This window comes from Pseudocitrobacter cyperus (genome assembly GCF_039889165.1).
Taxonomy (GTDB): Bacteria; Pseudomonadota; Gammaproteobacteria; order Enterobacterales; family Enterobacteriaceae; genus Pseudocitrobacter; species Pseudocitrobacter cyperus.
Window position 1 is genome coordinate 57672 of sequence record NZ_JAYMYY010000010.1, and the last position, 45038, is coordinate 102709.

42 protein-coding genes and 5 tRNA genes (1 of these 47 only partly in view) are annotated in these 45038 nt (G+C 53.8%); 10 read left to right on the top strand and 37 right to left on the bottom strand.

Features of this window, described 5'->3' with window-relative positions:
- Window positions 1-18 carry the 3' end of a protoheme IX biogenesis protein HemY gene (gene hemY / locus VSR74_RS21485; protein WP_347796588.1) on the top strand. It extends 1179 nt beyond the left edge of the window, so 18 of the gene's 1197 nt are visible here — the last part of the coding sequence; its start codon lies off the left edge, out of view; its stop codon occupies window positions 16-18.
- A gap of 421 nt (window positions 19-439) precedes the next feature.
- Here the strand turns inward: hemY and VSR74_RS21490 are convergent.
- The 19 genes from VSR74_RS21490 to trxA form a co-directional block, all read right to left on the bottom strand.
- A tRNA-Pro gene (locus tag VSR74_RS21490) sits at window positions 440-516 on the bottom strand.
- Window positions 517-557: 41 nt separating this feature from the next.
- Window positions 558-644, bottom strand: a tRNA-Leu gene (locus tag VSR74_RS21495).
- 21 nt (window positions 645-665) lie between these two features.
- Window positions 666-741, bottom strand: a tRNA-His gene (locus tag VSR74_RS21500).
- Window positions 742-798: 57 nt separating this feature from the next.
- Window positions 799-875 (bottom strand) — tRNA-Arg (locus VSR74_RS21505).
- A 102-nt stretch (window positions 876-977) separates the two neighbouring features.
- Window positions 978-2363 carry a bifunctional threonine/serine APC transporter ThrP gene (gene thrP, locus VSR74_RS21510; protein ID WP_347796589.1) on the bottom strand — a complete coding sequence of 462 codons (1386 nt, stop codon included), beginning with the start codon at window positions 2361-2363 and terminating at the stop codon, window positions 978-980.
- Between the two features lie 211 nt (window positions 2364-2574).
- Complete coding sequence (wecG, locus tag VSR74_RS21515; RefSeq protein ID WP_347796590.1) at window positions 2575-3315, bottom strand: lipopolysaccharide N-acetylmannosaminouronosyltransferase; 741 nt, start codon at window positions 3313-3315, stop codon at window positions 2575-2577.
- Window positions 3316-3326: 11 nt separating this feature from the next.
- Window positions 3327-4667, bottom strand: a complete 1341-nt coding sequence (wzyE, locus tag VSR74_RS21520) for an ECA oligosaccharide polymerase (protein ID WP_347796591.1) — start codon at window positions 4665-4667, stop codon at window positions 3327-3329.
- The gene (locus VSR74_RS21525; RefSeq protein ID WP_347796592.1) at window positions 4664-5743 is read right to left on the bottom strand and encodes a TDP-N-acetylfucosamine:lipid II N-acetylfucosaminyltransferase; all 1080 of its coding nucleotides are present in this window, start codon (window positions 5741-5743) and stop codon (window positions 4664-4666) included. Before VSR74_RS21525 ends, wzyE begins: the two co-directional genes overlap by 4 nt.
- On the bottom strand, window positions 5740-6990 hold the full coding sequence (gene wzxE, locus VSR74_RS21530) for a lipid III flippase WzxE (RefSeq protein ID WP_347796593.1): 1251 nt from the start codon (window positions 6988-6990) through the stop codon (window positions 5740-5742). Before wzxE ends, VSR74_RS21525 begins: the two co-directional genes overlap by 4 nt.
- Window position 6991: 1 nt before the next feature.
- Complete coding sequence (gene rffA, locus VSR74_RS21535; RefSeq protein WP_347796594.1) at window positions 6992-8122, bottom strand: dTDP-4-amino-4,6-dideoxygalactose transaminase; 1131 nt, start codon at window positions 8120-8122, stop codon at window positions 6992-6994.
- Window positions 8123-8126: 4 nt separating this feature from the next.
- Window positions 8127-8801, bottom strand: a complete 675-nt coding sequence (gene rffC / locus VSR74_RS21540; protein WP_347796595.1) for a dTDP-4-amino-4,6-dideoxy-D-galactose acyltransferase — start codon at window positions 8799-8801, stop codon at window positions 8127-8129.
- Window positions 8779-9660 (bottom strand): glucose-1-phosphate thymidylyltransferase RfbA, encoded by an 882-nt coding sequence (rfbA, locus tag VSR74_RS21545; protein WP_347796596.1) that lies wholly within the window; start codon window positions 9658-9660, stop codon window positions 8779-8781. Before rfbA ends, rffC begins: the two co-directional genes overlap by 23 nt.
- A gap of 17 nt (window positions 9661-9677) precedes the next feature.
- Entirely contained in the window at window positions 9678-10745 is a 1068-nt protein-coding gene (gene rffG / locus VSR74_RS21550) for a dTDP-glucose 4,6-dehydratase (RefSeq protein WP_347796597.1), read from the bottom strand.
- Entirely contained in the window at window positions 10742-12004 is a 1263-nt protein-coding gene (gene wecC, locus VSR74_RS21555; protein ID WP_347796598.1) for a UDP-N-acetyl-D-mannosamine dehydrogenase, read from the bottom strand. Before wecC ends, rffG begins: the two co-directional genes overlap by 4 nt.
- Window positions 12001-13131, bottom strand: coding sequence for a non-hydrolyzing UDP-N-acetylglucosamine 2-epimerase (gene wecB, locus VSR74_RS21560; protein WP_347796599.1), 1131 nt, complete (start codon window positions 13129-13131; stop codon window positions 12001-12003). Before wecB ends, wecC begins: the two co-directional genes overlap by 4 nt.
- A gap of 60 nt (window positions 13132-13191) precedes the next feature.
- The gene (gene wzzE / locus VSR74_RS21565; RefSeq protein ID WP_347796600.1) at window positions 13192-14235 is read right to left on the bottom strand and encodes an ECA polysaccharide chain length modulation protein; all 1044 of its coding nucleotides are present in this window, start codon (window positions 14233-14235) and stop codon (window positions 13192-13194) included.
- 13 nt (window positions 14236-14248) lie between these two features.
- Entirely contained in the window at window positions 14249-15352 is a 1104-nt protein-coding gene (gene wecA, locus VSR74_RS21570) for a UDP-N-acetylglucosamine--undecaprenyl-phosphate N-acetylglucosaminephosphotransferase (RefSeq protein WP_347796601.1), read from the bottom strand.
- Between the two features lie 237 nt (window positions 15353-15589).
- On the bottom strand, window positions 15590-16849 hold the full coding sequence (gene rho, locus VSR74_RS21575) for a transcription termination factor Rho (RefSeq protein WP_001054528.1): 1260 nt from the start codon (window positions 16847-16849) through the stop codon (window positions 15590-15592).
- A 331-nt stretch (window positions 16850-17180) separates the two neighbouring features.
- Window positions 17181-17510 (bottom strand): thioredoxin TrxA, encoded by a 330-nt coding sequence (gene trxA / locus VSR74_RS21585; RefSeq protein WP_004386384.1) that lies wholly within the window; start codon window positions 17508-17510, stop codon window positions 17181-17183.
- 142 nt (window positions 17511-17652) lie between these two features.
- On the opposite strand from trxA, the gene rhlB reads away from it, so the two are divergent.
- Together rhlB and gppA are read left to right on the top strand one after the other, a co-directional pair.
- Window positions 17653-18918 (top strand): ATP-dependent RNA helicase RhlB, encoded by a 1266-nt coding sequence (gene rhlB / locus VSR74_RS21590; RefSeq protein ID WP_347796602.1) that lies wholly within the window; start codon window positions 17653-17655, stop codon window positions 18916-18918.
- Between the two features lie 5 nt (window positions 18919-18923).
- Entirely contained in the window at window positions 18924-20408 is a 1485-nt protein-coding gene (gene gppA, locus VSR74_RS21595; protein WP_347796603.1) for a guanosine-5'-triphosphate,3'-diphosphate diphosphatase, read from the top strand.
- A 32-nt stretch (window positions 20409-20440) separates the two neighbouring features.
- Here gppA and rep read toward each other — a convergent pair whose 3' ends face one another.
- Complete coding sequence (gene rep, locus VSR74_RS21600) at window positions 20441-22462, bottom strand: DNA helicase Rep (RefSeq protein WP_347796604.1); 2022 nt, start codon at window positions 22460-22462, stop codon at window positions 20441-20443.
- A 112-nt stretch (window positions 22463-22574) separates the two neighbouring features.
- Between rep and ppiC (VSR74_RS21605) the strand changes: the two genes are divergently transcribed.
- Together ppiC (VSR74_RS21605) and ppiC (VSR74_RS21610) are read left to right on the top strand one after the other, a co-directional pair.
- Window positions 22575-22856 (top strand): peptidylprolyl isomerase PpiC, encoded by a 282-nt coding sequence (gene ppiC, locus VSR74_RS21605; protein WP_347796605.1) that lies wholly within the window; start codon window positions 22575-22577, stop codon window positions 22854-22856.
- A 48-nt stretch (window positions 22857-22904) separates the two neighbouring features.
- A complete protein-coding gene (ppiC, locus tag VSR74_RS21610; RefSeq protein WP_108476931.1) occupies window positions 22905-23186 on the top strand; it encodes a peptidylprolyl isomerase PpiC in 282 nt (93 codons plus the stop codon).
- A 113-nt stretch (window positions 23187-23299) separates the two neighbouring features.
- Here the strand turns inward: ppiC (VSR74_RS21610) and ilvC are convergent, their stop codons facing one another.
- Complete coding sequence (gene ilvC / locus VSR74_RS21615; RefSeq protein WP_347796606.1) at window positions 23300-24775, bottom strand: ketol-acid reductoisomerase; 1476 nt, start codon at window positions 24773-24775, stop codon at window positions 23300-23302.
- 152 nt (window positions 24776-24927) lie between these two features.
- Here ilvC and ilvY point away from each other — a divergent pair, with 152 nt between their 5' ends.
- From ilvY to dhaL, 3 genes are all read left to right on the top strand, one after another.
- Window positions 24928-25815 carry an HTH-type transcriptional activator IlvY gene (gene ilvY / locus VSR74_RS21620; RefSeq protein WP_347796607.1) on the top strand — a complete coding sequence of 296 codons (888 nt, stop codon included), beginning with the start codon at window positions 24928-24930 and terminating at the stop codon, window positions 25813-25815.
- Window positions 25816-26084: 269 nt separating this feature from the next.
- Window positions 26085-27086, top strand: a complete 1002-nt coding sequence (locus VSR74_RS21625; RefSeq protein ID WP_347796608.1) for a dihydroxyacetone kinase subunit DhaK — start codon at window positions 26085-26087, stop codon at window positions 27084-27086.
- A gap of 1 nt (window position 27087) precedes the next feature.
- Window positions 27088-27717: a dihydroxyacetone kinase subunit DhaL gene (dhaL, locus tag VSR74_RS21630; RefSeq protein ID WP_347796609.1), complete on the top strand. Its 630-nt coding sequence runs from the start codon at window positions 27088-27090 to the stop codon at window positions 27715-27717.
- A gap of 56 nt (window positions 27718-27773) precedes the next feature.
- On the opposite strand, the gene VSR74_RS21635 is transcribed toward dhaL, so the two are convergent.
- The 14 genes from VSR74_RS21635 to ilvL form a co-directional block, all read right to left on the bottom strand.
- Window positions 27774-28040 carry an HPr family phosphocarrier protein gene (locus VSR74_RS21635; RefSeq protein WP_347796610.1) on the bottom strand — a complete coding sequence of 89 codons (267 nt, stop codon included), beginning with the start codon at window positions 28038-28040 and terminating at the stop codon, window positions 27774-27776.
- Between the two features lie 16 nt (window positions 28041-28056).
- On the bottom strand, window positions 28057-28701 hold the full coding sequence (locus tag VSR74_RS21640; protein WP_347796611.1) for a dihydroxyacetone kinase family protein: 645 nt from the start codon (window positions 28699-28701) through the stop codon (window positions 28057-28059).
- 8 nt (window positions 28702-28709) lie between these two features.
- Window positions 28710-29726, bottom strand: a complete 1017-nt coding sequence (locus VSR74_RS21645; protein WP_347796612.1) for a dihydroxyacetone kinase subunit DhaK — start codon at window positions 29724-29726, stop codon at window positions 28710-28712.
- 29 nt (window positions 29727-29755) lie between these two features.
- Window positions 29756-30418, bottom strand: a complete 663-nt coding sequence (locus VSR74_RS21650; protein ID WP_347796613.1) for a class II aldolase/adducin family protein — start codon at window positions 30416-30418, stop codon at window positions 29756-29758.
- A 78-nt stretch (window positions 30419-30496) separates the two neighbouring features.
- Window positions 30497-32563: a BglG family transcription antiterminator gene (locus VSR74_RS21655; protein ID WP_347796614.1), complete on the bottom strand. Its 2067-nt coding sequence runs from the start codon at window positions 32561-32563 to the stop codon at window positions 30497-30499.
- A gap of 56 nt (window positions 32564-32619) precedes the next feature.
- Window positions 32620-34023: a PTS galactitol transporter subunit IIC gene (locus VSR74_RS21660; protein ID WP_347796615.1), complete on the bottom strand. Its 1404-nt coding sequence runs from the start codon at window positions 34021-34023 to the stop codon at window positions 32620-32622.
- 47 nt (window positions 34024-34070) lie between these two features.
- A complete protein-coding gene (locus VSR74_RS21665; protein WP_347796616.1) occupies window positions 34071-34349 on the bottom strand; it encodes a PTS sugar transporter subunit IIB in 279 nt (92 codons plus the stop codon).
- Between the two features lies 1 nt (window position 34350).
- Window positions 34351-34866 carry a PTS sugar transporter subunit IIA gene (locus VSR74_RS21670; protein WP_347796617.1) on the bottom strand — a complete coding sequence of 172 codons (516 nt, stop codon included), beginning with the start codon at window positions 34864-34866 and terminating at the stop codon, window positions 34351-34353.
- Window positions 34867-35109: 243 nt separating this feature from the next.
- A complete protein-coding gene (gene ilvA, locus VSR74_RS21675) occupies window positions 35110-36654 on the bottom strand; it encodes a threonine ammonia-lyase, biosynthetic (RefSeq protein WP_347796624.1) in 1545 nt (514 codons plus the stop codon).
- A gap of 2 nt (window positions 36655-36656) precedes the next feature.
- Window positions 36657-38507 carry a dihydroxy-acid dehydratase gene (ilvD, locus tag VSR74_RS21680; RefSeq protein ID WP_347796618.1) on the bottom strand — a complete coding sequence of 617 codons (1851 nt, stop codon included), beginning with the start codon at window positions 38505-38507 and terminating at the stop codon, window positions 36657-36659.
- 62 nt (window positions 38508-38569) lie between these two features.
- On the bottom strand, window positions 38570-39499 hold the full coding sequence (locus tag VSR74_RS21685) for a branched-chain amino acid transaminase (protein ID WP_347796619.1): 930 nt from the start codon (window positions 39497-39499) through the stop codon (window positions 38570-38572).
- A 17-nt stretch (window positions 39500-39516) separates the two neighbouring features.
- Window positions 39517-39780, bottom strand: coding sequence for an acetolactate synthase 2 small subunit (ilvM, locus tag VSR74_RS21690; RefSeq protein WP_108476936.1), 264 nt, complete (start codon window positions 39778-39780; stop codon window positions 39517-39519).
- A complete protein-coding gene (gene ilvG / locus VSR74_RS21695) occupies window positions 39777-41423 on the bottom strand; it encodes an acetolactate synthase 2 catalytic subunit (RefSeq protein ID WP_347796620.1) in 1647 nt (548 codons plus the stop codon). The genes ilvM and ilvG overlap by 4 nt, the downstream gene beginning before the upstream one ends.
- Before the next feature lie 139 nt (window positions 41424-41562).
- A complete protein-coding gene (gene ilvL / locus VSR74_RS21700; protein ID WP_015966468.1) occupies window positions 41563-41661 on the bottom strand; it encodes an ilv operon leader peptide in 99 nt (32 codons plus the stop codon).
- Window positions 41662-42000: 339 nt separating this feature from the next.
- Between ilvL and VSR74_RS21705 the strand changes: the two genes are divergently transcribed.
- Window positions 42001-43521: a YifB family Mg chelatase-like AAA ATPase gene (locus VSR74_RS21705; protein WP_347796621.1), complete on the top strand. Its 1521-nt coding sequence runs from the start codon at window positions 42001-42003 to the stop codon at window positions 43519-43521.
- A gap of 25 nt (window positions 43522-43546) precedes the next feature.
- Here VSR74_RS21705 and VSR74_RS21710 read toward each other — a convergent pair whose 3' ends face one another.
- A complete protein-coding gene (locus VSR74_RS21710) occupies window positions 43547-43885 on the bottom strand; it encodes a MaoP family protein (RefSeq protein WP_015966470.1) in 339 nt (112 codons plus the stop codon).
- A 118-nt stretch (window positions 43886-44003) separates the two neighbouring features.
- On the opposite strand from VSR74_RS21710, the gene hdfR reads away from it, so the two are divergent.
- Entirely contained in the window at window positions 44004-44825 is an 822-nt protein-coding gene (gene hdfR / locus VSR74_RS21715; RefSeq protein ID WP_347796622.1) for an HTH-type transcriptional regulator HdfR, read from the top strand.
- Between the two features lie 91 nt (window positions 44826-44916).
- On the opposite strand, the gene VSR74_RS21720 is transcribed toward hdfR, so the two are convergent.
- Window positions 44917-44992 (bottom strand) — tRNA-Trp (locus VSR74_RS21720).
- Window positions 44993-45038 lie beyond the last annotated feature (46 nt).

Here is a 45038-nt window from a genome sequence, read left to right on the forward strand (position 1 = left end):
AATAACCCGCCGCAATAATCTCATCTCAGGGGGCCATCCGGCCCCCTTTTTTTAGCCATAAAAAAACGCCTGCTCACAGGAGCAGGCGTTAAAACAGGTCTTTATGACAACAATGGGTGCTTCACTCAACGTTATGTCCATGGTGTCTGATGAGGCCTGAGCGACATCTGTCATCGGACGATAAGCACCGTAAACGGCTCTGCGTCATTCCTGAGTTTATGAGGCCCAAAGGCGAGCATAAGAGATGGAATGAGCATCTACGGCGCGCATTATTGCACACACTTTGACACAAAGACATCTACTTTATTAAGGATTGGGAATTTTCTGCTCAAACTGTCAGCAGGTAGATTTACATCATCGTATTCAGGGTATTGAAGGAAAACGAGGGAAGTACAGACACGCAGAAAACAAAAAACCCCGCCGAAGCGGGGTTCAAAATTGGTCGGCGAGAGAGGATTCGAACCTCCGACCCACTGGTCCCAAACCAGTTGCGCTACCAAGCTGCGCTACTCGCCGAAATACTGCTTTTTGAATTTTTAGTTCAATCTTTAAAGTCGTGGTGCGAGGGGGGGGACTTGAACCCCCACGTCCGTAAGAACACTAACACCTGAAGCTAGCGCGTCTACCAATTCCGCCACCTTCGCATTGTCACAACTTTTAAATAATGGGGTGGCTAATGGGATTCGAACCCACGACAACTGGAATCACAATCCAGGGCTCTACCAACTGAGCTATAGCCACCACTACAAAACTTTTTACGCGGTTATCAAAACCACCGCAGCTCCAGCACCGGGTAAATGGTGCGCCCGACAGGATTCGAACCTGAGACCTCTGCCTCCGGAGGGCAGCGCTCTATCCAGCTGAGCTACGGGCGCTTAGCGCCGTTGCGGGGTCGGATATTACGGACTTCCCACCCCGCTGTCTAGTGCCTTTTTAAAGAAAATTACCGTTTGCTCATGGTTTGTGCGTTTTGTCGCTTATTTCTCCACTTTCTGGATATCAACACCGCGATTCAGGCCAAAAACTTTATAAACCAGCGTGACACCCAGTAAAAAGAGAATGCCGACAAACAGTGACATGCGCGTATCTTCGTTGATTCCCATACCAATCAGCACACAAACCAGGAACGCCATCGTTAAATAATTCGCCCATGGGAAGAGCAGAGAGCGGAACGGATGGCTGGCAATCGCCTCTTTATGCGCGCGACGGAAGCGAATCTGGCTAATCAGAATGACGAACCACGGCACCATCCCCGGCAGGACGCTGGCGCTATAGACATACACGAACACGCGCTGTGGATTAGGGATGATGTAGTTGAGGCAGGAGCCAATCAACAGAATCACAATCGAGAGCGCCACACCCGCCGCCGGAACCCCGCTGCGCGACACCTTCGCCATCGCTGCCGGAAGCTGACGGTTCTTTGCTAATGCATAAAGCATACGCCCACAGCTATACATTCCGCTGTTGCAGCCGGAAAGCGCCGCTGTCAGCACCACAAAGTTGATGATCCCCGCGGCTGCGGTGATCCCTATTTTGGCGAAGGTCAGAACGAATGGGCTACCGTTGGTGCCGATTTCGTTCCACGGGAAGATAGTCACGATGACAAAAATCGCGCCGACATAGAAAATCAGGATACGCCACAACACTTTACCCACCGCGCTGCGCAGCGTCACCTGCGGGTTTTTCGCTTCGCCTGCGGTCATGCCGATTAGCTCAACGCCCTGGTAAGAGGCGACAACAATACAGAGCGCGGTCAGAAAACCTTTCCAGCCGCCCGCAAAGAAGCCACCGTGCGCCGTCAGGTTTTCGAAACCGATGGAGTGGCCACCGTTGCCGAAACCAAAGAAGATTACGCCAAGGCCAATCACAATCATCACAATGATGGTGGTGACTTTAATCATCGCGAACCAGAACTCGATTTCACCATACAGACGTACTGCCGCCAGATTCGCAATCGCCACCAGACCGACGGCAATCAGCGCGGGTATCCACTGCGCTATCTCCGGGAACCAGAACTGCACGTAGACGCCAATGGCGGTGATTTCCGAGATCCCCACGGCCATCCACATAAACCAGTAGGACCAGGCCGTGAGATAGCCAAAGAAGGGACTCATATAGCGGTGCGCGTAAACGGCGAACGAGCCGGTTACAGGTTCGATGAACAGCATCTCACCCATTGAACGCATGATGAAAAAGACGAATACCCCGGCCAGAATATAGGCCAGCAGCACCGACGGCCCCGCCCACTTCAGCGTGCTCGCCGCCCCCATAAACAGGCCGACACCAATGGTGCCGCCAAGGGCGATTAATTCGATGTGACGGGCTTCCAGACCGCGCTGGAGCTCCGGTTGTTTCTCTGCCATAAATCCTCTTGTGTTTGCATGGTTCCGGCCATTGCCGGTTATTTTTATGTGTAAAACGACTGACGCTTACAGGTAGGGGGATATCAAAAAACCGACGGATTTTCCATCAAGGGGGGGAATGGTTTAACAATTTTTGATAAATGGCAAATAAAGTATTAGATATGTGAATGAAATGCACAAATATTGCGCATTCATTCACATTCAGGCAGGGTTATAGCTGATTCGTGTAATGCCAGCGCAAATAGCGCAGCAGGCGAAGCTGGCGGGTAATACGGCTCGGCTGGGACAGCAAGCGATAGAGCCACTCCAGTCCCAGTTTCTGCCAGAACTTCGGCGCACGTTTTACATGACCGGTGAAAACATCGTAGGTACCGCCTACCCCCATATAGAGCGCATCCGGATAGATTTCGCGGCTGTCGCGCATCAGGATCTCCTGCTTCGGCGAGCCCATCGCGACGGTGACGATTTTCGCCCCACTCTCGCGAATACGCTCGAACAGCGCCTGGCGCTGTTCCGGCTGAAAATAGCCGTCCTGCGTACCAACCAGATTCACATTCCACTGTTGACGCAGCTTCGCTTCCGTCTGCGCCAGCACGTCTGGTTTGCCGCCTACCAGGAAGACCGGCGTGCCTTCTCTGCCCGCACGTTCCATGAGGGCTTCCCAGAGATCGGCTCCGGCAACACGTGAAACGTCAGCCTGCGGGTACTTCTTGCGTACCGAACGTACCACGCTGATACCATCGGCATATTTGAACTCCGCCGCGTCGATAAGCGTGCGAACTTCAGCGTTATCCTCGGCGGTCAGCATTTTCTCGGCGTTAATCGCCACCAGCGTACCGCTCTTTAGCTGCCCATCGGCATACAGAAAATCCAGCGCGTGTTGCATGTTGCGCCAGCCGATAAGCTTCAGACCACGCAGCTCGTAGATTGGCGCGGTATGTGAATCAGTCATGAGTATCCTTTTCAAACATGCTTAAGCTGCTTAAAACGCTGGTGAATCAGCCCCGCGCTTTCAAACAGCCAGTACAACAGTTTTGCCACCAGTAAACAGAGGCCAAAAACAACCAGGAAGAAAACCACGCGCGAAACGAATGAATCCAGCCCTTCCCTTGCCAGCACGATCATATTGAAGATAGCGCCAAAACAGAAACTGTGCAGGATCGCCGCCTTATAGCGGTTAGTCTCTTCATTGCCGAGCATGTAGAGCCAGTCAAACCATTTGATAATCAGCCCAACCACTACTGCGCCAAGGGGAATAAACCACACGCCGCCCATTACCACCAGCGAACCAATCAGCGTTGGAGAGATCGCCAGCCCGGAGTGGTTATTCAGTACTTCCCAGGTGAAGTAGTTAGCGGTATTAAGCACAATGCCTGGGCGGTCAGGCCAGAGCCAGGTCGGAATAAAGACGTAGAAATCGCGGGCAATCGGCGCCAGCCCCTGAAAATCGATTTTGTCGTAATTCTGCAACAGCAGTGCCAGGTTTTCCCACGGCGAGAAGGTGTCACGCGTTAGATAAAGGAAGGTATAAAACGCTTCATCGCCGCTCACGCTCATGCCATAGCGCTTCAGTGCCAGCCAGAACATACCGACAATCCCCATTACGCCCGCCGCGACCAGCATCCACAAAGAGATCCAGCCGCGAATAATGCCGATAAACAGGAAGATGGCGAAGGCGATGATAATATTCGCACGCGTACCGCCGACAATGGCGTAAGTCAGTAAGCCAAAGGCCACGGTGCTGAGCAGAAAGAAGATCCACGCTTTCCAGCCTGGGCGCAGGAAGTAGACCACCAGCATCGCCGGAATAAAGAAGTAAAAGAAGCGTTTAAGCGCCACGCCGGAGACTTCACTGGAGAAAATCTGGCTGTAGGAGTGCAGCTTAAACAGCAGAAAGCCGTTGTGCATAAAGAAGATGCCAACCGTCAGCAACGCCAGCCCCATCAGCAGCATCCACGCAAGGTGAGTTTCGACCCGGTTCATGGTGAATAGCGGCCTGCGGGGAGTGGTGGCAGAGGCCGGACGTAGACGCGTTTTATAGCTAACGTAGTACACGGCGTAAAAACAAACCGAGGCCAGTAGCGTTTGCAGCAGAACATCCGGCGGCGCGACACCCACGTCGAAGCGGAACACCAGCGTACAGGTGAGCGGGAAGCCGAAGAAAAAAGTCAGCAAGAACAGCAGTGAAAAGAATACGTTGAAATTAAATCGCACCCGGCGAAATTCAAACCAGGTGAGGGTGCCAATAAACAGGGACGATAGTAACCAGACGACAAACAGCCCGCTAAATTGCATTTCCGTCATGTCGGCTCTCCCGCGGCTAAGCGCAGAGCGCGGTGCCAGGGCTCAAGGTAGTTCGGGCTGAAGAAGACAATCGCATTTTTATCCACCAGCGCCAGTTGGCGTTGTGCTTCGCGTACCACGCTCTCATCCAATACATCTTCGGTAAACAGCACCGGGATGTGCTGCTCAGCCATGTCCTGCCAGAACGGATTCTGACGGTTAAGCACACAGGGCACTCCCGCCTGAATCAACAAACAAAGGGTGCCGATCCCCTGCTGACGGGCAAATATAAAGTAGCCCAGGTCACAGCGGCGTAATAGCGTCATATAGTCGTCAAATTCCATCTTTTCGCTGAGGATTTGCAGATTTTTGTCGCTAAACAGCGCCAGCCCCGCTTCGCGCACGTCGTTGATATAGGCGTCGTTACTGGCGGGATAACCCATTGGCACAATCACGTTAACCGTATCGCCAAACTGTTGATGAACCGCTTTCAGCGCCGCAATGTGTTCATTGCTGCGATCGCCCGAGTTACCGACCAGAATAGTGAGTTTGCCGCTATGGGGGGCTTGCGGCGCTAACGTATTAAGCGCGGGATCCATTCGCGTCGGGAAGTAGAGCAGTTCGCCTGACACACGCGGATGCAAACGGGCGAAATAGCTAAGGTCGCCGCGGGTTGCGAACACCCGCCCCACTCGACCCTGAGCCATGCGCCGGAGCGGGTAGAACAGGCGGAATTTCACGCCTCGGGAAACCTCATAAAGATCGGCCCCCCAGATGTGCCAGTTAAACTGCTCGGGTTTTATCCCACCGCTCAACAAAGCCAGCCACAGGCCAGTATTGAACTGGCCGTGGAAAAAGAAACGCTGTTCCCGAGACGTTTTCGCCCGCGCTACCACCGCTTTCGCAAGCGTCGCTTTATCGGGATAACGCTCAATGGTAAGCGCAGGGAATGCCGCCGCCAGGTCTTCGTCGCGACTCACCACCATAAACCGACGGGCATGCTCGCTTGTGCCTGCCAGCTCTTCAGCGAAGAACCGCAGCACGGTCTGGTTGTGGTGAGGGATATCCGATCCCAGTACGTGTATCAGTGCTGTCATAGCCGTTTACGCCAGATTAAAAACGCGCCGCAACAAAGGGCGAAATAAACAATATAAGTCGCCATATAGGCTTGTGCCGCTCCCAGCGCGCCATGTGCCGGGATCAGCCAGTGAGAAAACGCGGTGAGCAACGTAAACTGGCTGATTTCCGCAAGGATATACAGGCGCAGCGACGCTTTGGCAATCACCAGATAGCCGAAAACGTATGCGCCAACTTTCAGTACATCCCCCACCAGTTGCCACGCGAACAGGTCGCGCATGGCCGCAAACTTCGCCGAAAAGAGCAGCCAGATGGCGAAATCACGCAACAACCAAACGCTCAAGCTCGCCGCCGCAACCGCGGGCAACACGAATTTCAGAGAACGGATGATTTCGCGGGTGATCTCCGATTTTCCCGTCAGACGAGATAATGTTGGCAACAAATAGACGCTAAACGAGGCGGTAATAAATTGCAGGTAGGCGTCGGAGATACTGCTGACACCCTGCCAGATCCCCACTTCATCCCAGCTATAGTGCGCCGCCATCAGGTTTCGCATCATCACGTAGGCCACGGGCAGCGTCACCGACGTGATAAGCGCCATCAGGGTGAATTTCCCCAATTGCCCGGCAAACCATTTATCCCACTGCGGCTTCAGGTATCCCCATGGGATAGTACCGCGCCGCGCCAACATGAACGCCGCTGGAATCACAATCAAGGCAGGAACCAGCGCCAGGCCGAGCAGCGCCCCCTGATAACCGCCAAGGCGATAACAGGCGTAATAGGCAACAACACCGATGAAACTGCCGGCAATCAGCGAAAGCGCATTACCTGCCGCGTCGCGAAAGCCCTTCATCAACGCCAGCAGCAGGTTAGCCCACGCGATACCCATCTGCACCAGCGCCACCAGGCGAACCAGCCCCTGATACTCTGTATGACCAAACAGGGCCTGGCTTATTGGCGCGGCTGCCAGCAGGAAAAGAAGAGCCAGTAATGTGGAGAAACCAAGCACCATCGCTGATGACGTGCCGACAACCTTACGCAATTGCGTCGGGCTATCATGATGTTCAGCAACAAATTTGGTGACGCCGTTGAAAATCCCCGCCCCCGCCAGTACGCCTAGCACGGTCACAAGCTGGCGGAAGTTGCCCGCCTGACCAACGCCCGACGGCCCAAACGACACTGCCAGCAGTTTGACCACCAGCAGGCCGACGCCAATTTTTACCAGCGTGGACGCGGCAGTCCACACGGAAGCTTTAGCCAGCGACATCTCAGGCGAAGTAGTTCAGTAGAGTATTGATCACCGTGCGCTGATTAACCGCAGCCAGGTTATAGAACAACGGTAAACGGAGCAAACGCTCACTTTCCTGAGTGGTGAAGCGATCTTCACCATGGAACTCACCGAACTTCTCACCCGCCGGGCAGGAGTGCAGCGGAATATAGTGGAAGACCGCCAGAATCTCCGCTTCTTTCAGGAAGGCGATAAGCTGACTACGATCCTCGTTATCGCGCAGTTTGATATAGAACATATGTGCATTGTGGCCACAGTTTTCCGGCACCGATGGTAGTTCAATGCGCCCGGCTTTCGCCAGAGGTTCCAGCGCGTCGTAATAGGTTTGCCACAGCGCCAGACGCTGCTGGTTAATACGTTCCGCCGCTTCCAGTTGCGCCCACAGGTAGGCAGCCTGCAAATCGGACATCAGGTAGCTGGAACCAATGTCACGCCAGGTGTATTTATCCACCAGACCACGGAAAAACTGGCTGCGGTTGGTACCTTTTTCACGGATGATCTCCGCCCGCTCCACCAGCGCTTTGTCATTTATCAGCGTCGCCCCGCCTTCACCACCCGCGGTATAGTTTTTAGTTTCGTGGAAACTAAAGCAGCCGATGTGACCGATAGAACCCAGCGCACGGTCTTTGTAGGTCGACATCACGCCCTGCGCGGCATCTTCCACCACAAACAGATTATGCTTTTTGGCGATCGCCATAATGGTGTCCATTTCACAGGCCACACCAGCGTAATGCACCGGCACAATCGCGCGCGTTTTATCGGTGATCGCCGCTTCAATTAGCGTTTCGTCGATATTCATGGTGTCTTTACGCACATCCACAAAGACGATTTTCGCCCCACGCAGGACGAACGCATTGGCAGTAGAAACAAAGGTGTAGCTGGGCATGATGACTTCATCGCCAGCCTGGATGTCCAGCAGCAGCGCCGCCATTTCAAGCGAAGCAGTGCAGGATGGCGTCAGCAGCACTTTGGCGCTACCAAAACGTTGCTCCATCCACTGCTGGCAGCGACGGGTAAAGCCACCGTCACCGCAAAGTTTGCCGCTGCCCATCGCGGATTGCATATAGTCGAGTTCGGTTCCCACCACCGGCGGGGCGTTAAATGGAATCATGGTGTCACCTGTATAACCAGTATGCGGTGCTGACAATGTTCGCCCCGCTTTGAATGTAGCGTTTCAGTGCCGCGGTATTGCCGATTTGTGTCGCAACCCGCAGCGTCGACAGACCGCGCATCCGCGCCCAGCAAATTGCCGCCTGCATTAATTCTTCCCCCGCACCGCGCCCGGCCAGCAAGCCAATACGCGCATCGGTGGCATTTAGCTCGCGCAGAGATACAAACGCGCGAATATCACCGTTATCATGACGAAAAACCAGACACTGGTGATCAAAAGTCCCTTTGACCGCATTTTCAATCCATTGAGCGTAGAAACGCCCGCTGGCATCAACGGCATACCACGGTGCGCGAAAGCGGCTTTGAGAAAACGCCTGTGCCGCAAGCGAGCGAAGCGGAGGGATATCGTTATCGGAGGCTATCTCTGCGTGCGGATCGGTTACGGCCGTCACTGCCAGCGCCAGATCCACCTCGCCCTCCACCAGTTGAAAGCCAAGCTGTTGCAGAGCGTCCAGCCTCTGTGTCTGATGGGTGGCAATTTTTGCCTGCACGCGCGACCAACCGTTTAGCGACGCCGTCGTCAATAGCGCCGCCTGTTCGTCAAAGCGAACCATCGCGCTGTTGATGCCGAAGAACTGGTTTTCCCAGTTCAGCGGTTCAATACTGGCGCGGACGGGCACGGAGAAGCTCCAGCAGATATTGGCCATAGCCCGTTTTGGCGAGCTGAGCGGCGGCGCGTTTAACGCCTTCATCGTCCAGCCAACCGTTACGCCAGGCGATCTCTTCCAGACAGGCGATTTTGAACCCCTGCCGTTTTTCAACTGTCTGCACGAACATGCTCGCTTCAATCAGGCTGTCGTGCGTGCCGGTATCAAGCCAGGCAAAGCCACGTCCCAGCAGCTCGACGGTGAGTTTTCCCTCTTCCAGGTACATCTGGTTGATAGAGGTAATCTCCAGCTCGCCGCGCTCGGAAGGTTTGACCCGTTTCGCATACTCCACCACATTGCTGTCGTAGAAATAGAGACCGGTTACCGCCCAGTTAGATTTTGGCTGCTTCGGCTTTTCTTCCAGCGAAAGCGCGCGGAAGTTGTCGTCAAATTCCACCACGCCGAAACGTTCCGGATCCATCACCTGATAACCAAAGACCGTTGCGCCCTCGGTTCGCGTAGCGACGCTGCGCAATTTCGGACTAAAGCCCTGACCGAAGAAGATGTTATCGCCCAACACCAGGCAAGAAGGCTCGCCATTGAGGAAGGTTTCGCCAATGATAAACGCCTGCGCCAGCCCATCCGGGCTCGGTTGTTCTGCATATTCGAGATGAATACCGAACTCGCTGCCGTCGCCCAGCAGGCGCTGGAAGTAGCCTTTATCTTCAGGCGTGGTAATAATCAGAATGTCGCGGATGCCTGCCAGCATCAACACTGACAGCGGATAGTAGATCATCGGCTTATCATAAACAGGCAGTAGCTGTTTCGATACGCCGCGCGTAATAGGGTGCAGGCGAGTACCCGACCCACCAGCCAGAATAATACCTTTCATCCGTTTTCTCCTCCGGGTTAACCCTTCAGACCTAAACGTTCGCCCTGATAGCTGCCGTCCTGCACCTGTTTCCACCAGGTTTCGTTGGCAAGATACCATTGCACGGTTTTGCGCATTCCGCTCTCGAATGTCTCTTCAGGCACCCAACCCAGTTCACGTTCAATTTTCGACGCGTCGATTGCATAACGCAGGTCGTGCCCCGGACGGTCGGCAACATAGGTGATGAGATCGCGATAGTGTGCAACACCCTGCGGCTTCTGCGGCACCAGTTCTTCGAGCAGAGCACAAATAGTCTCGACCACCTCAAGGTTTTTACGCTCGTTATGGCCGCCGATATTGTAGGTTTCGCCTACGGCGCCTTCCGTCGCCACCCGATAAAGCGCGCGCGCATGGTCATCCACATACAGCCAGTCACGGATCTGCTGACCGTTGCCGTACACAGGAAGCGGTTTCCCTGCCAACGCGTTGAGGATCATTAACGGGATCAGCTTTTCCGGGAAGTGATACGGGCCATAGTTGTTGGAACAGTTGGTGATGAGCGTTGGCAGGCCATAGGTACGCAGCCATGCGCGCACCAGATGGTCGCTGCTTGCCTTCGAGGCGGAATAAGGGCTACTGGGGGCGTACGGTGTGGTTTCGGTAAAGAAATCATCAACGGAATGCAGGTCGCCATACACTTCATCGGTCGAGATATGATGGAAGCGAAACGCCGATTTCTTTTCATCTGCCAGCGTATTCCAGTAGCTTCTCGCCGCTTCCAGCAGCGTATAAGTGCCGACAATATTGGTTTCGATAAAAGCGGCCGGGCCATCAATAGAGCGGTCTACATGGCTTTCCGCCGCCAAATGCATCACCGCATCCGGCTGGTATTGGCCAAAGACGCGCGTGAGCGCCGCGCTGTCACAGATATCCACCTGCTCAAACGCAAAACGCTCGCTGCGAGCGACGGGGGCCAGAGACGCCAGGTTTCCCGCATAGGTCAGTTTATCGACCACCACGACGGCATCCGCCGTCTTTTCGATGATATGACGCACGACCGCCGAGCCGATAAAGCCGGCCCCGCCAGTGATCAGAATCCGTTTCAACGCCACACCCCTTTCGCATCCACAATAAAGGGCTGGGTCACGTTCCCGGCGGCGATGGCTTTAAATTCATTGTGATCAACCAGCATGACGATCACGTCGGCCTGAGCCAGCGCGTCGTCGGTAGAGACCAGCGAACACAGCCCATCGAGTTTTTTCGGCAACTGATGAATATTCGGTTCAACGACCAGTGTTTCACCGGCGTGCCACTGGGCAATCAGTTCGGCGATTTCCATTGCCGGGCTTTCGCGCAGATCGTCAATGTTAGGTTTGAACGCCAGACCGAAGCAGGCGATTTTCAGTTCGCTGGCGCGTTTGTTGGTCGCCGCCAGGCAATCCGCCACGTTGGCTTTGACCTGGTCAATCACCCAGAACGGTTTGTGATCGTTTACTTCGCGAGCGGTGCGAATCAGACGCGCCTGTTGCGGGTTCTGCGCCACGATAAACCACGGGTCGACGGCGATGCAGTGACCGCCCACTCCCGGGCCCGGTTGCAGGATGTTGACACGCGGATGGCGGTTCGCCAGGCGAATCAGCTCCCAGACGTTAATCCCCTGATCGGCGCAAATTAACGAGAGTTCGTTGGCAAAGGCGATATTAACGTCGCGGAAGCTGTTTTCCGTCAGCTTACACATCTCAGCCGTGCGGGCGTTGGTCACGACACATTCGCCTTCGAGGAAAATGTTGTACAGCTCGCTGGCGCGCGCAGAGCACACCGTCGTCATACCACCTATTACGCGGTCGTTTTTAATCAGTTCAACCATTACCTGCCCTGGCAACACACGCTCCGGGCAATAAGCAATGTTAATGTCAGCCTGTTCCCCTGCCTGTTGCGGGAAAGTGAGATCCGGACGTTGCGCAGCCAGCCAGGCAGCCATCTGTTCCGTCGCGCCAACTGGCGAGGTGGATTCAAGGATAACCAACGCGCCTTTTCTTAGTACTGGTGCAATCGACTTCGCTGCGGCTTCGACGTAAACCATATCCGGTTCGTGATCGCCTTTAAAGGGCGTCGGCACGGCAATCAGGTAGGCGTCGGCTTCAACAGGCGTCGTGGTCGCGCGCAGATGCCCCTCACTGACCGCTTTTTTCACCACTTTATCGAGGTCTGGTTCAACAATATGAATTTCGCCACGGTTAATCGTATCAACCGCCTGCTGGTTGATATCCACGCCGATGACCTCTTTTTGCCGGGAAGCAAAGGCCGCCGCAGTAGGGAGGCCAATATAGCCAAGACCAATTACCGAGATGGTAGAGAAACTCATAGCGTTACCTGATTATTTTTAAGGGCTGATAAGATACGTTCGCATGCCTGGCCGTCACCATACGGGTTGTGTGCGCGGCTCATCGCCTGATATTCGTTTTCATCGTGCAACAAGCGCGACACTTCTTCGACAATTCGACGGCTGTCGGTGCCCACCAGGCGTACTGTGCCGGCATCAATCGCTTCCGGGCGTTCGGTGGCGTCACGCATCACCAGTACCGGTTTACCCAACGACGGCGCTTCTTCCTGAATCCCGCCCGAGTCGGTGAGGATCAGCCAGGTGTGGTTCATCAGCCAGACAAACGGCAAATAGTCCTGTGGCTCAATCAAAATGACATTTTCCACATGGCCCAGAATACGGTTCACCGGCTCGCTGACGTTCGGGTTGAGATGCACCGGGTAGACAATTTGCACATCCGGATGGGTGGAAGCAATTTCGGCTAATGCGTGGCAGATGTGCTCAAAACCGCGACCAAAACTCTCGCGGCGATGGCCGGTAACCAAAATCATCTTTTTGCCGTTCGCTAAAAAAGGATAGCGCTGTGACAGCTCACTGCGCAGCGCTTCGTTGCTCAGTACGCGATCGCGTACCCAAAACAGCGCATCGATGACCGTGTTGCCGGTGACAAAAATACGCGTGTCAGCAATGTTCTCTTTCAGCAGATTCTGGCGCGACGTTTCCGTCGGTGCAAAATGGTACATCGCCAGATGCCCCGTCAGCGTGCGGTTAGCTTCTTCCGGCCACGGCGAGTAGAGATTACCGGTGCGCAACCCTGCTTCGACATGCCCTACGGGAATACGCTGGTAAAACGCCGCCAGGCTTGCGGCGGCCGTGGTGGTGGTATCGCCATGCACCAGCACGACGTCTGGCTTGAAAGATTCCAGAACTGGTTTTAACCCTTCCAGAATGCGGCAAGTAATTTCTGTCAGCCCCTGACCTGGACTCATGATATTGAGGTCGTAATCAGGAACGACAGAGAACAGATTTAGCACCTGATCGAGCATCTCGCGATGCTGTGCGGTGACACAGACCTTAGCCTCAAAATGAGGATCTCTTGCCAGCGCATGAACCAGAGGCGCCATTTTGATCGCCTCCGGACGCGTACCAAATACAGTCAGTACTTTCACATCGATTCTCTTCGATTAGATGAGACAGGCCCATCGTCCTTAATTATGACGATGCAGTTACTAGACACGACGACGCGTCAGCGCAACGCCCGCACCGACCAGCGCACCTACAATGCCCCACATTACCATCAGGAAAGCACGGCGTGGACTGGTGCGTTTTACAGGTTCTTCTGGTGTGCGCAAATAACGATATGTCTGAAAGCGCGGGTCAAGTGTTGGGCCAACGTTAAGCGTGTTGAGCATCGCGCGACCTTGATCATACTCCAGATCGTATGTCGGCCCGCTGGCCTGAAGGTTTTCCAGACGCGCCTGCAACATCGGACGGCCCAGCATGAATAGTTCGGAATCAGGCAGTTCTTCTGCGGGAACGTCGGTTTCACTGCGGGAGATATTATGTTGCTCCGCCACTTTGAGCGCGGACTCAACGCTATTAATGCGGCGTTTGAAAATGGTTTGCGCCACCTCTTCCTGGCGCTTCACCTGCGCTTTCATCTGAATAGTGCGCGCAGCCCAGGCGCCTTTAAGTTCATCATTCAGATGACCCGCCGCGCGCTGGCTGGCAAATGCAACATACTGACGTAGCAGATTGTTGGCATCCGGCGCGGTTTCCGCCGTCAGCTTCACACTGTCGCTTACGCTTTTAAGCACGTCGCCCGGCATGAATTGAATGTCGTTGATGAGTTCATCCAGCAACGCCGCATCGGCGCGAGAATTGCCTACCATGCGCTGCTTGTAGTAGTCGGTCTGCGACCAGAAATCGCGACGCGTATCCCAGGAGGCGAGTTGCATAATGAACTCTTTATATGCCTCATCCATTACCGAAGGCTGGATTGTGCCTGCCGGACTGGCTTTTGCATCAAGGTTGCGCAGGAATTGCTGCTGAGAATAGTACCCTCCCAGCATGTTCACGGTTGGGCGATCGGTTATCGCCGTAGCACTCCACTCCTGGCGAGCAAAGAAGGTGTAAATCAGCACAATGACGGCAAACAGCACCGCAAAGCCAATAATCCAACGCTTTCCCGACCACAACGTTCGAAACAGCCCGCGTATATCCAGCTCATTCTCAGCACTCTGTAACTGTGCTTTCGGTAATGGTTGTGTCATTACGTCCCCAGTTTTACTTGGTTAAGTTTTGTGTGTTGCCACTGCTGCGGCGCATGCGGCGCTTCACGCGTTTGATAAAACGCGCCACTTTCCACGCTCTTTTGATGCAGTAACCATACAGGAAAAAGGCGGCCAAAAATAATATCAGCATGGCCCATTCCGGCACGATATGAGTATACTCCGCAACCACGCCAATAGAGGCCAATAGCGCAGCGGCGAGCGTAATGAGAACAAACGCCTGACGGGATGTGAAGCCAGCACGCATAATCAGGTGATGGATGTGCTGGCGGTCTGGAGAGAACGGGCTCATGCCTTTGCGCAGGCGGCGATACATGATAGCCACCATATCCATCAGTGGGATGGCAATAATCCACAATGCCGTGACCGGGCTAATCGGGTGACGCTGGCCCTGGGTCGTTTCCAGCAGGATCCAGATGACAGTAAAGCCTATCAGCGTACTGCCTGCATCGCCCATAAAGACTTTGTAGCGGCGACCCAGAATACCGAGGTTGAGCATAATATAAGGCAGGATGGCGGCGATCATCGCGAAACACCACATCGCCAGGCTCGTCTGCCCGTCAAACCAGAGGATGAACCCCATCGCCGCAAAAGAGACGCAGGAGAGTCCGCCCAACAGGCCATCAATGCCATCTACCATGTTAAAGGCGTTAATCGCAGCCCACACGGCAAACAGCGTCAGGAAGAAACCGAACGGCCCGAGTACCAGTTCCCAGGAGCCGAAGATATAGCCGAGACTACTGAGGTAGAGCTTACCAACGACCATCATCACAATGCCGATGAGCGCCTGAATGGTGGCGCGAATCTTCACACTGATGTCAAAGCGGTCATCGAGCGCACCGATAAAGACCAGTACGCCAGCACAAGCTAAATAGAGTTCAGCATGAGGAATGTAATAATCAACGATACCGAAGGTGAAGCAGATCCCTGCATACACTGAAATTCCGCCGACCAGAGGGATTAATCCCTGGTGACGCTTACGGTAGTTAGGTTTGTCCACTAAACCCACTTTTTTCGCCGCTTTGCGCGCAAAAAAGAGAAACAGGGTCGTGAACAAGAAAATACTGATCAGATCAGCACCGACGGTCAGCAAACTCACAATATATACTCGCAGAGAATATTAATAGTGAAAGTATACCCACGATAGGCCTTCATCAGAAGAGGAAGTCGGATGAGATTTGTTGAAAATCGACTGATTTACAACCAATTCTACAATCAAATCCATCCTGCCGCCGTAAAGGATAACTATCAGTTATATATTCGTTATTAATTTATGGTTCCGACACACAAACAAAAACGCCACGCTTCCGCGTGGCGTTTTTCTACTCAACGATGTTTACGAACGTTTCATCATGTCGAAGAAATCGTCGTTGGTTTTAGTCATCGCCAGTTTGTTAATGAGAAATTCCATCGCATCGATTTCGCCCATCGGGTGAATGATTTTGCGCAGGATCCACATTTTCTGCAGCTCTTCCTGAGTGGTGAGCAGCTCTTCTTTACGGGTACCGGAACGGTTGTAGTCGATAGCAGGAAAGACGCGTTTTTCAGCAATCTTACGAGAGAGGTGCAGTTCCATGTTGCCTGTACCTTTAAACTCTTCGTAGATAACTTCGTCCATTTTAGAACCCGTATCGATAAGCGCCGTGGCGATGATGGTCAGGCTGCCGCCCTCTTCCACGTTACGTGCCGCACCGAAGAAGCGCTTCGGACGGTGCAGGGCGTTAGCGTCCACACCACCGGTCAGGACTTTACCGGAAGCCGGTACCACGGTGTTGTAGGCACGCGCCAGACGGGTGATGGAGTCGAGCAGGATGATCACGTCTTTCTTGTGCTCAACCAGGCGTTTCGCCTTCTCAATAACCATTTCCGCAACCTGAACGTGGCGAGATGCCGGTTCGTCAAAGGTAGAAGCTACCACTTCACCTTTAACCAGACGCTGCATCTCGGTCACTTCTTCCGGACGTTCGTCGATCAGCAACACCATCAGGACGCAGTCCGGGTGGTTGTAGGCGATGCTCTGCGCGATGTTCTGCAGCAGCATGGTTTTACCGGCTTTCGGCGGCGCGACGATCAGGCCACGCTGACCACGACCGATTGGAGAGGCCAGATCCAGCACACGTGCAGTTAAGTCTTCGGTAGAACCGTTACCACGTTCCATACGCAGACGAGAGTTTGCGTGCAGCGGGGTCAAGTTCTCGAACAGGATCTTGTTGCGCGAGTTTTCCGGCTTATCGTAGTTAACTTCGTTAACTTTCAACAGCGCAAAGTAACGCTCACCCTCTTTCGGAGGACGAATCTTACCAGAGATGGTATCACCTGTGCGGAGGTTGAAACGGCGGATTTGGCTGGGAGAAACGTAGATGTCATCAGGACCGGCGAGGTAGGAGCTGTCTGCAGAGCGGAGGAAACCAAATCCATCCTGCAATATCTCCAGCACGCCATCACCAAAGATATCTTCGCCACTCTTCGCGTGCTGCTTCAGGATGGCAAAAATAATGTCCTGCTTGCGCATACGAGCCTGGTTTTCGAGGCCCATATTTTCGCCGAGAGTGATCAGCTCAGAAACCGGCGTATTCTTTAATTCGGTAAGATTCATAATGGTGTGGGTTCTTAAACTCGGGGTAATTCTCGAACTTAATGTTGTGAATGGTATGGCAGGGTCATCCATGCCTGTTTAAGGCCACCAACTCATGTCTGTTCGCTGTCTGGTCACAGGAAAGTACACAGAACTGAAACGACAAGACGGAAAGAGTGATAAGCCAGGAATCTGTCAACTTCACGCGTTGTACCAACGGGAAGTATCGGGTCGAACAAGATTCAAACAAAGATATGTTTAAAACGAAGTCAAAGTTAACTTAGCACGACTGAAGCCGGGCGTCCAGAGTTCCGCTCAAAATAGGAGCACTGAACGCCCTGAGTACTCTCTCTTACGCCAGGTTAGCGTCGAGGAACTCTTTCAACTGACCTTTGGACAGTGCGCCTACTTTGGTCGCCGCCACTTCGCCGTTTTTGAACAGCAGCAGAGTGGGGATACCACGGATACCATATTTCGGTGCAGTGCCCGGGTTCTGATCGATATTCAGTTTAGCCACGGTCAGTTTACCCTGATACTCGTCGGCGATTTCATCCAGAATCGGGGCGATCATTTTGCACGGACCACACCACTCTGCCCAGAAATCGACGAGTGTCAGCCCGTCAGCTTTGAGTACGTCCGTGTCAAAACTGTCGTCAGTCAGGTGAATAATTTTATCGCTCATATATAACTCCACAGGAATAAGCCTGGTGTGTTGTGTAGCATTAATCAACGACGTGTTGATTCTACTTTCGCCAACATTGGTTGACGTTATTTCACCGGATACGCTTTCTTAATGCAATAGTAAGCTGATATTCTACCACACTATGAGCAAAACACATTTAACAGAACAGAAGTTTTCCGACTTCGCCCTGCACCCAAAAGTGATTGAAGCCCTTGAAACTAAAGGGTTTCATAATTGCACGCCCATTCAGGCGCTCGCACTCCCGCTGACGCTGGCGGGTCGTGACGTTGCCGGGCAGGCGCAAACCGGTACCGGGAAAACGATGGCGTTCCTGACGTCAACGTTTCATTATCTTCTTTCTCACCCGGCAATTGCTGATCGCCAGGTGAACCAACCGCGCGCGCTGATCATGGCGCCGACGCGTGAGCTCGCCGTGCAGATCCACGCCGATGCAGAGCCGCTGGCTCAGGCAACTGGCCTGAAACTGGGGCTGGCTTATGGCGGCGATGGCTACGATAAGCAACTGAAAGTGCTGGAAAGCGGCGTTGATATTCTTATTGGCACCACGGGTCGTCTGATCGACTACGCCAAGCAAAACCACATTAACCTTGCGGCAATTCAGGTCATTGTGCTGGACGAAGCCGATCGCATGTACGATCTGGGCTTTATTAAAGATATCCGCTGGCTGTTCCGTCGTATGCCACCAGCCAACCAACGTCTGAACATGCTGTTCTCCGCCACCCTTTCATACCGTGTTCGCGAACTGGCGTTCGAACAGATGAACAACGCCGAATACGTTGAGGTCGAGCCTGAGCAGAAAACGGGCCACCGTATTAAAGAAGAGCTTTTCTATCCGTCTAACGAAGAAAAAATGCGTTTACTGCAAACGCTGTTAGAAGAAGAGTGGCCGGATCGCACCATCATCTTCGCCAACACCAAACACCGTTGTGAAGATATCTGGGGCAGCCTGGCAGCAGATGGCCATCGCGTAGGTCTGCTGACCGGCGATGTAGCGCAGAAAAAACGTCTGCGTATTCTCGAAGAATTTACCCGTGGCGACCTGGATATTCTGGTTGCGACCGACGTTGCCGCGCGTGGCCTGCACATTCCAGCCGTAACGCACGTCTTTAACTACGATCTTCCGGACGACTGTGAAGACTACGTTCACCGCATTGGCCGTACCGGTCGCGCGGGCGCTCGCGGTCATTCAATTAGTCTTGCCTGTGAAGAGTATGCCCTGAACCTGCCGGCAATCGAGACCTATATTGGTCACTCTATTCCGGTCAGCAAGTACAATCCCGATGCGCTGTTAACCGACCTGCCGAAACCATTACGTCTGACGCGAGTTCGTCAGGGCAATGGCCCACGCCGCTCTGGTGCGCCGCGTAACCGCCGTCGTTCAGGTTAAAGAATATGCCCAGCGCCACCTCGTTGTATGCAGCTATAGACCTTGGTTCCAATAGTTTCCATATGCTGGTTGTTCGTGAGGTGGCTGGAAGTATTCAGACGCTGACGCGCATCAAGCGCAAAGTCCGTCTGGCTGCGGGCTTGAGCAGCGATAATATTCTGTCAGCGGAAGCGATGGAGCGCGGGTGGCAATGCCTGCGCTTGTTTGCCGAGCGTTTGCAAGATATTCCCCAACCGCAAATCCGCGTTGTTGCCACTGCCACATTACGCCTGGCGGTCAATGCACAGACATTTCTCGATAAAGCGCAGGAAATCCTCGGCTGTCCGGTTCAGGTCATTCGCGGTGAAGAGGAAGCGCGCCTGATTTATCAGGGCGTGGCGCATACCACCGGTGGCGACGATCGTCGTCTGGTTGTCGATATCGGCGGAGCCAGCACCGAACTGGTCACCGGCAAAGGCGCACAAACCACCTCACTGTTCAGCCTATCGATGGGCTGCGTCACCTGGCTTGAGCGCTTCTTTACCGATCGTAACCTGGCGCAGGAAAATTTCGACGAGGCGGAAAAAGCCGCGCGTGAAGTTCTGCGCCCGGTTGCTGATGAACTGCGAACGCATGGGTGGAAAGTGTGCGTCGGTGCATCCGGTACCGTGCAGGCGTTACAGGAAATCATGATGGCGCAGGGCATGGACGAACGTATCACCCTTGCCAAACTTAAGCAGCTCAAACAGCGGGCAATTCAGTGTGGGCGCCTGGAAGAGCTGGAAATCGAAGGCCTGACGCTGGAACGCGCACTGGTTTTCCCCAGCGGGCTGGCGATTTTAATCGCCATTTTCACTGAGATGAATATTCAGTGCATGACCCTTGCCGGTGGTGCGCTGCGCGAAGGGCTGGTTTACGGCATGTTGCATCTGGCGGTGGATGAAGATATCCGTAGCCGCACACTACGTAACATCCAGCGTCGCTTCATCGTTGATACGGAACAGGCTGCACGCGTTTCTCAACTGGCCTCGCATTTTGCCGATGAGGTCAACACACAGTGGGATATTGAGCCGTTAAGCCGTGAACTGCTACTCAGTGCCTGCCATCTTCACGAAATTGGCCTGAGCGTCGATTTTAAGCAAGCACCGCAGCATGCGGCCTATCTGGTGCGTAATCTCGACTTACCCGGTTTTACGCCTGCGCAGAAAAAATTGCTGGCAACCCTGTTGCTTAACCAAACCAACGCTGTCGATCTCTCTTCACTGCATCAGCAAAATGCCGTACCGCCGCGCGTAGCCGAGCATCTGTGTCGCTTGTTGCGTTTGGCGATTATCTTCGCCAACCGTCGCCGTGACGACCTGCTGCCGGAGATTACACTAACGGCGAATGAAGAGACCATAACCCTGACGCTGCCGACCGGCTGGCTGGAAAAGCATCCGCTGGGCAAAGAGATTGTCGATCAGGAGTGCCAGTGGCAGAGCTACGTACACTGGCCGCTGGTTGTGCAGTAATCCCTGATTAGCCGGATGGCGCACTCATCCGGCTATTTTGCTTTCTTCTCCGCCATCATCGCGCGTATATTCGCCAGATGGCTTTGTCCCTTGTGCATTCTCTCTTCCGCACTGACCACTTTCCGTTCCCGCTCCCACTCTAAATCATCCTGCGGCAACTCCAGCAGAAAACGGCTCGGCTCCGGGCGAATAAGCTCGCCGTACTGCCGACGTTCTTTGCAAAGCGTAAAAATCAGCTCTTTCTGCGCGCGGGTGATCCCCACGTAAGCCAGACGGCGCTCTTCATCCACGTTATCTTCATCGATACTGCTCTGGTGCGGCAGTAACCCCTCTTCCATCCCGACCAGGAACACATACGGAAACTCCAGACCTTTCGACGCATGCAACGTCATAAGCTGCACCTGATCCAGTTCCTCTTCACTCTCGCCACGCTCCATCATATCGCGCAGCGTAAAGCGGGTGACCACTTGCGTCAGGGTCATCGGCTCATCGATTTCGCTGCCTTCCAGCATTTCCGTCATCCAGCCAAACAGCGTGTTGACGTTTTTCATGCGCATTTCAGCGGCTTTTGGGCTGGCGGAGGTTTCGAACAGCCAGGATTCATAATCGATACCATGGATCAGATCGCGCACGGCAGCGATGGGTTCGCGTTCAGATAAACGCTGCACCTCGCCCAACCAATGGGTGAAACGGGTTAATGCTTCATAGCCACGCCCGTTTAGCGTTTGCGTCAGGCCCATATCAAAACTGGCGGCGAACAGGCTCTTATTTCGCGTCATCGCCCACTCGCCCAGCTTCTGCATCGTCGCCGCGCCGATTTCACGCTTTGGCGTATTGACGATACGCAAGAAGGCGCTGTCGTCGTCCGGGTTGGTCAGCACGCGTAGATACGCCAGCAGGTCTTTAATCTCCGGGCGGGAGAAAAACGACGTGCCGCCGGAAATTTTGTACGGGATGCGGTTCTGCATCAGGAATTTTTCGAACACCCGCGACTGGTGATTGCCGCGATAAAGGATTGCGTAATCCTTATACTGCGTTTTGTTCACAAAGTGATGGGCGATGAGTTCGCCGGTCACGCGTTCGGCTTCGTGTTCCTCATTATTAGCACTCAGCACTTTAAGCTCTTTCCCGTAACCCAGTTCTGAGAAGAGACGTTTTTCAAACACGTGTGGATTGTTCGCGATCAAAATATTCGCCGCTTTCAGGATACGTCCGGAAGAGCGGTAGTTTTGTTCGAGCTTAATCACCTGAAGCGCCGGGAAATCCTGGCTCAGCAGCACCAGGTTTTGCGGCCGCGCACCGCGCCAGGAGTAAATCGACTGGTCATCGTCGCCCACCACGGTAAAACGCGCACGCGCACCAACCAGCAGTTTAACCAGTTCATACTGGCTGGTGTTGGTATCCTGATATTCATCCACCATCAGATAACGAATTTTGTTCTGCCAGCGTTCGCGCACCTCTTCGTTGCGTTGCAGCAGCAGCGTCGGCAACAAAATCAGGTCATCGAAATCCAGCACATTGCACGCTTTCATATGCGCGTCATACAGCCCATAGCAGTGGGCAAAAATACGGTCACGCTCGCCTTTTGCGCCTGCCGCCGCCTGTGCAGGTGATTTCAGATCGTTTTTCCAGTTGGAGATCGTCGAGATCAACTGCTGCAGCAATACCTTATCGTCTTCGATCAATCCCTCGGTCAGATCTTTGAGTAACGCCACCTGATCCGTATCGTCGAAAAGAGAGAAGTTGGATTTCATCCCCAGCGCGGCATACTCACGCTTAATAATATCCAGCCCCAGCGTATGGAACGTCGAGATCATCAGACCGCGCGCCTCTTTGCGCCCCAGCGTCTGCGCGACACGCTCTTTCATCTCGCGCGCCGCCTTATTGGTAAAGGTGACCGCGGCAATGTGTCGCGCCTGGTAACCACATTGGTGGATCAGGTGGGCGATTTTATTGGTGATCACGCGAGTCTTACCGGAACCCGCGCCTGCCAGCACCAGGCAGGGGCCGGTAACGAATTCGACAGCTTGTTGTTGGCCGGGGTTTAGACGCATAGGAGTATTGCTCAATCTTCGAACGGGGGGAGGATTGTAGCAGAAAGTTGCGCTGAGATTTACCCGCCGAATGGTAAAGTGTTGAACAGTACAACACGATGAGAACCTCACCATGGCAAAGAGCGCTGCAGCCCTGCATATCCTGGTCAAAACCGAAAAACTCGCCCTTGAGATCCTCGCCAAACTGGATCGCGGCGTCAGCTTTGACCATCTGGCGAAACGCTATTCAAGCTGCCCGTCCGGGCGCAACGGCGGCGATTTAGGGGAGTTCAAACAGGGCGTGATGGTGAAACCATTCGATGAAGCCGTTTTCAGTTGCCCGTTATTGAAACCCCACGGGCCGGTGAAAACCAAATTCGGCTATCACATCATCAAGGTGTTATATCGCCGATAACGCGTGCTAAAATCCCCAGCCTTATTGACCCTTTCGAAGGCGCATATCATGGCAAAAACCGCAGCAGCACTGCATATTCTGGTTAAAGATGAGAAAACCGCTCTGGATCTTCTGGAGCAGATTAAAAACGGCGCCGACTTCGGCAAGCTGGCGAAGAAGCACTCTATTTGCCCGTCAGGCAAACGCGGTGGTGATTTAGGAGAGTTCCGCCAGGGTCAGATGGTTCCGGCGTTTGATAAAGTCGTTTTCTCTTGCCCGGTGCTGGAGCCGACTGGCCCGCTGCACACCCAGTTCGGGTATCACATCATTAAGGTGCTGTACCGTAACTAAGGCTCTAACCCTCTCCCGCAGGGAGAGGGAACGGATGGTGCAAATAGTTAAATATGTGCGGTTTTCACCCTCTCCTTGTGGGAGAGGGCCGGGGTGAGGGCATCAGCGCGCAGTTACCCCGCAACAGCAATACGTTTCATATCCGTCATGTAGCCACGCAGTTTATGACCCACTTTCTCAATCGCATGGCCGCGAATCGCTTCGTTCACATCACGCAGTTGCGCGTTATCAACAGCACCTTCAGCAATCGCTTTACCCAGATCGCCCGGCTGAATTTCAGTCATGAATGATTTCAGCAGCGGCACACAAGCGTAGGAGAACAGGTAGTTACCATACTCGGCGGTATCAGAGATAACCACGTTCATTTCATACAGACGCTTACGGGCGATGGTGTTGGCAATCAGCGGCAGTTCATGCAGTGATTCATAGTAAGCAGACTCTTCGATGATGCCGGAATCAACCATGGTTTCGAACGCCAGCTCAACGCCTGCTTTCACCATCGCGATCATCAGTACGCCTTTATCGAAGTACTCCTGCTCAGCGATTTTGCCTTCAAACTGCGGCGCGGTTTCGAACGCGGTTTTGCCGGTCTCTTCACGCCAGGTCAGCAGTTTCTTATCGTCGTTGGCCCAGTCAGCCATCATGCCGGAGGAAAATTCGCCGGAGATGATGTCATCCATGTGTTTCTGGAACAGCGGTGCCATAATTTCTTTCAGTTGTTCAGACAGCGCATACGCACGCAGTTTCGCCGGGTTCGAGAGACGATCCATCATCAGGGTGATGCCGCCCTGTTTCAGCGCTTCAGTGATGGTTTCCCAGCCAAACTGAATCAGTTTTTCTGCATATGCCGGGTCGGTGCCCTCTTCCACCAGCTTGTCGAAGCACAGCAGAGAACCAGCCTGCAGCATACCGCACAGGATAGTCTGCTCACCCATCAGGTCAGATTTCACTTCCGCAACGAAGGAGGATTCCAGCACGCCCGCACGGTGACCACCGGTTGCAGCGGCCCAGGCTTTGGCAATCGCCATGCCTTCGCCTTTCGGGTCGTTTTCCGGGTGAACGGCGATCAGCGTCGGTACGCCGAAACCACGTTTATACTCTTCACGCACTTCGGTGCCTGGGCATTTCGGCGCCACCATCACCACGGTGATGTCTTTACGGATCTGCTCGCCCACTTCGACGATGTTGAAGCCGTGAGAGTAACCCAGCGCCGCGCCGTCTTTCATCAGCGGCTGAACTGAACGTACAACGTCGGAGTGCTGTTTGTCCGGCGTCAGGTTAACGACCAGGTCGGCCTGCGGGATCAACTCTTCATAGGTACCCACTTTAAAACCGTTGTCGGTTGCTTTACGCCAGGATGCGCGCTTCTCAGCAATCGCTTCTTTACGCAACGCGTAGGAAATATCCAGACCAGAATCACGCATGTTCAGGCCCTGATTCAGACCTTGCGCGCCGCAGCCGACGATGACCACTTTTTTACCCTGAAGGTAGCTTGCGCCATCGGCGAACTCATCGCGACCCATAAAGCGACATTTGCCCAACTGTGCCAGTTGCTGGCGCAGGTTCAGTGTATTGAAGTAGTTAGCCATGGTGATTCCTCGTGATGTTGTACTGTCTTATTGTTCGGTTCGCTTTTCAGCGAGAATGTACCCACATTACAACAGGAAATTTATTGCGGAAATTGATATATTCACAACGTTACATTGCAATATCTGCAACGTAAAAATCGGGAGCGATGCCAGTGGATTTACGCGATCTAAAAATTTTCCTGCATCTGGCGGATAGCCGCCATTTCGGCCGCAGCGCGCGGGCAATGCACGTCAGCCCCTCCACGCTCTCCCGACAAATCCAGCGCCTGGAAGAAGACCTTGGCCAGCCGCTGTTCGTCCGCGATAACCGCACGGTGACGTTAACCGAAGCGGGTGAAGAGCTGCGCATCTTTGCCCAGCAAACGTTGTTGCAGTATCAGCAACTGCGACACACCATCGACCAGCAAGGGCCATCGCTCTCGGGCGAGCTACACATTTTCTGCTCGGTAACGGCGGCCTACAGTCACCTGCCGCCGATCCTTGATCGTTTTCGTGCCGAGCATCCGTCAGTAGAAATTAAGCTCACTACCGGCGACGCCGCCGACGCGATGGAAAAAGTGGTTACCGGCGAAGCGGATCTGGCGATTGCCGGGAAACCGGAAACATTACCCGGCGCAGTTGCGTTTTCGATGCTGGAGAATCTGGCGGTGGTATTGATCGCCCCCGCGTTACCCTGTCCGGTGCGCAATCAGGTCTCCGTTGATAAACCTGACTGGTCGACAATTCCCTTTATCATGGCCGACCAGGGCCCGGTACGCCGCCGAATTGAGCTGTGGTTCCGGCGTAACAAAATCAGCAATCCGTTGATTTACGCCACAGTCGGCGGCCATGAAGCGATGGTATCAATGGTGGCGCTCGGTTGTGGCGTGGCGCTGCTGCCGGAAGTGGTGCTGGAAAACAGCCCGGAACCGGTACGCAACCGCGTGATGATTTTAGAGCGCAGCGATGAGAAGACACCGTTTGAACTGGGTGTTTGTGCACAAAAAAAGCGGCTACATGAGCCGCTGATTGAAGCATTTTGGAAGATTTTGCCGAATTAACACAGATGTACTCATAAAACGCTGTATGGCGTTTTATGAGTCGGAAAAGCTGGATAAGTTCGCCCGTAATTTATTCAAATAATACGCCTCCGGGCACGTCGCGTGCCCCAACTCCGCCAGACTGCTTCTCCCTTCACTGAGTGCGATCGCTTCCCCCAACTATGCCCCCTTCGCGGGAGATTAATTGGTATCAAAGACGCCGGTCCGCAACCCGCCGACCCGGTAAACTCGTCGTAAAGATACGGTACCCTGAACAAGAGGAAGCGACGATGCACAAACCCAAAAAAATATTTAATCACACCGACAATATTCGATCCGAAATCATGGAGGGGCTGGTATACGCCGGGATGGGCAATATTCACGCCCTGCAAGAGTATTGCGCAGTTTACCGTACCGTTACAGACGCCCAAACGGTCATCGTCAGTGGCGGCGGTAGCGGTCATGAGCCCACCTTTGCCGGGTTTGTCGGCGAAGGCGGGATTGATGCCTGCGCGCTGGGAGAAGTGTTTACCTCGCCCTCCCCTGACCAAATCATCGAAGTCAGTCGCGCTGTCCATCAGGGGCAAGGGGTGCTGTTTCTCTACGGCAACTATTCGGGCGACGGTATGAACTTCGACATCGCCGCTGAGATCCTCGCTGAAGAAGGGATTGAGTGCCGCACCGTTCGCGCCACGGATGATATCGCCTCGGCGCCGCCGGAAAGAATGTCCGATCGCCGGGGCGTGGGCGGTCTGGCATTTTTATACAAACTGGCGGGCGCAGCGGCGCAGTTTGAACATTACGATCTGCCCGCGCTGGAAACCCTGGCGCAAAAAGCCAATCACAACACGCGCACGATTGGCGTTGCCCTCAGCGGCTGCGCGCTGCCGCAGGCCGACGCATTCAACTTCACCCTTGCCGACAATGAAATCGAGCTGGGCATTGGCATTCATGGCGAACCGGGACTGTGCCGGATCCCGTTACCGCACACCGATGAACTGGTCGGGATGATGATCGCGCGCTTGTGCGCCGATCTGCCGTTTAGCCGTGGCGATAAGGTGTGCGTCTGCGTCAATAACCTGGGCGCGCTGAGCAATACCGAGCTGATGGTCATCACCCGTAAGGTCGGCATGGCGCTGGCAGAGCGCGGTATTCACAGCCATGACGTGCAGGTCGGCCACTTCTGCACCTCGCTGGAGATGTCCGGCTTTTCGCTGAGTCTGTTGCGGCTGGATGATGAAATGCAGCGTCTGTATGACTACCCCATCCACACCCTCGGCTGGAGAAAATAAGATGAACACCACGCAATTTACCGCCTGCCTGTTGTACGTGGCGGAAGGCATGATCGCCAGCGAGCCTCGCCTGACCGCGCTTGACCAGGTGATTGGCGACGGCGACCACGGCATCGGCATCAAACGCGGATTTACTGCACTGCGCACCTTATTGCTGTCTGCGGATTTTTCTCCGGTAGATATTGGCGACTGTCTGCTGCAAAGCGGCACACGATTGATGACCAGCATGGGCGGCGCGTCCGGCGCCATCTTTGGCACACTTTTTCGTGCGGGCGGCAAAGCATTAGCCGGTCGCGACGAATTTGACGCCCCGACGCTCGCCGCATGGCTGGAAAGCGGAATGCAGGCGATCCACCAGCGCGGCGGTGCGAAGCCTGGCGATAAAACGATGGTGGATGCCTTAGCCGCTGCGACAGCGCGCGCTCACGCCGATGTCGCCCTGACACTCGCGCAAGCGTTGGCCCACAGCGCGCAGGCCGCCATGGCAGGCGCGGAGGAGACCAGTACGATGGTCGCCCGCTTTGGGCGCGCAAAAAATCTCGGTGAACGGGCAATAGGTCATTGCGATCCGGGGGCGGTTTCGATGGCGCTGATCGTGCAGTTTATGAGTGAGTTCGTTAATCAGAAGTAATTAGCACAAAAACCGGCGAGCCATCGCCGGTTTTTACGTGCCAACAGCCACTGCCGCTAATCAAAACCAAACCCTTCGGCAAACAAGACTTTTAATTTTTCCATCGCCTCCTTTTCGTCGCTACCGTTGCATATGATCTCCAGCGATCCTCGCCCTTTAATCCCGGCGCCGAGAATGCTCATAATACTTTTGCCCTTAATCTTCTTGCCTTCGTAGATCATCTCGATCTGTGACTGGTACTGCGCGCAGGCCCTGGCCAGTACCCCCGCCGGACGCGCATGAATACCGTGTTGATTACTGATCCTCACCACCTCTTTCAACATATTAATGCTTCCTTTTTCACTGTCCGTTAAGCGGGTCGATCGCCTGCACAAAATTCGCATAGCCCTGAATCAACAGTCGGGCAACCATTGCGCCGGGGTCAGTAAACGTTCGGGAACGCTCGCCATGAATGGCGGCGCGACCGTGTTGCGCTACCATGGTTGTCGTCTGCTGCACGCCCCACTGCGCCTGCCATAACGCCTCTCGCGCTTGCGTCAACGGCGCGCCCGGCGTAGTTAACACCATCAGTGCCGGGCCAAGGCCGTCGAGAAACGTTTTCTCCCCGGGCTGCGCTTTCCCGCGCTGCTGCACACCGTCGTACCAGGCCTGAAAAAAACGGCCTGCATCGTCCAGCCCTATCGTTTCCCGCCCTTTAAACGTTTTGCCAACCTGCATCAGGCCGGAAGCCATCAACGTTCCCATGGTGGACGGGACGGCAGAAGCCATGGCTTTGCCCGCCATGTAGCAAAATTTCCCGATATCACGCTCGTCGCTCTGCTGCGCATATTGCGCGGCAGCGGCAAAGCCGTCGCTCATCGTCAGCCCCAGATCGCCATCGCCGGCCACGCTATCCAGCTCGGTCAGCAACGGTTTATTTTCATGCATCACCTGCGCCCACTCAGCAAACAGCGGTCGCAGACCTGGTACATCGATGCTCATCATGCCCCTCCTTACGCCGGAAATTGTCGGAACATCGGTGTGTCAGCCTGAGAGTTCAGCAGCGCTTTCAGCTCGTCATCGACCGGCATCAGACTGATGGACATTCCGGTCATCTCCATCGCCGTGGCAAATTCACCGACCCAGACGCGAAACACGCGAATATTGCTCTCGGCAAGGATCTGGTGAACGTGGCGATACATCAGGTACAGCTCCTCCAGTGGCGTCGCGCCGAGGCCATTAATCAGTACGGCGACTTCGTCGCCTCGCAGGCAGGGAGAGTCGGCCAGAATCCACGACATCATCTCTTCGGCAATCTGCCCGGCGCTGAGCTGCGGCCCGCGACGAATACCACTTTCACCGTGGATCCCCATGCCAATTTCCATTTCGTTGTCGCCGATATGAAAACCAGGCTTGCCGATACGCGGCACAATACAGGGCGACAGCGCCACGCCCAGCGTGCGTACACGGTCGCCTGCTTTCTGCGCGATACGCTGCACGGTTTCCAGATCATCCATTCTGGCCGCCGCCGCCCCGGCGCATTTGTAGACGAAGAAAATCCCCGCCACCCCGCGTCGTGTTATTTTCTCCTGCCCGTCGCCCGGCGCAGCGCCCGCAGAGTCATCGGCGGCGATCACCGTTCGCGTACGAATATCGCTCTCCATGTCAGCCATTTCCGCCGCCATATCGAAATTAAAGATGTCGCCGTTGTAGTTGCCATACAGGTAAAGCACGCCCGCGCCGCTATCCACCGCCTGGGTGACGGCTAAAATTTGCTCCGGCGACGGCGACTGAAACACATCGCCAATGGCGCAACCGTCCAGCATCCCTTCGCCCACGTAGCCCAGAAACAGCGGCAGATGGCCGGAACCGCCGCCCGTCACAATGGCCACTTTGCCCGCGACCGGACGCGCTGTGGCTAAACAATGTACGTCGTCGTTAACGAAGCGAAACCGATCCGGGTGCGCGAGGTAAATCCCTTCCAGCATCTGCGGAATAAAATCATCCGCCTGATTAATAAATTTCTTCATGCGTTCCCTCCATGCGTTGCGCTTGCGACTTAACGGGTAAAGGTGATCTGCGACGGATATTCCCAGCGCTGTAACTCTTCCGGCAAAAATGAATCCGGCTCTTTTCCGCCATTAATCATCAGGGCGTGGTAATAAATCTGCGCCATTTCTTCGAGATACGCGGATTTCAGCACCGCTTCATAGGGATCTTTGTCCACGCCAATCGCGCCATGTTTTTCCATCAGGATGGCGTCCGCCCGTTTAATGGGCTCGACAACGCTCTGAGAAAGCGCTGTGGTGCCAGGACGACCATAAGGCGCAACCGGGATCACGCCATCTTTCAGATTAAGAATGGCGCACTCATACACTACCGCCGGAATCGGCTTATTCAGTACCGCAAAGGAGGTCGCAAAAAGAGAGTGAGTATGAGAAATAGCAAAAACGTCCGGACGCGCTTTATAAATTTCGATATGCATTAAACATTCACTGGTCGGACGCAATCCCGCTTCGCTTTCAATAACATTCGCCTCGACATCCATCACCACAATATCTCGCGGCGTTAAATGCATTTTATCGATCGTGGTCGGTGTCACCAGAATAAGTCCAGTTTCTTTATCTCTTACGCTGGAATTTCCCGCTTTATGTTTGCATAATCCCCATTGCTGAGCGGTTCTGGCCATTTCCACAACGTGTTTTTTCTGTATTTCCAACATAATAATCTTCCTGTCTTTGGGGTGAGAATACGCGCTACCGTGACAAATACTGTCGATGACTGTCGCGGTAGCGGTGTTTTATTGGTGATAACGCGCAAATTCGTTTATTAACGCTTGGGTATTCGGCGCACGCCGGATAACATTGCCGCCATCATGAAATTCCAGAAATTCATTTAATTGCGCCAGCGCCTTAAGATGTTTTTGCGGATTACAGGTGGCGAGAACAATAATAATGTCGGCCAGTAAATAATCGGCAACGGAGATCTTATAGGGTAGGCGTAATAACGCCATCCCGGTATCCAGCGCGCCGTCGTCAACGCCCGCATGGGCGATAATCACGCCATCAGCCAGCATAATATAAGGTTGCTCATGGGTAATTTTATTGAGCATGACCTGAACGTAACGTGGCTCGATGACGCCTGACTTCAACAGTGAAGCAGAGGCCTGGGTGATCGCCATCTGCCAGGAGTCGGGAAGTTCGGCGGCAAACTGCACATGTTCCTGGATAAACAACTCGGCCAGCGGCGGCGTTGTCGGTTCTATGTTGCCTGCCGCGCTGCCGCCGCTATTCCCGTCATAGATATAGCTGGCCAGCGCGCGCTGTAGCCCTTTGTGGTCGATGATGTTGCCGAAGCGTTCAAAAATCAGTAGCAGTTGTTCAATCTGAATAATATTCGGATCCACCCCCTGTAGCGTACCGATCACATGGCTGCGAAAGGCGCTTTTCTGAATGCTGCTGATGGACGGATTCACCACAAAAACCATTTTACTGGTACTCAGATGGGTGGTGGAAAAGACGACGTCATAATGGCCGGTATAACGCTCAAACTCGCGGCGGGAGAGCACCTGGGTGAAGTGCAGCTCGGGGAACAGCACCTGCAATGTCAGGAACAGATAGGTGGAGATAGTCGCGCTGTTTTCGCATACCACCACGGCGGTTTTCTGCAATTTGATCTGATGGATAACGCCTTCACGCGTCAACCACCCGCCAAAAAGCACCGTCAGAAATGCCATCTCTTCGTCAGGTATTTCGCAGTGCAGGAGCTTTTCGAACGGCGCCGCCGCCCGACGGACCATCTCATGCAAATGGCTAAATTCTTTGACCACCAAATCATAAACACTGCTGGTATTCGCCAGATGGTAGCGAATCCGATACCAGGCTGGTTTCCAGTGCTGGTAAATCTTTTCGATAAGCTCATTTTTTTCTTTAATGGTGACACAGCTTATTTTTTCGAAATTCGCCACAACCGCCACCACGCTCTCAAGGAGAATCGCATCGAGATGGAAATATTTATCAGCAACGCTTTGAATATTGGAACTTTGAATCAGTGCCGTCAGGAAAATCAGTTCATTTTCGCTATTAATATTGATTTTACTGATAACGCTTTGCAGTAAAGAGAACTCTCTGCTACGGATGATATCAGCGTAGCTGCCCGGAATAGTGACCAGATGTTTTCCGGATTCAATTCGATGCAGGACAAAACAGATAAAATAGATTAATTCTTGTAACTGACGATCGGTAAACTGAATTTTAAACCGTTTTTCAATTTCGCTGAAAACGTTGCCGACCTTCTCCAGATGCGTACTCATGATAGTGTGATATTGCGCGATAATATTTTTCGCTACCGGAATTTCCAGCACCCGACGCAGACAATTGAGTAACAGATAACGTTTTTCCAGCTCCTCCCCCAAAATGTGATACCCATTGCCCCGGTCATAACTGATTTCCAGCCCATGAGCGATAGCTTCAGCGCGGACCTTTTTCAAATCAGTGATGATCGTGTTCTGGCTGACTCCCAGTGAAGAGGAAAGGTGCAGCAGCGACAGCCTTTCGCTGCGGGTCAGCAGCATAAAGATAATCATCTGCCCGCGTTCCTCTTCCGAGAACAGATAGCGATGCTCGCTTTCCGCCGTCTGGTTCTGGCGAAAATGCTCAATAACATGACGAGGGATATACAGCTTTCCCGTTTTCAGGCGATTAATCCGCTCAAAATGGTTGGATTCCAGATAGTCATTCACCTTTTTCAAGGTATAGCTAAGCTGCTTACGCGTCAGGCAAAACTGCTCTTCCAGCTTTGTCCCCGTAATACCGGGGTCGTTTACGATGGCGTCCAGAACCGCTACGACTCGTTTATCCATAGCCATGCCGACTCTCCTGCAATAAAAAAGCCCGGCGACGGAGCCTGCCGCCGGACAACCATTCACGCCTGCTGAACTTCCTCTGCATGCCCGGCTTCCTGCTGCGCCAGACGGCTTTCACGACGTAGCTCGCGGGAATAGAAGAAGTAGCCACATCCCCACCAGATAGCGAAGATCAACGGGATGAAGTTACCTTCGAGGAACTTGAACAGGAAAGAGAAGGCGTAGGTAAAGACCGGCGCGTCAATCGAACTGTTAGAAATGAGCTGTCCGGCGGGGATGGTAATCGCCCTGGTTGCCTGGCCCAGTTCGGTGATCATCGGCGCGAACTGCGTCCCCACAAACAGGAAGAAAGGGACGCCGATAATACTCAGGATCACCATGCGCAGGGTGTTGCCGCGAGTGACCAGATAAGCGGGAACAATCAGGGAAATATTAATAATGCCGGCGAAAGGTAAAATTTTATTGCCCGGCAGAATCAGCGCCCAGATAAGCGTAAAAGGGATCGCGACGATGATGGCGAACCAGATTTCGCTGGCGCCGCCCATAAACGGCCAGTCGATCCCCACAAACAGCTTACGCCCGGAGAATTTTTTGTTCATGTAGTCGCTAATCGCTTCCGAGATGGGAGACAGCGCCTGCATAAAGAGTTTGGAAATCATCGGGAACAGCACCAGCGCCGTTGCCGCCTGCACACCCAGCATCAGCGTTTTCGCCACGCTGTACCCGGCAATAATCCCGAACAAAATCCCCAGAATAAAACCAATGATATGGTTTTCGGCGAAGACGCCAATCCTGGCGCGAAGCGCCGTCGCATCCATCGGCTTATTGCACGCCGGAATTTTACGCAGCAGCAGATCGAACGGGTAGTAAATCGCCCCAAAGAAGACCATCCGGTGGGTACAGGTCACCCCTGGTATGCCCGTCAGTTTTTCAATCCGGTGTTGGTGAATATCGCCAGCATTCAGCTCGACGATAATCTGGAAAGCAGCAATCAGGAACGCCAGCGCTAAACTCCACGCGGGGCCAAACAACGGCGTGGTCACGCTGACAACGATAAAAGCGGTAAAAATTTTCCCCCAGACGTTCCATAAATCGGCGTTAAAGGTATTGGTTTTGTTCAACATCAGCATCACGATGTTTACGCCCACCTGAAGGGGGAACATGGCGAATGCGTAAGGCCAGGCCCAGGAGATATTTGCCATTGTCGTCCAGCCGCCGTCAACAATACTCAGTTCAAGGCCGGTACGGTTCATCATGGTCTGTGCGGCGGCGCCGATGGCTTCGACCATAAAGCCGATCAGCATGCTCATTCCCACAAATGCGACGCCCAGGGTGATGGCCGCCGACGCCGCGTCACGGAATTTCATCCGCACCACCAGCCCGGCTAATAACATGATGAAGGGCACAAAAACCGGCGCGCCTAAATTCAAAATATAATTTATGACTACACCAAGAAAGTCCATAGCACTTCTCCCCACCAAAATGATTATACGGATTAAAGAGCTATGCCTTATTTACAGGCATCGATGATTTTTTGTAATTCCTGCTCCATTCCCATACCGGTCAGAAAAGCGATGCCGTTGATCACGGGGACAGGATATTGCTTATCCACTTTGGTAATAGCAATATAAGCGGCGCTGTCCTTTATATGGCTATCAAGCGATTTTAAGTCGATAACTTCAACTTTAATATGTGACTGATTACGTTCATTCAATAAGCGCGTGACTTTACTGGCAACTGTTTGTGAGGTTGCAACGCCGCTTCCACAGGCAACAATGACTTTTTTCATTTTATAAATCCTTATCCAATTGCAGTCTTGATGTGAGGGTATAAAAAAAGGTATTTACATCTTCTGTTTCATATAGCGTCTGAACAAACTCTTCATCCGCAAGGCAATCCATCAGTTGTTGCAGCACCGCCAGGTGGCTGCTGTGATCAACAAAACCAAGGAGAACAATAAATTGTACGTTGAGCGTATTGTCGTCATTGCCCATTTCCTGCCAGGCCACAGGCTGCAATAAACGTGTCACCGAGATAAAAGGGCGGATCACATGCTGAGGGTCGGTATGAGGAAGAGCGATAGCCACCGGCAATGTCGGTAATCCTGTCGGATATTTTTTTTCTCGTACGAGTATGGCATCCAGGAAAGAGTCTTCGACATAACCGCCCTCTTTCAGCAGGGAAAATATCGAATGGAAGAAGTCAGTCGCAGTATTGTAATGTTTATCCAGAAATGTGAGCTGAGGTGTAAAATATTCACACCGCTGCGCATTCTCATTCGGGGCATCAGTTATATCCGTTCTCATCCGAATATCCTCTCTAACCGCTCAGAATTAACTTTTAGCTATGTTAAATCAGGATCTATGGCTAAGCGACCTGAATTGCCCCCAAAAGATGTGCCAGAGCTGGCGCAACGCGATGAGCGTTTTATTATGAAATGCATCACACTTTCGCCATCGGGAAGGGGTGGAAAAAATAATGCGTGACTGAAATTAAGAGAAGGGAAGGAGAGAAAGAACGAGGGATTTAAAATCCCTCGTGTTGTGGCGTTAACCCGCTAAAAAGAACCTGAACGCCGGGTTATTCGTCTCATCGTGGCAATCGTAGCCCAGCTCGTTGAGCCGGGTTTCAAAATCCGGTTCATGTTCGCCGAGCTCAAACGCCGCCAGCACACGCCCGTAGTCGGTACCGTGACTACGGTAATGGAACAACGAGATATTCCAGTGCGTACCCAGGGTGTTCAGAAAACGCAGCAGCGCGCCCGGTGATTCCGGAAATTCGAAGCTGAAGAGTCGCTCCTGTAACGGCTGTGACGGACGCCCGCCCACCATATAGCGCACATGTAGCTTCGCCATTTCGTCATCAGAGAGATCGACCACGCTGTAGCCGCCATCGTTGAGCATCTGCAAAATTTCTTTGCGCTCTTCCAGGCCGCGACTTAAACGCACACCGACAAAAATGCAGGCATCTTTCGCGTCAGCGAAACGATAATTGAACTCTGTAACCGAACGCCCGCCAAGCAACTGGCAGAACTTCAGGAAGCTGCCCTTCTCTTCCGGGATGGTCACCGCCAGCAACGCTTCACGCTGTTCACCCAGTTCGCAGCGTTCCGAGACGTAGCGCAGGCCGTGGAAGTTGACGTTGGCGCCCGAAAGGATATGCGCCAGCCGCTCGCCGCGAATATTGTGCTGGGCGATATACTTTTTCATCCCCGCCAGCGCCAGCGCGCCGGACGGCTCCGCCACTGCGCGCACATCTTCGAACAGGTCTTTCATCGCCGCGCAGATAGCGTCGCTGTCGACGGTGATGATATCGTCGAGATACTCCCGGCACAGACGGAAGGTTTCGTCGCCGATGCGTTTAACTGCCACGCCTTCGGCGAACAGCCCTACGCGCGGCAAATCAACCGGATGACCGGCATCCAGCGCCGCTTTCAGGCAGGCGGAGTCTTCCGCTTCCACCGCAATCACTTTGATTTGCGGCATCAGTTGTTTGATCAGCACCGCCACTCCCGCCGCCAGACCGCCGCCGCCGACCGGGACAAAAACACGGTCAAGATGCGCATCCTGCTGCAGCAGTTCCAGCGCCAGCGTCCCCTGCCCGGCAATCACCATCGGATGGTCGAAGGGCGGAACCCAGGTAAAGCCCTGCTGCTGCGACAGTTCAATCGCTTTGGCTTTCGCTTCATCAAAGTTCGCGCCGTGGAGCAACACTTCGCCGCCGAAGCCGCGTACCGCGTCCACTTTGATGTCAGCGGTAGCCGTTGGCATCACAATCAGCGCCTTCACGCCTAATCGCGCGGACGAGAACGCCACGCCCTGCGCGTGATTCCCCGCAGACGCGGTGATCACGCCGTGCGCTTTCTGCTCTTCCGTCAGGCCCGCCATCATGGCGTAGGCACCACGCAGCTTGAAGCTGTGCACCGGCTGGCGGTCTTCACGCTTCACCAGGATGACGTTATCGAGGCGCGACGAGAGCTTTTCCATTTTTTGTAGCGGCGTCACCTGCGCCGCTTCATAGACCGGTGCGCGCAGCACCGCCCTTAGATATTCAGCACCTTCCGGGGTGCCGGACAGGGGTTGCGAGTCGGCCATCATTAACCCCCAAGTTTCGATTTATCGCGTACTGCGCCTTTGTCGGCACTGGTCGCCAGGCTGGCATAAGCGCGCAGGGCGAAGGAGACCGGGCGTTGGCGGTCTTTCGGCGTCCAGGCTTTATCGCCACGGGCTTCCTGGGCTTCACGACGCGCCGCCAGTTCGGCATCACTGACCTGCAACTGAATGCCGCGATTCGGAATATCGATAGCGATCAGGTCGCCGTCTTCAATCAGACCGATACTGCCCCCGCTTGCCGCTTCCGGTGAAACGTGGCCAATGGAAAGGCCGGAGGTGCCGCCGGAGAAACGGCCATCGGTGATCAGCGCGCAGGCTTTGCCGAGGCCCATCGATTTCAGGAAGCTGGTTGGGTAAAGCATCTCCTGCATCCCCGGACCGCCTTTCGGGCCTTCGTAGCGGATCACCACCACATCGCCCGCCACCACTTTGCCGCCAAGGATCGCTTCAACGGCATCGTCCTGGCTCTCATAGACTTTTGCCGGGCCGGTAAATTTGAGGATGCTGTCATCCACACCCGCCGTTTTGACGATACAGCCGTTTTCCGCAAAGTTACCGTACAGGACAGCCAGGCCGCCATCTTTACTGTAAGCGTGCTCCAGCGAGCGAATACAGCCAGTAGCGCGATCATCATCCAGCGTATCCCAGCGGCAATCCTGTGAGAATGCCTGGGTCGTACGAATACCAGCCGGCCCCGCGCGGAACATATTTTTTACGGTGTCATCCTGAGTCACGACAATATCGTACTGCTCCAGCGTTTGCGGCAACGTCAGACCCAACACGTTTTTCACATCACGGTTAAGCAGTTTGGCGCGATCCAACTCACCCAGAATGCCCAGCACACCACCCGCGCGGTGCACATCTTCCATATGATACTTCTGAGTACTCGGGGCAACTTTGCACAACTGCGGTACCTTACGCGAAAGTTTATCGATATCACTCATGGTGAAGTCGATTTCAGCTTCCTGCGCCGCCGCCAGCAGGTGCAGAACGGTGTTGGTCGAGCCCCCCATAGCGATATCCAGCGTCATGGCATTTTCGAATGCCGCCTTACTGGCGATGCTGCGCGGCAGAGCGCTTTCATCATTCTGCTCGTAGTAGCGTTTGGTCAGTTCAACGATGCGAGTACCGGCATTAAGAAACAGTTGCTTACGATCGGCATGCGTCGCCAGCAGCGAACCATTACCCGGCTGCGACAGCCCCAGCGCTTCGGTCAGACAGTTCATTGAGTTTGCGGTAAACATCCCTGAACAGGAGCCGCAGGTCGGGCAAGCAGAGCGTTCAACCTGTTCACTTTGGGAGTCAGAAACTTTCGGGTCGGCGCCCTGGATCATCGCATCAACCAGGTCGAGTTTGATTATCTGATCCGAGAGTTTGGTTTTACCGGCTTCCATCGGCCCGCCGGAGACGAAGATCACCGGAATATTCAGGCGCAGGGAGGCCATCAACATCCCCGGGGTGATTTTGTCACAGTTGGAGATACAGACCATCGCGTCGGCGCAGTGGGCATTGACCATATACTCCACCGAGTCGGCGATAAGCTCGCGCGACGGCAGTGAATAGAGCATGCCCCCGTGACCCATAGCGATACCGTCATCCACCGCAATGGTGTTAAATTCTTTAGCAACGCCGCCCGCCGCTTCGATCTGTTCAGCAACCAGCTTACCGAGATCGCGCAGGTGCACGTGGCCCGGCACGAACTGGGTAAACGAGTTTACGACGGCAATAATTGGCTTACCGAAATCGGCGTCGGTCATCCCGGTGGCGCGCCACAATGCGCGGGCACCCGCCATATTACGGCCATGGGTGGTGGTAGCGGAACGGTACTTAGGCATGCTTTATTTACTCCCAGTGTCTGTCTAATAAAGAGGACGGTGCGTGCCGTCCTCTTTCTTTGTTAGTGATTAACTTGATCCAACCAGCCCCATTTATCCTCGGTTTCACCGGTGAAGAGGCCAAAGAATGCTTGCTGAATACGTTTGGTGACCGGGCCACAGCGGCCTGCGCCTACCTGAATGCCATCGACGCTGCGCACCGGTGTAATTTCTGCCGCGGTACCGGACATAAATACTTCATCGGCCAGGTAGAGTGATTCGCGCGACAGCACCTGCTCGCGAACTTCGATATCGAGATCTTTCGCCAGCTTGATGATGGCGTCACGGGTGATGCCCGGCAGCGCGGAAGAGGTGAACGGCGGCGTGAACAGAATGCCGTCTTTCACTTCAAACAGGTTTTCGCCTGCGCCTTCAGAGATGTAACCATTCACGTCCAGCGCAATACCTTCCTGATAACCGTGGCGGCGCGCTTCGCTGCCTACCAGCAGGGAAGAAAGATAGTTACCGCCCGCTTTTGCTGCAGTCGGAATGGTGTTCGGCGCGACGCGGTTCCAGGAAGAAACCATCGCGTCGATCCCTTGATCCAGCGCCTCTGCGCCCAGGTATGCGCCCCATGGGAACGCAGCAATGATCACGTCAGTTTTGTAGCCATCCGGCGGGTTCACACCCATACCGACGTCGCCCACGAAGACCAGCGGACGAATATAAGCACTGGTCAGATTATTTTTGCGGATCACTTCGCGACAGGCTTCCATTAATTCATCAACGCTCTGAGAAACCGGGAAGCGATAGATTTTGGCTGAGTCATGCAGACGCTGCATGTGTTCACGATGGCGGAACACCACTGGCCCTTTGTGAGAATCGTAGCAACGGATACCTTCGAAGACGGAGGTGCCGTAGTGCAACGCGTGGGACATTACGTGAACTTTTGCTTCGCCCCATGGAACCATCTCACCATTGAACCAAATGTAATCAGCTTTTTTCGTCGTCATTTTTCTTCCTTTTGCGCTCAGGCGCTAATTTGTTGTGATGTTGTCTGGCACTGATGGACGGCGACAGAAGCAACGTCCACCAGTTTACTTAACTGGCTAAACAGTAGTTCGACCGGGCGGGGGCTGGCAACGGTCAATTCGATATTTATGTTCTGCGCATCGGTGGCCGCTTCCATATTCATGGCGCAGATTTGGAAACCGCGATGGCGAACCACACGTAACACACGTTCCAGCGTTTCCGGATTGAAGCGGGCCTGCACGGCGAGCTGATGTTGCATCATGATAATTTCTCCAGCATTTCTGCATTACTGGCACCTGGCGGCACCAATGGCCAGACATTCTCAAGTTCGTCTATCGAGACATGAAGCAGGTATGGCCCTTCGCTTGTGAGCAGAGTGTCGAGCGCCGCTTCAACCTGGTCTTTACGGGTGATGTGCTGGCCAGGAATGCCGAAGGCGCTGGCCAGGGTGAGAAAATCAGGGTTATCGGTCAGGGTGGTTTCGCTGTAACGCTCCTGGAAGAATAACTGCTGCCACTGGCGAACCATACCCAAACGCTGGTTATCCAGCAGGACGATTTTTAACGGTAACTGCTTGCGCTTCACGGTGCCCAGCTCCTGCACATTCATCATGAAAGAGCCGTCACCGGAGATACAGATAACCGTGTCGTTCGGGCGAGCAACCTGCGCGCCGACCGCCGCCGGCAGGCCAAAGCCCATCGTGCCCAGACCGCTGGAGGTGATGAAGTTTTCCGGGCGGGTATAGGTCATGTGCTGCGCAGACCACATCTGGTGCTGACCCACGTCAGTGGTGACAACGCTGTCGGCAGGCTTACGGTCGGAAAGCTGTTTGAGGAGCAACGGCGCATAGATAGCCTCGCCCGGATGATCGTAACGCCAGGCGTGTTCGGCACGCAGTTCTGCGTTGTGCTGACGCCACGCATCAATCGACAGGAATTGTTGCAACGCGGGCAGTAACGCATTCAGGTCGCCCTGCAGAGCAACGTGCGCCTGACGCAGCTTGTTCATTTCCGCCGGGTCGATATCCATGTGGATCACTTTGGCGTGCGGCGCGAAGGTATTTAGCTTGCCGGTCACACGGTCATCAAAGCGCGCGCCAACAGCGATCAGCAGGTCACACTCCTGCACCGCCAGGTTTGCGGCTTTGGTACCGTGCATCCCAAGCATACCGAGATAATATGGGTAATCCGCATCGACCGCACCAAGCCCCTTCAACGTGCAGGTGGCTGGCATTTGCGTTACAGCGATAAATTCACGTAACGCGGGAACCGCCTGCGCCATTCCGACGCCGCCGCCCACATACAACATCGGTTTTTGCGCCTGCGCCAGCATCTGGCAAGCGACGTCAACGTCGGCATGCGGGAAGGCATCTTCGCTGGTAACGGTGGAAAAATGCGGCTCCAGATCGCCCTGCGCGACCTGGATATCTTTCGGGATATCGACCAGAACCGGGCCCGGACGGCCTGAGTTTGCCACCAGAAACGCTTCTGCCATCACGCGCGGCAGTTCTTCCAGCGACTGCACCAGGAAACTGTGTTTGGTGCAGGAGAGTGATAAACCGAGAACGTCCACTTCCTGGAAGGCATCCGTTCCGATGAACGGAGAAGCCACCTGGCCGGTGATCGCCACGACGGGCACAGAGTCCAGCAGGGCATCGGCGAGACCGGTGATCAGGTTGGTAGCACCAGGGCCAGATGTTGCGATGCACACGCCGGTTTTACCGGTGGCACGCGCATAACCAATCGCCGCCATCGCAGCGCCCTGTTCGTGTCGGCACAGCAGATGCTCCACGCCGCCGTCATACAATGCATCGTAAACCGGCATAATTGCGCCACCCGGATACCCGAAAACCGTCTCGACTCCTTGTGCCCGCAATGCATGTACTACCCACTGTGCCCCATTCATAGTTAGTTCCCCGTCGTAGATCGGGAGAAACAGGATTTTGTGCTACAACTCATAATCTGCTCCTCGCTAATGTTTTTAAGTCATAAAAAAACCCCCGGACCTTTCGGTGCGGGGGTCTTAGTTCGTTAAGGCTTGATTTCTAAGCCTTTCCTCGTCCAAGTGCAGCCCCGCACGGTGGGATAATAATCACCACCACGCTAATCACGACCAGGCTAATCACTCGTAGAAGGGCTTTCATTTTATGTTTTCTTGCTTCTCGTTCGAAGGAATACCTACAGAGTTACCACAGACATTCAAACAAGCACAAGTTTTTTTTCTAACTGTGATATGCATCATGCTAACAATTTCGTGAAAGACAATTGTTTTATATGAAAAAAATATGAAGTGAATTTTTTTCATTGTTCACTACAGAAGTCATGGCATAAACGCTTTCGCCATGAAAATGCGATCATGGCTGTAATATTTTTAAACTGGTACGAAATAGAGCCGATATGTCGGAATCGTCGTCGTAAATGTAAAAAAACATCGATTATTTTATTCACAGCGGGAGGCATAATGCCGCACATCAGGAGGCACTATGTCACTATCCGTTGTCTACACGCGCGCAGCGCTGGGGGTAACAGCCCCGCTCATCACAATCGAAGTACATATCAGCCAGGGGCTACCGGGTCTAACGATGGTGGGTTTGCCGGAAACCACGGTAAAAGAAGCTCGCGATCGTGTTCGCAGCGCAATCATCAATAGCGGCTATACATTCCCGGCGAAGAAAATCACCATCAACCTCGCGCCTGCTGATCTGCCCAAAGAAGGTGGACGATATGATTTGCCTATCGCTCTCGCGCTTCTGGCAGCCTCTGAGCAACTTAACCCGCAGAAGCTGGGTCAATATGAGTTTGTGGGTGAACTTGCGCTTACAGGGGCGCTACGCGGTATTCCTGGCGCTATTTCAGCAGCGATTGAGGCTGATAAAGCCGGAAGACAAATTATTGTCGCTGAAGATGATGCTGCTCAGGTGGGATTATTGGGCGGCAGTGAATGCTATATCGCAAGCCATCTGCAGGAAGTTTGCGCATTTCTCGAAGGGCAACAAGAATTGCGTACTGCACAACCTGATACGACACCAGTCTCCCGGATATGTGAGGACTTGAGTGATGTCATCGGCCAACAGCAGGGAAAGCGGGCACTGGAGGTCACGGCTGCGGGCGGGCACAATCTTTTGCTGATTGGCCCGCCAGGCACAGGTAAAACCATGCTCGCCTCTCGTTTGCGCGGGTTGTTACCGCCGCTTAACGATCAGGAGGCGCTGGAGACGGCGGCAATCATCAGTCTGGAGAATGCCAGTAATGTTCAAAAGCAGTGGCGTCAGCGCCCCTTTCGTTCTCCGCACCATAGCGCATCGCTAACAGCGATGGTGGGGGGTGGATCCATCCCTGGGCCCGGAGAGATCTCACTCGCACATAATGGCGTACTGTTTCTGGATGAACTTCCAGAGTTCGAACGGCGGGTACTGGATGCCCTGCGAGAACCTATCGAATCGGGACAAATCCATATCTCACGCACCCGGGCGAAAATTACCTATCCGGCGCGTTTTCAATTGATTGCAGCGATGAATCCCAGCCCCACCGGACATTATCAGGGGAATCACAATCGCTGTACGCCAGAGCAAACGCTGCGTTATCTGGGGCGCTTATCAGGGCCGTTTCTGGACAGGTTTGATCTCTCTCTTGAGATACCGTTACCGCCACCTGGGCTGTTGAGTCAGACACGCCAGGATGAGGAAAGCAGCGAGTGTGTTCAGGCGCGCGTCATTGCGGCCCAGGCGCGACAGTATCATCGGCAGGGGGTATTGAACGCCAGGCTAAGCAGCAGCGATATTCGGCGTTACTGCGCATTATGCGATGAGGATGCGTTATGGCTTGAGCAAACGCTGACCGCGTTAGGGTTATCGATACGCGCCTGGCAGCGGCTGCTAAAAGTATCGCGCACGATTGCCGACCTGGAAGGGGTGGATGCTATTGCGCGTCATCATCTACAGGAGGCGCTGAGTTATCGGGGTATTGACCGGGTACTGATTCATCTGCAAAAGCTGTTGCATTAAAAAAGGGGCCGAAGCCCCTTTCTTGTTAGTCGTCGCTTTCAGTGTAGTCTTCAGCGCCTTCCACCTGCGGCTTGCCGCCAGACAGCGTGTGGAAACGCTTCGGACGCTTAATACGCGTCACGTACTTATTCCATACGCGTTCAGCTTCGGTCGCTGGCTCACGTTCACCACGGCACACTGCAACAAACTGCTTCTCTTCATCGGTAGACGGTTCACGTTTACCGAGATCGAGTTCATTAAAGGCATAGCCGCAACGTTCAAGCAGTTGAGCCTCTTTGATGGTGAAATCACCATGACGAGAGAACCCGCGTGGATAATTTTTATTGTCGAAAAAACGATTAGTCGTCGTAAAGCTTTCCGCCATCCTACACGCTCCTAATTCTTTGGCCGAGCTATTTATGGCGCGGAGTATTAGTTACGCTTGACAGAGTGTAAAACAAAAGATTTAAATCATAACGACAAATAATTTTGTGGAGAAAGCTGTGGATACGGAATTGCTAAAAACTTTCCTCGAAGTGAGCAGAACTCGTCACTTCGGGCGCGCTGCGGAAGCCCTCTATTTGACGCAATCTGCGGTAAGTTTTCGCATCCGTCAGTTGGAAAACCAGTTAGGTGTCAATCTCTTCACCCGACATCGCAACAATATTCGCCTGACCGCGGCGGGTGAAAAATTGCTGCCTTATGCAGAAACGTTGATGAGCACCTGGCAGGCGGCGCGTAAAGAGGTCGCTCATACTACACGGCATAATGAATTTTCCATCGGGGCCAGCGCGTCACTGTGGGAATGCATGTTGAACGACTGGCTCGCAAGACTCTATCAATCTTTCGATAATCTTCAGTTTGAGGCGCGGATTGCACAGCGTCAGTCGCTGGTGAAGCAACTCCATGAGCGGCAACTTGATCTGCTGATCACGACAGAAGCGCCCAAAATGGATGAATTTAGCAGCCAGTTACTGGGAAACTTCACATTAGCACTTTACTGCGCATTTCCCTCCAGTGAGAAAGCAGAGCTAAACTATTTGCGGCTGGAATGGGGGCCTGACTTTCAGCAGCATGAAGCGGGGCTAATCGCCCACGATGATGTGCCTTTGTTGACCACCAGTTCAGCCGATCTGGCGAGGCAGCAACTGGTACCGCTGAAAGGTTGCACCTGGTTACCTACTGCGTGGGCAAAAGAGAAAGGTGGGCTACATACGGTTGCAGATAGCGCAACACTTTCTCGTCCGTTATATGCTATCTGGTTACAGAACAGCGATAAACAGGCGCAAATTCGCGATATCCTGAAAAATAACGTTTTGATTTAGGTATGTTTCAAAGGAAGGAGTGGGATCGCGAGATGTCACTTCGCTGAATTTCAGGCAAAAAAAATCCTTTGCGTATGCAAAGGATTATATATGGCAGGGGCGGAGAGACTCGAACTCGCGACACCCGGTTTTGGAGACCGGTGCTCTACCAACTGAGCTACGCCCCTAAAGTTTCTTATCATTAAGCCTGCTAAGTTAGCAGGCTTAATTTTC

Excerpts from the sequence above, each read along its gene's own strand:
- rep (WP_347796604.1), bottom strand. The coding sequence starts at position 22,462 with ATGCGTCTAAACCCCGGCCAACAACAAGCTGTCGAATTCGTTACCGGC.
- wecG (WP_347796590.1), bottom strand. The coding sequence starts at position 3,315 with ATGACTGATTCACATACCGCGCCAATCTACGAGCTGCGTGGTCTGAAG.
- rhlB (WP_347796602.1), top strand. The coding sequence starts at position 17,653 with ATGAGCAAAACACATTTAACAGAACAGAAGTTTTCCGACTTCGCCCTG.
- wzxE (WP_347796593.1), bottom strand. The coding sequence starts at position 6,990 with ATGTCGCTGGCTAAAGCTTCCGTGTGGACTGCCGCGTCCACGCTGGTA.
- dhaL (WP_347796609.1), top strand. The coding sequence starts at position 27,088 with ATGAACACCACGCAATTTACCGCCTGCCTGTTGTACGTGGCGGAAGGC.
- ilvL (WP_015966468.1), bottom strand. The coding sequence starts at position 41,661 with ATGAAAGCCCTTCTACGAGTGATTAGCCTGGTCGTGATTAGCGTGGTG.
- VSR74_RS21525 (WP_347796592.1), bottom strand. The coding sequence starts at position 5,743 with ATGACAGCACTGATACACGTACTGGGATCGGATATCCCTCACCACAAC.
- thrP (WP_347796589.1), bottom strand. The coding sequence starts at position 2,363 with ATGGCAGAGAAACAACCGGAGCTCCAGCGCGGTCTGGAAGCCCGTCAC.
- ilvD (WP_347796618.1), bottom strand. The coding sequence starts at position 38,507 with ATGCCTAAGTACCGTTCCGCTACCACCACCCATGGCCGTAATATGGCG.
- ilvM (WP_108476936.1), bottom strand. The coding sequence starts at position 39,780 with ATGATGCAACATCAGCTCGCCGTGCAGGCCCGCTTCAATCCGGAAACG.
- VSR74_RS21645 (WP_347796612.1), bottom strand. The coding sequence starts at position 29,726 with ATGAAGAAATTTATTAATCAGGCGGATGATTTTATTCCGCAGATGCTG.
- VSR74_RS21660 (WP_347796615.1), bottom strand. The coding sequence starts at position 34,023 with ATGGACTTTCTTGGTGTAGTCATAAATTATATTTTGAATTTAGGCGCG.
- ilvC (WP_347796606.1), bottom strand. The coding sequence starts at position 24,775 with ATGGCTAACTACTTCAATACACTGAACCTGCGCCAGCAACTGGCACAG.
- VSR74_RS21625 (WP_347796608.1), top strand. The coding sequence starts at position 26,085 with ATGCACAAACCCAAAAAAATATTTAATCACACCGACAATATTCGATCC.
- wzyE (WP_347796591.1), bottom strand. The coding sequence starts at position 4,667 with ATGACGGAAATGCAATTTAGCGGGCTGTTTGTCGTCTGGTTACTATCG.
- VSR74_RS21635 (WP_347796610.1), bottom strand. The coding sequence starts at position 28,040 with ATGTTGAAAGAGGTGGTGAGGATCAGTAATCAACACGGTATTCATGCG.
- VSR74_RS21670 (WP_347796617.1), bottom strand. The coding sequence starts at position 34,866 with ATGAGAACGGATATAACTGATGCCCCGAATGAGAATGCGCAGCGGTGT.
- VSR74_RS21665 (WP_347796616.1), bottom strand. The coding sequence starts at position 34,349 with ATGAAAAAAGTCATTGTTGCCTGTGGAAGCGGCGTTGCAACCTCACAA.
- VSR74_RS21655 (WP_347796614.1), bottom strand. The coding sequence starts at position 32,563 with ATGGCTATGGATAAACGAGTCGTAGCGGTTCTGGACGCCATCGTAAAC.
- VSR74_RS21710 (WP_015966470.1), bottom strand. The coding sequence starts at position 43,885 with ATGGCGGAAAGCTTTACGACGACTAATCGTTTTTTCGACAATAAAAAT.
- VSR74_RS21650 (WP_347796613.1), bottom strand. The coding sequence starts at position 30,418 with ATGTTGGAAATACAGAAAAAACACGTTGTGGAAATGGCCAGAACCGCT.
- ppiC (WP_108476931.1), top strand. The coding sequence starts at position 22,905 with ATGGCAAAAACCGCAGCAGCACTGCATATTCTGGTTAAAGATGAGAAA.
- wzzE (WP_347796600.1), bottom strand. The coding sequence starts at position 14,235 with ATGACACAACCATTACCGAAAGCACAGTTACAGAGTGCTGAGAATGAG.
- wecC (WP_347796598.1), bottom strand. The coding sequence starts at position 12,004 with ATGAGTTTCTCTACCATCTCGGTAATTGGTCTTGGCTATATTGGCCTC.
- VSR74_RS21705 (WP_347796621.1), top strand. The coding sequence starts at position 42,001 with ATGTCACTATCCGTTGTCTACACGCGCGCAGCGCTGGGGGTAACAGCC.
- ilvG (WP_347796620.1), bottom strand. The coding sequence starts at position 41,423 with ATGAATGGGGCACAGTGGGTAGTACATGCATTGCGGGCACAAGGAGTC.
- VSR74_RS21640 (WP_347796611.1), bottom strand. The coding sequence starts at position 28,701 with ATGATGAGCATCGATGTACCAGGTCTGCGACCGCTGTTTGCTGAGTGG.
- trxA (WP_004386384.1), bottom strand. The coding sequence starts at position 17,510 with ATGAGCGATAAAATTATTCACCTGACTGACGACAGTTTTGACACGGAC.
- rho (WP_001054528.1), bottom strand. The coding sequence starts at position 16,849 with ATGAATCTTACCGAATTAAAGAATACGCCGGTTTCTGAGCTGATCACT.
- ppiC (WP_347796605.1), top strand. The coding sequence starts at position 22,575 with ATGGCAAAGAGCGCTGCAGCCCTGCATATCCTGGTCAAAACCGAAAAA.
- gppA (WP_347796603.1), top strand. The coding sequence starts at position 18,924 with ATGCCCAGCGCCACCTCGTTGTATGCAGCTATAGACCTTGGTTCCAAT.
- ilvA (WP_347796624.1), bottom strand. The coding sequence starts at position 36,654 with ATGGCCGACTCGCAACCCCTGTCCGGCACCCCGGAAGGTGCTGAATAT.
- rffA (WP_347796594.1), bottom strand. The coding sequence starts at position 8,122 with ATGATTCCATTTAACGCCCCGCCGGTGGTGGGAACCGAACTCGACTAT.
- rfbA (WP_347796596.1), bottom strand. The coding sequence starts at position 9,660 with ATGAAAGGTATTATTCTGGCTGGTGGGTCGGGTACTCGCCTGCACCCT.
- VSR74_RS21685 (WP_347796619.1), bottom strand. The coding sequence starts at position 39,499 with ATGACGACGAAAAAAGCTGATTACATTTGGTTCAATGGTGAGATGGTT.